The sequence below is a fragment of the Aureimonas sp. ME7 genome, assembly GCF_903970965.1.
GTDB lineage: Bacteria > Pseudomonadota > Alphaproteobacteria > Rhizobiales > Rhizobiaceae > Aureimonas.
In genome coordinates this window covers 111281-168165 of sequence record NZ_CAJCKW010000002.1, presented here as the reverse complement: position 1 = coordinate 168165, position 56885 = coordinate 111281, and the positions used below count along the sequence as shown (strand labels likewise).

Here is a 56885-nt window from a genome sequence, read left to right as displayed (position 1 = left end):
TTCGTCGAGCGGGAACTGGACCCCGCCCGGCACCGCAAGGTGGCGATGTTCTGCACCGGCGGAATCCGGTGCGAGAAGGCGTCGAGCTACATGCTTGCGCATGGGTTCGAGGAGGTGTTCCACCTCCAGGGCGGCATCCTCAAGTATCTGGAAACCGTACCGGCCGAAATCAGCCGCTGGAATGGCGAATGCTACGTGTTCGACAACCGGACGGCGGTCGGAAATGCGCTGTCCCCATCGGACTGGGAGATGTGCTTCGGATGTGGCAGCCCGCTTTCCGCGGCCGACCGGGAAGCGGCTTTCTATGAGCCGGGAGTGTCCTGCCCCCACTGTCATTCCAGCCTGACCGAAGAGAAGACGGCCAGGCTGCGGATGCGGAACTCGCAACTTTCGCGAGTCCGCGACACTCGCTGATTCATTGCGTTGCAACAAATTCGCGATCTAAACGTTTGAACCGCATCACTCCCGTTCAGGAGATTCGCCGTGCAAGCGTTACGACGTCGCAAGCTTCAGATTGCAGGTCTCGCCGGTATCAGCCTGACGGCAACGGCGCTTCTCGTTCGCGAGCTCGACGCCTCTGCAATGGCTGGAGACTCACGCAACGTGGACTCCATCCTCAACGATATGCGCGCCGCCTTGCCCGAGGCGCAATCCGACGGTTCGATCCTGGAAAACATCGACTTCGACGGGCGCCGCGTCCGCCTCGAGTTCGTGGCCGACGAGCGGGTGAACCTTCGCCTGCTTCGCGATGGCCAGCGTGCAGAGCGCTGCGGTGTCTGGTACGGCCCCCTGCGCCGTCAGGAGGTGCAGGAGATCGAGTATCAATACCGGCAGGACGGCGCGACGTCCTCCACACACCTGAACGCGGCCGTCTGCGGCTGAAGCATCGCCGCCCTTACGGGCGACGGTTGGGCTTTCCATCCCGGCCCTTGAACTTCGAAGGCCGCGGCTTGTCGCCATCTCGGCGCTTGGCGAACGCCTTCTGAGCCTTGGGGGGCCGTCCAGCCTTGCCCTCGCCGCTCTGGTCGCGCGGCGGAGCACCGCCTTCCAGCATCGTGATCGTGATGTCGTCGTCGCTGCCGCCTGCAGACGACGCGAATCGCTGCGATGCGTCGGCGCGGATCTCGAACTTGGTTTCCTTGTCGAAGATGCGGATCGCGCCGATGTCCTCGCGCGTGACCTTACCCCGTCGGCAGAGAAGCGGCAGGAGCCACTTCGGGTCGGCGTTGTTGCGACGACCGATATCCATGTGGAACCACGTGGTCGGCCCCATCGAGCGACGGCCGCCCTCGTCCTTCTGGCGCGGCGCGTTCGCCTTTGTATCGTCGAACGAGCGCGTCCGCGACTTGTCGTCCCGGCCCGGACCCGGGTCGTAGACGTCCTCGGGCGCCGGAAGCTTCTGGCGATAGAGCTTGGCGAAGGCGGCGGCGATCTTTTCCGGCCCGAAACGCTCCAGAAGAGCCTTGGAGGTCGCGTCGTCGTCGTCGTCGACCTCTTCGCTGAACAGCGGGTCGACGAGAAGACGTTCGCGATCGAGGCGCCGGATCTCGTCGGCCGAAGGCGGCGCCGTCCATTCGGGCCGGATCTTGGCGTCCGTCAGCAGGCGATCGGCCTTGCGCTTGCGCGACAGCGGCACGAGCAGCACCGAAACGCCCTTGCGACCGGCGCGGCCCGTTCGCCCGCTGCGATGCTGGAGCGTTTCCGCATCGTTGGGCAATTCCGCATGGATGACGAGGCCGAGATTGGGCAGATCGATGCCGCGCGCCGCGACGTCCGTCGCGACGCATACGCGCGCGCGCCCATCGCGTAGCGCCTGAAGCGCCTGATTGCGCTCGGCCTGCCCAAGCTCACCCGACAGGGACACAGCACCAAAACCCCGATCTAGGAGGCCGGAATGGAGGTGACGCACCTGCTCGCGCGTGTTGCAGAAGACGATCGCGGTCGGCGATTCGGCTTGGCGGATCAGGTTGACCACCGCGTGCTCGATCTCGGTGGGAGCCACGCGGATCGCACGATACTCGATATCGGCATGGGCGCGCGAATCGGCTGCGACCTCGATACGCAGCGCGTTGTTCTGATATCGCTTGGTCAGCGAGACGATGGGCTTGGGCAGCGTCGCGGAGAAGAGAAGCGTACGCCGCTCAGCGGGCGTCGCCTCCAGAATGAACTCGAGATCCTCGCGGAAGCCGAGATTGAGCATCTCGTCGGCTTCGTCGAGCACCACCGTCTTGAGCGCGCCGATGCGCAGGTTGCCGCGCTCGAGGTGATCGCGAAGGCGGCCCGGCGTTCCCACCACGAGGTGGACGCCACGTGCCAATGCGCGCTGCTCGGTGCGTGCATCCATGCCGCCGACGCATGTGACGATGCGAGCGTTAGCGTCCGCGAAAAGCCATGTCAGCTCGGTCTGCACCTGCATCGCGAGTTCGCGGGTCGGCGCGATGACGAGGCCGACGGGATCGCCCGCTTCCCCCAGCGTCTCCGCTTCGCCAAGAAGCGTCTGACCCATCGCGAGGCCGTAGGCCACCGTCTTGCCCGAGCCGGTCTGCGCGGACACGAGGAGATCGCGATCGGCCGCCGCGAGTTCGCTGACGGCTTGCTGAACCGGCGTCGGTTCGCTGTAGTTGCGGCTTTCGAGCGCGCGGGTGAGCGCCGGATGAAGGGGAGGGAAGGCCAAGCGGAACGTCCTTGGAAACTGCGGCGTCCCTTGGGACGTCTAGAAAAGCGCCCAAGTCCCGATCCGACCGGAAGAGCCGAACGAGCGATCGATGGTCGCAGATGATGGCGGATGCCGAGAGGGCGCGTACCGCCTTCGAAGAGGAGCAGTCCGGCTCATGCAGCGCGGAGCTATAGACTCATTCCGTGGAGATTGCGAGAGCGGCCGCGAATTTGCCGTGGGCTCTAATCACTGCGTCGAGTTTTCGGCCGCCGCCGCCGCCCGATCCTCACATCCGCGCGGCGGCGCCATCGACGTACGAACGGCATGTCGATGGATAGAACGACGAGCCCGAGCGGTAGCATCCAGAGACCCAGAACGGGCAGGAAGCTGAAGATGCCGCCGATGATGAAGGCGATGCCGACCGCGATCCGCGCCATACGGTTCGCCGGCAGCTGAAAGCGGCGGCCGAGGAGATGGACCGTATGTCCGCGCAGGCGAAAGAATTCGCGCCGCTTGCCTGTCGAACCGTTCACGATCGTCATCGTCTCCCGCCGCATCCTATCATCGGATAGTGATCATGCTCCTCGGCTTGCCGCCAAACCGCGTCCGAAACGAGGCGGCGAATTATTTTGCCGAATTGGCCACGGATGGGTTGGCAAACGCGAATACCCTTTGATATACGCAGCCTCGTTCGCAGGGCGGACATCTTCCCCGGTAGCTCAGTGGTAGAGCAATCGACTGTTAATCGATCGGTCGCTGGTTCGAATCCGGCCCGGGGAGCCATATCATACCAAAAAAGTCGAAGCGAAAGCCGCTGATCGCCAGCGTTGGCTCGTTGATCGTCTCGTTCTCAGGCGGCACGTGTGGGTGGGCATGCCGCACTTTCAGTCGAGTCTACTTCAGTCGATTGGCGCGATGAAACCGGCCGGAATCGATTTCCCGCTGACGACCTTCGAGATCCACGATAGACGTGGCTTCGTTCAGGTAGGCGGTAGCAGCATCCTGCGGCATGGCGCAGGCGACGGCATTTCGAAGACGTTGGGTAAAGCGCACGTTCGTTCTCCATGAGTGGTGATCCCCAGAGAATGAGGAACCCTAGCTCGTGTTGCAATGCAGCATGATGCAACCTTGGTATGCACCTGATGCATCGCCAAGGGCGAGACGCGTCGTACCGTTGGTGTTGCGCCAGTGTTCCTTCGAATAAATCTTGCGTGCGAAGATCAAAACGCCGTCGGGTGCCGATTGCCAACATGTGCGGACAGCTTACACTGCGTCACCTAATGCCCCGTCAGAGGGCCATGGGAGGGTGGAGTATGCTGAAGAAGGCGACACATGATCCTTTGGAGGCGCCGCGCGCGCTGGTTTGGGGCGTCGTCGCCTCCACGATCCTATGGCTTTCGGTTCTGAACCTTCTGCTTCTCGTTCGAAGCTGACCCGGTCGCCCTCAGCCCGAAGTCTTGGCACGCGGTTCCGGGGTGGCCATCGTGTCGCTTAAGGCACGGAGCACCTGCGCGATCTCCACCGGCTTCGCGAAATGCGGGACATCCTTGAAACGGGCAGCCACCAGCGACGGGTCGTAGGCCGTCAGGAACACGAACGGGATGGCGCGTCGGGACAGGTCGTAGGCCACCGGATAGCTCATCTCGCCCGCCAGATTGACGTCGAGAAGGGCGCCGTCGAGATCGCTCGTGCCGGCGATCAGCGCGATGGCGTCTTCGATCGAACGGGCCGGGCCGACGACTTCCGCTCCTTCGTCCTCCAGTGCGTCGGCCAGATGTTGCGCGACGACGTATTCGTCTTCGACGATCAGGACTTTTCGATTTTTCAGCATGGCTTCATTCGTTGGTTCTGGATGCGCCCCCATGTCGGCGGCTTGCGCCAAACGCGCTGGCGCGCCGAATGGTTCGCGCAAACGGCTGCCATGTGCCGAGCCGATGTCGATACGCCCTCGAAGCTTCTCGATTGGGCCTTGCACAAAGCCATCGGCGCAAGTAGGAACCGCCTCGTTGGGGCCTCGTGGCGGAGTGGTTACGCAGAGGACTGCAAATCCTTGCACGCCGGTTCGATTCCGGCCGAGGCCTCCATCATCGTCTCTTCCCCCGTTCCCATCCAACCGCGCGGCCCTACGGCGTCCCAGCGGACCTTGTCAGTTTTGAACGCTGCGAATATGGGAGGGACAGACAATCGAGCCGAGGCCTTCAGATGGATTTTGCTGCCGCCCGCGTGAAGATGGTGGACAACCAGATCCGCACCACCGACGTGACCTCGCATGAGACGCTTCGCGCGTTCCTGAGTGTCCCGCGCGAGGCGTTCGTGGCTCCCGAAAGGCAGGCGCTGGCCTATATCGACAGCGATCTTCAGGTGGGCAAGGGGCGCTATCTCATCGAGCCGTCGCCGCTGGCCAAGCTGATTCAACTGGCCGGCATCGATCGCCAGAGTGTGGTTCTGGATGTCGGATGCGCGACGGGCTACTCGTCGGCCGTCCTGTCCCATCTTGCGGGTTCCGTCGTCGCGCTCGAAGAAGACGCGGAACTCGCCGCGAAGGCGACGGCGACGCTGGACTCCCTCGCCATCATGAACTGCGCCGTGGTTTCGGGACCGCTATCGGCCGGGTGGCCCAAGGAAGCGCCTTTCGACGTGATCCTTTTCGAGGGCTCCGTGGAAGAAATCCCGCAAACCTATTTCGAACAGCTGAAGGACCGCGGGCGTCTCGTCGTCGTGCTGCGCGAGGGACCGCAAGGCATCGCGAAACTCTATACGAAGGAGGACGGCATTCTTTCGGACCGTTTCGCCTTCAACTGCAATATCCCGGCTCTTCCGGGATTCTCGCGAGCCCGCGCCTTTCAGTTCTGATCGATCGCGCCCGAGCCCTCCCGGCGCTCGATCGGCAGGTGCCGCGTGCAGCCGACGTTCCGTCTTTACATTCGCCAAGTGTTTTTGCGGCGCCACACTCCGGTGCAAAACGAAGCCGGCGGGCTCGTGTGGGCTGGTATTGGCTCCGCGTCCGGTTCATTTCCTTAACGAGTTGAACGTCAGCTTCGCTTGAGGTTCATGTGTATCGATGCCGTGCCTGCGTCCTTTTGGCACGATGATCCGATTTCGGAGTGGGCCTTTGCGCAACAAGACGTGGATTCTGGCTACGCTTTCGGCGGTGCTCCTGGGAGCGACCGCCGATATCGCCAGTGCCGAAACTCTCCGGGCCGCGATGGCGAAGGCCTACGCGAACAACCAGGATCTGAACGCCGCGCGCGCCCAGCTGCGCGCGACGGACGAGAATGTGCCGCAGGCCCGATCCGGCTTGCGCCCGACCGTCAACGGCGTGGCCACCGCCCAGGCCAATCGGTCGAAGACGACGTATGGCGACAATATCCGCAAGCAGTACGGCCGCACGGGCGCGCTCGTCGCCGGGATCCAGATCAACCAGGTCCTCTTCGACGGCTTCCAGACGCCCAACAACGTCAATGCGGCGCAGGCCCAGGTGCGAGCCGCTCAGAAGAACCTCGACAACACCGTTCAGGATACGCTTCTCAGCACCGTCACGGTCTATATGAACGTTCGTCGCGACCGCGAGATCGCCGCCTTTCGCCGGCAGAGCCTCGCCTTCCTGAACGAGCAGGTCCGCGCCGCGCAGGCCCGTTTCGACGTGGGCGAGGGAACGCGCACGGACGTTGCCCAGGCTCAATCGGAACAGGCACTCGCAACGGCGCTTCTCAACACGGCCTTGGCCCAGGTTGCCAGCAGCGAAGCGCAATATCTCGATGTCGTCGGCGATCCGCCGACCCAGCTGGATGCCGGCACTCCGCCCAACTCCAAGGCAATTCCCACCTCGATCGCGAGCGCGATCCGCGTTGCCGAAGACCAGCACCCCGCTATCCTCGCGACACAGTTCACGGTGGATGCCGCCTCCTTCGAGGTGAAGTCGGCGGAAGGGCAGCGCTTGCCGACCGTCAGCCTGCAAGGCGAGGTCAACAACACCTACGCGCTTTCCGACCAGGATCCCGATCCCGCCAACTTGCCAGGCGTGGTCACGCAGAACGAGGTGGCTGGCACGGTGACCGCGCAGCTGACGGTTCCCATCTATCAGGGTGGCCTCGTGTCGTCGCGCGTGCGGCAGGCGAAGGAAGTCCTGTCCCAGCGGCGCATCCAGGTCGATGGCGTTCGCGATCAGGTTCGCTCGGCGGTTGCCAGCGCTTGGGCGCAGCGGCAGGCGGCGGACGCGAACGTCCAGGGCTACAGCGCGCAGGTGGCTGCGGCACAGCTTGCGCTGAACGGCGTCGTGGAAGAGCGCAACGTCGGGCAGCGCACGACGCTCGACGTTCTGAACGCCCAGTCGGACGTCATCACTGCGCAGATTCTTCTGGCCGGTGCGCAGCGGGATACGATCGTCGCCGCCTATACGCTGGCTTCCGCCGTCGGCTCGCTTCTGCCCGAGCGCATGGCTTTGGCGGTCGATCGCTACGAGCCGGAAGAGCACTATCAGGCGGTTCAGGACAAGTGGTTCGGCCTGCGCACGCCGGACGGTCGTTAACGGTTTGATACCCGTTCGGGCACGTCCGTCTTAAAAATTCGTTTATAAGACGGACTTTCGCCGGATCGGGGATTCAATCCGGCGAACCTTGCGTCTAGCATGCTCGTGAGATTCGCGCCGGGTGGCAAACGCGAATCCGGAGCGGGTGCGAATTCCATGAGCAAGGCCAGTGTCGCGCAAGAGCCGTCGATGGACGAGATTCTTGCCTCCATCCGTCGGATCATCGAGACCGGGGACGAGCGTTCGGGCTCCGGCGAACCGAACAGGTCGTCCGCATCGACCGCGCAGCGCCGGGTGCCGGCGTTCTTGGCCGACACGATCGCCCCCGAGCCCGTGATCGATGAGGCGGGGACTGCCCGTGCCCCCGATGCCGCGAGCGAAGCGTCGCCGGTCGATGGCGGCGTGCAGGATCAGGCCTGGCCCAACGTTTATCGCGTCGAGCCTTTCCGGCCCGCAGGTGCGGCTTCGGTCGAGAATGCTTCAGCCTCGCCGATCGAGCCTTCGCATGAGGACGCCGCACTGGAGGCGGAACTCGAGACCGAACTGGCCGCCACATGGCAGCGGATCGAGACCGCCGACGAACGTTTCTCCATTGCCGCGATGCCCTCGGCCGGTGGCTCCGACGCGAGCCTGGCTTCGGCCCCGCCCGTCGAGGTTGCGGGAATTGAACCCCATCACGCCGCTGCGGCGGACGTCCACCATTCGCACGGCGGCGAACGCGACCGGTCCGTGACCGATGTCCAGAAGGAGGAGCCGGTGTCCGAGCCGTATTCGGAGCGCGCTTCGTTCCATCCCGCCAATACCGACGCCGTGGAGCCGCAGGCTCCTGCCGGGTCGTCGTCCCGCTATGGGGATACGCCGGCTCCTCTCGCGTCGCGCAACACCGGCGACCTTGTCGGAGCGTCGTTCAACGAGTTGGCCGAGGCCATCCGCCAGGGCGAGTTGAAGTCGCTCGACGAGATGGCACGCGAGATGCTGCAGCCGATGCTGCGCGACTGGCTGGACGACAACCTTCCTCAGATGGTGGAGCGGCTGGTGCGCGAAGAGATCGAGCGGATGGCGCGCGGCGGCAAGCGCTGACGCATCGCCGAACCATCCAATGACCCTTGCCGGGGCACGCCGATCATCGGCGTGCCCCTTTTCGTTTGCCCGATATCGCCAGCGTGCGAAGCGCTTTCGTTGACAGCGTGGAAACCTTCCCTGTAACCGAAACGAAAGTCCCCGAGAGTTCTGGAAGTCCGATGATGGAGAAGACCTACGATGCCGCCGCGATCGAGCCCCGGGTGGCGGATCGCTGGGAAGCGGCGGACGCGTTCCGGGCCGGTGCGGGCGCCAAGCCCGGTGCACCGGCCTACTCCATCGTCATCCCGCCGCCCAACGTCACCGGATCCCTCCATATCGGCCATGCCCTGAACAACACGCTTCAGGACATCCTGGTGCGCCATCGCCGCATGCTCGGACAGAACGTCCTGTGGCAGCCGGGCCTCGACCATGCGGGCATCGCGACGCAGATGGTCGTCGAGCGTCAGTTGGCCGAGCGCCAGGAGCCCGGTCGGCGTGCGCTGGGCCGCGACGCCTTCATCGATCGTATCTGGCAGTGGAAGGGCGAATCCGGCGGGGCGATCCTGCGCCAGCTACGCCGGCTGGGCGCCTCGTGCGACTGGTCGCGCGAACGCTTCACGATGGACGACGGGCTTTCGCGCGCGGTGCGCAAGGTCTTCGTCCAGCTCTACCGCGACGGCCTGATCTACCGCGACAAGCGGCTGGTGAACTGGGATCCGAAGCTTCTCACCGCGATTTCCGACATCGAGGTGGAGCAGCGCGAGATCAAGGGCAACCTCTGGCACTTCCGCTATCCGGTGGAAGGGCGCAGCTACGATCCGCAGGATCCGCAGAGCTTCATCACGGTCGCCACGACCCGGCCCGAAACGGTTCTGGGCGACACCGGCGTCGCCGTGAACCCCGAGGACGAGCGCTATCAGGCGCTGGTCGGGAAGAACGTCCGCCTGCCTCTGATCGGGCGTGTCATCCCCGTCGTCGCCGACGACTACGCCGATCCGGAAGCCGGCTCGGGCGCGGTGAAGATCACCCCGGCGCACGACTTCAACGATTTCGAGGTCGGCGAGCGCAACGGGCTGCGGCGCATCAACGTGATGGCGCCCGATGCCACCATCGCGATCCGCGACAATGCCGACTTCCTCGAGGGCCTCTTCCCCGCCGACGGCGAGCGGGCCGTCGGCATGTTCGAAGGGCTGGACCGGTTCACGGCGCGCAAGCTCCTGGTAGACTGGATGGAGGCGGAAGGCTATCTCGCGAAGGTCGAAGACCATGTCCACATGGTGCCGCATGGGGATCGCGGCGGCGTGCCGATCGAGCCGTATCTGACCGATCAGTGGTACGTCGATTCCAAGACGCTGGCCGAACCCGCGATGGCGAGCGTTCGGGAAGGGCGCACGATCTTCGTGCCGCGCAACTGGGAAAAGACCTATTTCGATTGGATGGAGAACATCCAGCCGTGGTGCATCTCGCGCCAGCTCTGGTGGGGGCATCAGATCCCGGCCTGGTACGGCCCGGACGGCACGGTCTTCGTCGACGAGGACGAAGAGGCGGTCGCCGGGGCGGCGCTGGCGCACTACGTCACCAACGGCACGCTGACGGACGCGCAGGCCCGCGAGATGGCCGAAGAGGGCACGCTCTTCGACGGCTTCATGCGCCGCGACGAGGACGTGCTCGACACCTGGTTCTCGTCCGGCCTCTGGCCGTTCTCGACGCTCGGCTGGCCCGATCGGACGCCCGAGTTCGAGACCTACTACCCGACCAACACCGTGGTCAGCGGCTTCGACATCATCTTCTTCTGGGTCGCCCGGATGATGATGATGGGCCTTTATTGCACCGGCAAGGAACCGTTCGAGACGGTCTACATGCATGCCCTCGTTCGCGACAAGAACGGGGCAAAGATGTCGAAGTCCAAGGGCAACGTCATCGACCCGCTCGACCTCGTGGACGAGTTCGGGGCCGACGCGCTCCGCTTCACCCTCGCCATCATGGCGGCGCAAGGGCGCGACGTGAAGCTCGATCCGCAACGGATCGGCGGTTATCGCAACTTCGGAACCAAGCTCTGGAACGCGACGCGCTTCGCGGAGATGAACGGCGCGGTTCATGGCGAGACGATCGATCCGGGCGCGCTGGCGCTGCCGCTTAATCGCTGGGTCGTCAGCGAACTCGCGCAGACCATCTCGGAGGTCGATTCGGCGCTTGTCGCCTATCGGTTCAACGATGCGGCCGGCGCTCTCTATCGCTTCACCTGGAACACGGTCTGCGACTGGTATCTGGAACTGGCCAAGCCGATCTTCATGGGCGAGGACGAGGGCGCCAAGAACGAGACGCGGCGTGTCACCGGCTATGTTCTCGACCGGGTCTATGCCCTGCTTCATCCGTTCATGCCCTTTCTCACCGAAGAACTTTGGGCGGCGACGGAAGGGAGCGCGCCGCGCGCTTCGCTGCTTTGCCACGCCGAGTGGCCGACGCTCGCCTTCCATGATGCGGAAGCGGCGGGCGATCTGAACTGGCTGGTTCGCCTCGTCGGCGAAATCCGTTCGGTTCGCGCGGAAATGAACGTTCCGCCGGGGGCGGAAGCCGCCTTTTCGGCCGTCGCGGTGGATGCCCAGACACAAGGCCGCTTGCAACGCCACGACGCCGCGCTGCGTCGGCTGGCGAGGCTTTCGAGCGTCGAGATCGTCGCGGCCGCGCCGCCGCAATCGGCCCAGTTCGTTCTGGAAGGGCAGAGCTACGCCCTGCCGCTGGCCGGAATGATCGACGTTTCGGCCGAACTGGCGCGGCTGCGCAAGGCCGAGGCCAAGGCGAGGGACGAGGTGCAGCGGATCGACCGGAAGCTGTCGAACGAGAAGTTCGTGGCCAATGCGCCGGACGACGTCGTCGAACAGGAGCGGGAGAAGAGGGCCGGCTACGCGGCGGAAGCCGACAAGCTCGCTGCCGCTATGGCGTCCCTCCAGTAGGTGGAACGCTCCCGGAGCATGTCGCCGGGTTGTAGCGTTCCGGCAACGGTGGCAGGATTCTTCCGTTAACGGAAGCCGGAGGGCTGTGCCGCTGCAACCCGTCGTCATGCGCATCCACCGTTCTTTCGGTTGAGGCATCTCTCGTACTTTCAACGGGTTGCGCATTGATGCGCAACCCGTTTATGATTCTTCTGGCCGTTCGACGAAGCTGGATCGAGGACGTTCGCCATCGGTTCGTCACTATTCCCAAAGCGCATCCGCCATGACACGCTTTCCCCAACGAACACATGATGTTCGAAAGACTTCGTCTGGGGGGAATGGGAATGAAGTTCGCTGGTTTGTCGGGCGTGGGGGCGTCCCTGATCGTGCTGGTTGCGGTTTCGAATGCGCAGGCGGGAGGCTTCCAGCGTGGGACCGCCGACACGGACGTTCTTTACGACGCGACGCCTTTCAGCACTCGGCTCGGCTTCACCTATGTCAGCCCGCAGCGCGGCTTCGAGACCGTGCAGGGCGTCGCCGGTAACTACGGCGACTATACCGGCTCCTACCAGATCCCCAGCGTCGCGCTGAAGCTCGGCAACGATACGGTCGCGTGCGCCGGCAACTACGTCGAGTCCTTCGCGGCCGAAGGGGACTACTCGTCTTTGCCCGGCGGCGCCCAGCCAGCCGCTTTCCCCGGCGGTTCGCGCGTTCGCGATCTCGAGTTCGATTCCGACGAGATCAGCGCGACCTGCCGCGTCAGCTACACGACGAACGGAATGCGCTTCAGCCTTCTCGGCGGCATCTTCGGTGAGGACTTCAGCTTCAACGGCACCAGCCTAGCCACGCAGAACATCGGGGCAACGCTGCCCGCCGGCCTGCGCGCGGCGCTCGCGGCGCAAGGGGCGCAACTGTTGCTTCCGGTGGCTCTGACGGCCGAAACCGATGCCGACTACACCGCCGGTTTCCGTGTCGGCGCGGCGTTCGAAATGCCGGAGATCGCCCTTCGCGCCCAGATCCTCTACCGGTCCGAGGTGGAGCACGACGACATCGCGGGCACCGGTACGCTGGTCGCTGCCAACGACGCGTTCGTGCGCTTGGGCGACGGGCGTCAGGTTTCCGTGCCGACCGCGGCGGCTTTCCTTGCCGCTCAGGGGATCGCCGTTCCTCCCGCTCTGATCGGCGCGCTGCCGACTGGCGGGACGGTTCTCGCCAGCGGCCTGCCGGCCTCGCTCAACACCGCCACCAGCCCGCAGAGCCTCTACATCAACGCCCAGACCGGCATCGCGGAGGGAACGCTCCTTCTGGCCTCGTTCCGCTGGACGGATTGGAGCACCAACAACGCCGTGGTCACGACCGTTGCCGGTAATTCCAACGTCAGCCCGTACTACTGGAAGGACGGCTACACGGCGAGCCTCGGCATCGGGCGGGCCTTCAACGAATACGTCTCGGGCAGCGTTTCGATCGGTTACGACAGCGGCGTTTCGACCGGCGCGGAGACGACCTACACCGACCTCTACACCTTGTCCGGCGGCCTTGCCCTCAAGAACAGCGACTGGGCCGAACTTCGATTCGGCGGCTTGATCGGCTACTGGACGGACGGCGACCAGCGCGTGTCCAACGGAGCGGTCTTCGACGCGACGGTCGGGGACGACTGGGTCTATGCCGCCAACGTTTCGCTCAAGCTGACATTCTGATTCGGGAACTGCGCCGTCATGCCGCTTCACCCCCGCCGGGTGAGGCGGCATCGTCGTATCTGTGCATGCGTATGCTCATGCGCGAAGGTGTTGAGCGCCGGCAACACTATTGCGACCAAGCATCATTTATAAAGGTGCTCGATATGGGATGCCGTGCTGCCGCCATAAACTCCGATCACCCCAATTGCATGTCGGGGCGGTGTTGGCCGGACCGGGCGGTTTCGATGCCGGGATCGAGGAAGAGGGGGACGCCATGACGAAGATCGAGGGGAAGTCTCTTCTCCGTCGTGCCGTACTCCGCTTGAGCCGCAGTGCGATTCTCCCGACGTTCGTTTTCGCCGTTCCTCCGAGGGACGCTTATGCGTTGTCTTGATTATCTGCGCCTCAGTGTGATCCTGGGCGCGATCGCCGTTGCGCCGCACGCGCAGGCCCTCGATCCCAGTGCCGTCACGAGCGACCCGTCGAGCCCTCGCGATATCTTCTCGCTCGGCTTTGCGGCCTACAAGCGCGGCGAAACGGCCGCTGCGATCGACGCGCTCCACCATGCGGCGGAACTCGGGCATCCCGGTGCTCGCTGGAAGCTCGGCCAGATGTACGCCGATGGCGATGGCGTTGCCGAGAACGACTTCGAAGCCTTCAAGATGTTCGAGCAGATCGTGCGGGACCAGGAGGACGACACGTCCTCCTCGCCGAACGCGCCGTATGTCGCGAGCGCCGTGATGGCCTTGGCGGAATATGTCCGCTCCGGCATCGCCGGCACGCCGGTGAAGGCCGACCCGTCGCAGGCGCGCCAGCTTTACGCCCATGCCGCGACCTATTTCGGCGACGCGCGGGCACAGTTCGAACTCGGCCGAATGCTTCTGGCGGGCGAGGGCGGGCGCGCCAACCCTCGTCAGGCGGCGCGCTGGCTGAAGCTTTCCGCGCACAAGGGATATGCCAAGTCGGAAGCGCTGCTCGGCTATCTTCTGTTCGACGGCGAGGCAATCTCGCTTCGGGCCGAGCCGGCACGGGGCCTTGCGATGCTGACGCGAGCCTACAAGTCCGCGACCGACAAGGACCGGGACTGGATCCGCCCGCTTCAGGAAGAAGCCTTTTCGCTCTCCAGCGAGGACGATCGCAAGACGGCGATCGCCTATGCCGAGCGCGAGACCGACCTCATCAAGTAGCCGCTAGCGCAGAGCCGCCGGGTCGAGATCGACGACCACCGGCACATGGTCGGACGGCTTTTCCCAGCCGCGCACATGCTTGTCGATCGCAACCGAGCGAAGGCTCGACACCGCCTCTGGCGACAGAAGAACGTGATCGATGCGGATCCCGTTGTCCTTCGGCCAGGCGCCGGCTTGGTAATCCCAGAACGTGTAGGTCTTGGCCGCGTCTGTGGTCGCGCGCAGCGCGTCGGTCAGTCCGAGATTGAGGAGACGGCGATAGGCGCCTCGGCTTTCCGGCTGGTAGAGCGCGTCCCCGGTCCAGGCAGAAGGATTCCGGACATCCTCCGGCTGGGGGATGACGTTGTAGTCTCCGGCCAGGATGAACGGGACCTCGTCACGCAGGCGTGATGCAGCGTGCCGTTCGAGCCGCTCCATCCAGGCCAGCTTGTAGGGAAACTTCTCCGTACCGAGCGGATTGCCGTTCGGTAGATAAAGGCAGCCGAAGCGCAACTCGCGCCCATCGAATTCCCACAGCCCTTCGATGAAGCGCGCCTGTTCGTCCGCTGTGTCGCCCGGAAGGCCGCGCTCGACGCTAGTCGGCGGAGTCTTGGACAACAGCGCGACGCCGTTGAATCCCTTCTGGCCATGCGTTTCCACATGCCACCCTCGCCCCTCGAGCTCGGCGCGCGGAAAGGCTTCGTCGACGCTCTTGATCTCCTGGAGCCCGACGATGTCGGGCTGGCGCTCGTCGAGCCAGGCCAGGAGGACGTCGAGGCGCGCCTTGACGCCGTTGATGTTCCAGGTGGCGACGAGCATGAGGCGGCCTTCTCGATCAGGGTCGAAACAGACCCCGGGCATGCCCCGCGGCCGGTGTCGCTGTCAAATCGAGAAGGATGTCCCGCAGCCGCAGGCAGCCGTCGCGTTCGGATTGCGGATCTGGAACGACTGGCCCATCAGGTCGTCGACGAAATCGACCACCGAGCCGTCGAGATAGGCGAGCGAGACCTGATCCACGAGAACGCGCGCGCCGTTCTTCTCGATCACCAGATCGTCTTCAGCCTCATCATGGGCGAGATCGAACTTGTAGGAGAAACCAGAGCAACCGCCCCCTTCCACCGAAATGCGCAGCGCGTTTTCGGCTTCGTTCTTCGAAAGGATGGCAAGGATGCGCCGCGCGGCGGCATCGGAAACGGTGATGGACGTGTCGAGCGTGTCGCTCATGAGCGTTCCGGAGCTCGGGAGAGAAGGCTCCGGCCTCTTGTTGTTGGGGTCATGGACGTAAGGTATGGATGCGCCGGAGCGGGGTCAATCTCGCAAGGCTTCGGAGTCGCACGGCACCGCCTGGAGCGATCCGCACCGGCGGGGAACGGGGGACGATGTCCGAGGGTAGGGAGTCGCGGATCGGAACGGGGCAGGATGGTCTCGCTCCCTATGCCGCGCATGCCGACGCTTCGCGTGGGCGTCTGGTCTTCGAGCCGAGCAGCCGAACGCGCACGCCGTTTCAGCGCGACCGCGACCGGATCGTCCATTCCACCGCGTTTCGCCGGCTCAAGCACAAGACGCAGGTCTTCGTCGCCTACGAGGGCGATCATTTCCGCACGCGTCTGACGCACACGATCGAGGTCTCGCAGATCGCAAGAGCCTTCGCCCGCGCGCTGCGTCTCGATGAGGACCTGACGGAGGCGATCGCGCTGGTCCACGACTTCGGCCATACGCCCTTCGGTCATGCCGGCGAGCGGGCGCTCGACCGCAAGCTGCAAGGCTGTGGTGGCTTCGACCACAATGCTCAGTCGCTCCGCATCGTGACCGCGCTGGAGCGGCGCTATGCGGAGTTCGACGGGCTGAACCTGACCTTCGAGACGCTGGAAGGGCTGGTGAAGCACAACGGTCCGGTGCGCGGCGTGGGGTTGGGCGCGCCGCTACCGCCCCAGATCGCAGAGTTCGATGCGCGCTTTTCGCTGGGGCTGGAGCTCTTCGCCGGTCTCGAAGCGCAAGCCGCCGCGATCTCTGACGATATCGCCTACAATACGCACGACCTCGACGACGGGCTGCGCGCCGGCCTCATTCATGTCGACGACCTCCAGCAGCTCGATCTCGCCGGCGACATCCTGCGTGAAGTGCGGGATCGCTATCCGGCGCTCGATCCCGTTCGCACCGGACACGAGATCATGCGCCGGCATATCACGCGGCTGGTGGAGGACGTGATCACCGCTTCGCTCGCACGCCTCGAGGCGATCGGCCCTCGCACCATCGACGACGTTCGGGCCGCCGGGCAGACGATCGTCGACTTCTCGGCCGAAATGCGCACCCAGGTGGCGCAGACGAAAGCGTTTCTTTTCAAACGCGTATACCGCGATCCTCGCGTCATCGGCGTGATGGGCTTAGCGGAAGGTGTGGTCGAGGATTTGTTCGATCGGTTCGTCTTGCATCCCAGCGACCTTCCGACGGCTTGGCGCGAGCAGGCCGATGGACTGGGCGACGTGGCGCTCCAACGGCATGTCGGGGACTATCTTTCGGGGATGACCGACAGTTTCGCGCTGGCCGAGCACCGGCGCTTGTTTGACCATACGCCGGATTTGAGCTAGCGCCGCAGTTTGGATCATGACGCTCGCCAGCGCGGGCGCGGCATTTCAATCAGTTGGATACCCCTGATGAACATCTTCGCCGACTTCGAGCATCGCATTCGTGAACGCGTCGAAGCCGTTCTTCGCGAACGCGGATCGGGCGAGGCGGACCTGTCGCGCATTGGTGTCGAGCCGCCGCGCGATCCGTCCCACGGGGATCTGGCGACCAACGCCGCGATGGTGCTGGCCAAACCCCTCGGCACGAAGCCGCGCGAACTGGCCGAAGCCTTCGCTGAGGCGCTCAGGGCGGATGCCGACGTCGCTTCGGTGGATGTCGCCGGGCCAGGCTTCATCAACCTGAAGCTCCATTCCCGCTTCTGGACCGAGCATCTGGGTGCGCTTCTACGCCAGGGCCTCGACTACGGTCGCGGCGCGCCGACGGGCCACAGGGTCAATGTCGAATACGTGTCTGCGAACCCGACCGGGCCGCTGCATGTCGGCCATTGCCGGGGCGCCGTGGTGGGCGATGCGATCGCCAACGTCATGGCGTTCGCCGGCAACGACGTGGCCAAGGAATACTACATCAACGATGCCGGCGGGCAGATCGGCGTTCTCGCGCAGTCGGTTTACCTGCGCTACCGCGAAGCGCTGGGCGAGGCGATCGGCGACATTCCTGCCGGGCTTTACCCTGGCGACTACCTGAAGACGGTGGGCGCGGCGCTTGCCATTCGCTACGGGCGCGATCTTCTGGCGCAGGACGAGACCGAGTGGATGCCGCTCGTCCGCTCCTACTCGATCAGCGCCATGATGATGTCGATCCGCGACGACCTTCGCTCGCTCGGCATCGCGCAGGACGTGTTCTTCTCCGAGAAGACGCTGCACGAGGGCGATCCCAGCCGCATCACGCAGGCCGTCGATGCCTTGCGCGACAAGGGCTTTGTCTACCAGGGAACGCTTCCGCCGCCCAAGGGGCAGACCCCGGAGGACTGGGAGGACCGGGAGCAGACCCTTCTGCGCTCCACCGATGTCGGCGACGACATGGACCGTCCGCTCGTGAAGTCCGACGGGGCCTACACCTATTTTGCCGCCGATGTGGCGTACTTCGCCGACAAGTTCGCGCGCGGCTTCGACGAGATGGTCTACGTGCTCGGCGCCGACCATGGTGGCTACGTCAAGCGGTTGGAGGCGGTGGCCAAGGCGGTGGCCGGCGAGAAGGCGCATGTCGACGTCGTGCTGTGCCAGCTCGTGAAGCTGTTCCGCAACGGCGAGCCGGTGAAGATGTCGAAGCGGGCGGGCGAGTTCGTCACGCTGGCCGATGTGGTGACCGAGGTCGGGCGCGATCCCGTGCGGTTCATGATGCTGTTCCGCAAGAGCGACGCACCGCTCGACTTCGACTTCCAGAAGGTGACCGAGCAGTCCAAGGACAACCCGGTCTTCTATGTCCAATACGCGCACGCTCGGGCGCGCTCGATCATGCGGCAGGCCGCCGCCGAAGGGATGGACGTCTCCGCGCTGGCCGAAGTCGAAACGGAAACCCTGGCGCTACTGGCGGACGAGGGCGAACTCGGGCTCGTGCGCAAGCTGGCGGAGTATCCGCGCCTGATCCAGGCGGCCTCGCTCGCCAAGGAGCCGCATCGCCTGGCCTTCTATCTCTATGAACTCGCGTCCGCCTTCCACGCCCAGTACAACCGAGGCAAGGATCAGCCGGAGTTACGCTTCGTTAAGGTTGACGATGCGAAAATAACCGGAGCGCGCCTCGGGCTGGTGCAGGCCGTGGCCTTCGTCATCGCTTCCGGCCTCGGGCTCGTCGGCGTTCAGGCACCCGACGAGATGCGCTGACGGGACCACGCTTTGAACAAGTTCGCACCCTAGGGGCAGGCTTGGGAAACGGCGTCGGGTCCCGCCGGATCGAGGCCGTTTCGCGGGACATGGGGTGAGGTCATGAAGGACGTTAAGGGCGCCGGCGCCTCGAGGGTAGGCGACGTTGACGATTTCCTCGGCCATGCGACGCCTGGCCGGGACGGACCCTCCGCGAGCCGCGCCGACGGGCGAGCCTACGGCGGCTTCGAGCCTGTGGAGGTTCGCAGCTCCGACTGGGAGAACTTCACCTACCAGCCGACGTCCGCCGCGCCCCCCGTATCGATCGCTCCGACCGAGCGTCCCTTGACGGAGACCGTGTCGCGCGGCGGTCTGCCGCGCGGGATCAAGGGGTCGGGCGATGCCGACCATCAGATCGACGAAGCGCTGTTCGGCCTTAGCCAACCGGCGCGCCCCCGCAACACCAATCCGGCGGAAACGCAATCCTTCGCGCCGGCGCGCGATTCGGAATTCGAGCTCGAACCGCGCCAGGCGATCACGCTGGACGATTTCGACGAACTGATTTCCAGCGAGCTTGCGGCGATGCGCGGCTCGGGCGCGCCGCCGCAGCAGGACGACGATTACGCGCTCGGCTACGAGGACGCGGACGATCAGCTCGAACCCTACGAGTACGACGACTATCCCGTTCGCACCCGCTCGCGACTGAAGAGCATCGCCCTCATGGGCGGTGTGGCCGTGATCGCGATCGTGGCCGTGGCGGGTGCCGCCGTGACGCTGCTCCCGGGCAGCGAGCGCGGCGACGATTCCTTCCTGATCACCGCTGATACCGAACCGTTCAAGATCGCGCCGGCCGACCCGGGCGGACGTTCGATCCCGAACCAGAACAAGGCGGTCTACCAGAAGGTCGCGGGCGTTTCTTCGCAGACGCCGCCAACCCAGCAGTCGCTGGAAACGGCAATGGAAGAGCCGCTCGATATCGCGGCCGACGAGGACGTTCCGCCCGAAAGCCTTCCCGGCGTCGACATGGGCGAGGAGATCGCGCTTCCCGACGAAGAGCCCGCCGCCACGCCGGCCGCGGAACCGACGAGGACGGCTTCGGCCGACGACGGGACGCTGCAGCCGCGCAAGGTCCGAACCATGACCGTGCGCCCGGACGGGACGCTGGTGGCTTCCGAGGCTCCGGCTTCCAGCCTCCTCAGCGCATCGTCGATGCAGGCGCATGCCGCGACGCTGGATCCCATCGCAGGCATTCAGCCGACGATGCCCTTCGGCGACAGCGCCGACATCACCACCGCTTCGACGACGCCCGCCCCAGTGGAAGCGCCTGCCGCTCCGCAGCCTATGCCCGTTCCCGAAGCGCCTCGGCAGGTTGCCGCCATCGCGGAGCAGCCTGCGCCTGCGGATGCCTATTTCGTCCAGATCGCTTCGCAGCCGTCCCAGGCGGCAGCCGAAGAATCGATGGCCAATATGGGTCGCCGCTTTTCGAGCGTCATCGGCGGGCGCTCGCTCGGCATCAAGTCGGCCGAGATTCCCGGAAAGGGAACCTTCTACCGGGTGCGCGTGACTGCGGCTTCGAAGAACGAGGCGAACTCCCTGTGCGAAAGCCTGAAGTCGGCCGGCGGCAGCTGCTTCGTGACGCGCTGACGCTGGGTGTGGCCGCCGGGCTTGCGGGCTTGGGCGGCGGCTCGCTGCAGGGTTTCGAACGCGGGAAGGCGGAGCGGATTCCATCCGGTCGCGCCGATGGAAGAGCGAACATGAGTGCTTCGAAGGCTTGGATCTCCGGCTGCATCGGCCATGCCCTGACGGCGGACGAGCGCGCCTTCTTCGCCGACGAGCGGCCATGGGGCTTCATCCTGTTCGGACGCAACATCGGCGATCCGAATCAGCTGCGCGACCTCGTCTCCGAGTTGAAGGACGTGTCGGGTGGCGACACCGTTCCCGTCTTGGTCGATCAGGAGGGGGGCCGCGTTCAAAGGTTGCGCCCACCGTTCGCGCCGCGCTTTCCGCCCGCCGCCGCGATCGGCGAGATCTATCGTGCGGACCGGGCGAAGGGTTTGCGCGCCGCTTGGCTGCAGGGTCGCCTTCTCGCCGACGATCTGCGGACGGGTTACGGCATCACGGGCAACTGCATTCCCTGTCTCGACCTGCCCGCGCCGGGCGCCCATTCCATCATCAGCGACCGGGCCTATGCCGATGACCCGATCGCTGTCGCGGATATGGGACGGGCGGCGGCGGAGGGCTCGACAAGCGGCGGTGTCCTGCCGGTGATGAAGCACATTCCGGGTCACGGACGCGCCGAGGCCGACAGCCATCTCGAACTTCCGACCGTGCGCGCTTCGCGGGCGGAGCTGGAAGCTCACGACTTTCGGCCCTTCGGAGCCCTGGCCGATCTGCCGGCGGGTATGACCGCACACATCCTGTTCGAAGCGCTCGATCCCGATCGTCCCGCGACTCTTTCCCCGCGCGTAATAGCCGACATCATCCGCGGTGCGCTCGGCTTCGATGGCCTCTTGATGAGCGACGACATGTCGATGAAGGCACTGCAGGGCGATATGCACGAGTTGGCTGGACGCGCGATCGCCGCCGGCTGCGATCTGGCGCTTCATTGCAACGGCGATCTCGAAGAGATGCGCGCGGTGGCTTCGGCCGTGCCTGAACTCGCCGGTGCCGGACTACAACGCGGGAACCGCGCGCGCGACATCATCGCCAAGGGTGCGGATGCTCCGGCCACCGATGCGATGCGCCAGGAATTCTTCGAACTCCTTGGCGTTGGCGCCTAAGTATTCAGGCTTGGGTGGTGGTAGACTGCCTTCGGCGACCTCATATCGAAGAGATAGCCCTTCGCATCGCCGGCTTGCGTCGTATGCTTGCCACGATCGTTGGCGAGAACGGAAACTCGCCGTCCAGTCAGCCGTGATTCTTCAGGTCGACTTGGCCGACGAGAACGTGAAGGACGGAACTCTTGCTCGGGCCGAGCGCGACAGTGTGAATGACGTCGTCGTATCCGTTGATCGACAAGACGTTTTCGTGCTTGAAGGCTTGGACGGATCGGCGTGAACCGGATCTAGGGCGCACGGCGCCTAAAGGAGAATCGATATGGGAAGCTTCAGCATCTGGCATTGGCTCATCGTGCTGGCGGTGGTGCTGCTTCTGTTTGGGCGAGGCAAGATTCCCGAACTCATGGGCGATGTCGCGAAGGGCATCAAGAACTTCAAGAAGGGTATGGCCGACGAGGATACGGCGGCCGTGCAGGAGCGCCGTTCGCTGGAAGCTCGCGAGGGCGACGCGCTGAGCACGGAAACACCCGTCGAGAAGTCGCGCATCTGAGGTCGATGGCGGAGCCTTGGCTCCGCCACCTTCCGCATGCGGCAAGCCCATGTTCGATATTGGCGGACTTGAACTCCTCGTCATCGCGATCGTGCTGATCGTGGTCGTCGGGCCGAAGGATCTTCCCAAGATGCTTCGCACCTTCGGCCGTGTCAGTTCGCAGATGCGACGCATGGCAGGCGACTTCCGCCGCCAGTTCGACGAGGCCCTCCAGGAAGCGGAACTCGACGAGCTCCGCAAGACGGCCGACGAGGTGCGCTCGCTCGATCCGCGAAACGCGATCCAAAAGAACCTCAATCCCATCAGGGCGGTGGGCGACGAGATTCGCTCGTCGCTGAAGGCTGCCACCGTCGCCGCGCCCCCGCGTGTTCCGCAGGCGGGCGAGCCGGCGGCCCCGGCCGAGCCCCCTATGACGATGTCATCCAATCCGAACGGGTCGGGACAGGGTTCGCCACCGGCCGACGGAATGGCCAGTTCGGTTGTCGAAGCTGAACCCGTCTCGCCGACGCCTCCCAAATCCGTCGAGACTCCTTCGCGAACGGGAGAGCCGACGTGAAGCGTTCGGAAGCCGATATCGAGGCGTCGTCCGCGCCGTTGATCGAACATCTCATCGAGTTGCGCCGTCGCCTGATCTGGGCGATCGCGGGCTTCTTCGGCATGTTCCTGATCTGCTTCTTCTTCGCCAAGCAGATCTTCAACGTGCTCGTGGTGCCCTACCAGATCGCCACGTCATGGGCCGGGCTCGATCCGGCCGCCGTCGAGCTGATCTATACGGCGCCCCAGGAATATTTCTTCACGCAGGTGAAGGTCGCCGCGTTCGGCGGCTTCTTCCTCGCCTTTCCGGTGATCGCGATCCAGATCTACAAGTTCGTCGCGCCGGGCCTGTACCGCGACGAGCGCTCGGCCTTCGTGCCGTTCCTGGTAGCGACGCCGCTTCTGTTCCTGCTCGGCGCGCTTCTCGTCTACTTCTTCTTCACGCCCATGGTGATGTGGTTCTTCCTGTCGATGCAACAGACGGGCGGGGGCGGCGATGCCGCGATCCTTCTTCTGCCGCGCGTGTCGGAATACCTGTCGCTAATCATGACGTTGATCGTCGCCTTCGGGCTCGTGTTCCAACTGCCGGTGATCGCCTCGCTGCTGGTGCGGGCGGGGATCATCGGTTCGCAGAGCCTGAAGGACAAGCGCAAGTACGCGATCGTCATAGCATTCATCGCTGCCGCGATCCTGACGCCGCCCGATCCGCTGTCCCAGATCGGTCTTGCGATCCCGACCATCATTCTCTACGAAATTTCGATCATCACGGCACGGTTGATCGAGAAGAAGCGCGCCGAGCGCCTGGCGGAAGCGGAAGCGTCCGCGGAGTGATCCTCCGCGACCTCCGGTCCGCCACGCGCGGACTGGAGAGACATGCTCGACCTGAAATGGATTCGCGAGAACCACGAACGTCTGGACGAGGCGCTGCGAAGCCGTGGCGCCCCCCCGGCTTCGGCCGAGGTGCTGCGTCTGGACGAAACGCGGCGCGAACACCTGACGACGCTGCAGACCTGGCAGGGGCGCCGTAACGAGGCCTCCAAGGAGATCGGCAAGGCGAAGGCATCCGGCGACGCCGCCCGGGCCGATGCCGTCATGGCCGAGGTCGCCGACCTCAAGGCCAAGATCCAGGATGGGGAGCGGGAAGAGCGTCGCCTCGACGCCGAACTCACCGACTTCCTGGCCGCGCTGCCCAACATCCCGCTCGACGACGTGCCGGAGGGAGCCGACGAGGCCGGGAATGTCGAGATTCGGCGCGGCGGCGCGAAGCCGCAATTCGCCTTCCCGCCGAAGGAGCATTTCGAACTCGGCGAAGCGCTCGGTCTCATGGACTTCGACGCGGCGGCGCGCATGTCCGGCTCGCGCTTCACGGTGCTGAAGGGCGGTCTGGCGCGTCTGGAGCGGGCGCTCGGCCAGTTCATGCTGGACATCCACACCGCCGAGTTCGGCTACGAGGAAGTCTCGCCGCCCATTCTCGTGCGTGACGAGGCGCTCTACGGCACCGGCCAGTTGCCGAAGTTCGCGGAGGACCTGTTCCGTACGACGGATGGCCGCTGGATGATCCCGACAGCAGAGGTCTCGCTGACCAATCTCGTGCGGGAGCAGATCCTGGACGGCGCCGCCTTGCCGCTGCGCTACACGGCGCTGACGCCCTCGTTCCGATCCGAGGCCGGATCGGCGGGTCGCGACACGCGCGGCATGCTGCGCCAGCATCAGTTCTACAAGGCCGAACTCGTATCGATCACGACGCCCGAAACCTCCACCGACGAGCACGAGCGCATGACGCGCGCGGCCGAAACGGTGCTGGAGCGGCTTGGGCTCCACTATCGCACGGTCGTCCTTTGCACGGGCGACATGGGGTTCTCCTCTCGCAAGACCTACGACATCGAGGTCTGGCTGCCCGGCCAGGATGCGTTCCGCGAGATTTCGAGCTGCTCGGTCTGCGGCGACTTTCAGGCGCGGCGGATGAACGCGCGTTTTCGGCCCGCCGGTGCGAGCCAAGCGCCCCGGTTCGTCCATACGCTGAACGGCTCGGGAACGGCGGTGGGGCGCGCGTTGATCGCCGTCATGGAAAACTATCAGACCGAAGCGGGAGCGATCCGCATTCCCGATGCCTTGCGGCCGTACATGGGCGGCATCGAACTGATCGGCAGGGAGTGAACGCTTGCGCATCCTTCTGACGAACGACGACGGTATCCATGCGCCGGGCCTGAAGGTCCTGGAAACGATCGCGCGTCAACTATCCGACGATGTATGGATCGTAGCGCCGGAAACCGACCAGAGCGGTCTGTCGCACTCGCTCACCTTGTCCTCACCGTTGCGCGTGCGCCGCGAGGGCGAGCGCCGTTTCGCGGTGACGGGAACGCCGACGGACTGCGTTATCATGGCGGCCAAGCACCTGATGCCTGATGAGCCGGACCTTGTGCTGTCCGGCGTCAACGCCGGCCAGAACATCTGCGACGACGTCAGCTATTCCGGCACGGTGGCCGGTGCGATCGAGGGCATGATGCTCGGCTATCGTTCGGTGGCGCTCAGCCAGTCCTTTCGCGCGGATAGCGATCGCGATGCGCTTTGGTCGACGGCCGAAACGCACGGCGCTGACGTCATCCGCAAGCTCCTGACCGTTTCGGCGCCGAAGGAAACGCTCTTCAACGTCAACTTCCCCGCCGTCGCGGCGGGCGAGGTGAAGGGCGTCGAGGTCACGCGGCAGGGCAAGCTCGACTACGCGCTGGGAATCGAAGAGCGTCAGGACGGGCGGGGTCTGCCGTATTTCTGGCTGAAGTTCGGTCGCCAATCGGGGCCGGAGATGGAAGGGTCGGATCTTGGCGCCATCCAGGCCGGCTCGATCTCGGTGACGCCGCTGCAACTCGACCTGACACATCATGCGCTGCGCCAGGAGATGCGCGCGGCGTTCTCCGGCAATTGACGGACGCGGCGTGACGATGCCGGCGGATCGCGAGGGTCTGGCGTCGCTCCTGATGCGCATCCGCTCCGAGGATGCGGTTGCAGGGCGCCTCATGGAAGCGGTGGAGGCCGTGCCGCGCCGTCCGTTCGTGCCGGCGGGCGTCGAGCACCCCTATGGCGACCACAGCTTTCCCATCGCCTGCGGGCAGACCATGCCGAGCGCGCGAACGGCGGTGCGCCTTGCGGCGGCCCTGCGAATGCAGCCCGAGCACCGCGTTCTCGAGATCGGCACGGGGAGCGGCTATGTGACCGCGCTTCTGGCTCGGCTCGCGGTGCAGGTGGTCAGCGTCGACCGCTACAAGACGCTGACGACGCAGGCGGAAGCCAGCCTGCGCTCCTGCGGCATCGGCAATGTCACCTTCGTCCATGACGACGGGCGAGGGGGCTGCCCCGATCAGGCGCCGTTCGATCGGATCATCGTGCACGGAGCCTTCGAGCAATTGCCCAAGACGTTCGTCGAGCAGATGGCGTCGGGGGGAATCCTCGTCGCGGCAATCGGACCGGCACAGGGCGAGCAGCTTGTGGTGCGGCATCAGAAGCAGGGTAGCCGCTTCGAGCACACAGAGCTTTTTCCCATCCGTCTGCAGCCGCTCGAAACCGGCGTTGCCACGGTTCTGTAAACGTCTTTCCGGTTTTGCCCGATCGGCTTAACCGCCGGGTAACATTAACGCGCTCTAATGCTCCCAAGGTTGGGCGAATGCATGGGGACTGCGATGCGCACGCATATGATGCGGCTTTTTCGGAAACGGCTTGTTCTGTCGGTCGCCATGATGTCGGTGGCGGCGGTATCCGCCGGTTGCAGCGCGGACGCGACGCGGCTTCAGGACGGTTTCTACACAGGAGCGATCCCGAAGGCGTCCGTCGGCAACCAGCAGATTGCCGCGGCTCCGTCCGCACCGGCCGCTCCGTCCTACGGAACGCAGGCGTCGGAGACGTATGCCGCAGCGACCCCGTCCGTGAGCCGTTCCTCCCTGCCGCCCCCGCCGGCCTCGTCATACGGAAACGGCGGTTCGAGCTACGAGCCGCCCGCTCAGCAGGCCGCCGTCTCGTCCGCGCCGATCGGGCAGTCGCAGATCGGGGAAACGCAGGCGTCCCGCGCCATGGCATCTACGCAGCCAGTGCGCAGCACGGGCGGTGCTCGTAGCGCCAGCGTGACGGTCGAATCCGGCGACTCGCTTCTCGGCATCGCTCGTCGCAACGGCGTCAGCATCTCGGATCTTCGGGCCGCGAACAACCTGAGCGGCGACAACATCCGCATCGGTCAGAGCCTCGTCATTCCCGGCGGCTCCGCTCCGGCCGCCGCCGGCAACACCCGGGTGGCCTCGCTCGGCGCGCCGCCGACGACGCTTCAGGCGCAGGCCGCCGCCATTCCGGCCCCGCGCGCCGCGCCGGCCAACCGTCCGATGGCTGCCGCGCCTGCTGCCGCCCAGGCCCCGCATACGCCGGCCGCACCGCAGCCGGTTGCCACGGCCCAGGCGCCGGCCGCGACGATGCCCGCGGCACCCAAGGCGGCCGATACCACCGTGGCCTCCGCCGCTCCGGCTCCCGCCACCACGGTCAAGGCCGAGGAGGAGAAGCAGGAAGCTTCGCTCGCGCCCGCCTCCACCGGCATCGATCAGTTCCGCTGGCCGGTTCAGGGCCGAGTGGTCAAGAATTTCGGAGACAAGGTCGGCTCGCGTCGCAACGACGGCCTGAACATCTCCGTGCCGCGCGGAACACCGGTCAAGGCTGCCGAGAACGGCGTCGTCATCTATGCCGGCGAAGGGCTCAAGGAATTCGGCAAGACGGTTCTGATCAAGCACGACAACGGCTTGGTCACCGTCTACGGCCACGCCGACGACATCCTGGTTCAACGCGGCTCGACCGTGAAGCGCGGTCAGGAGATCGCGAAGGCCGGGATGACCGGCGACACCGATAGCCCAATGCTGCATTTCGAGGTTCGCAAGGACTCCTCGCCCGTGAACCCGATGACCTATCTGCGCTGAAGTTTCGCGTATCGCAGATTGGAGAAGCCCCGGCGCTGCCCGCACCGGGGCTTTTTCGTATCCGCGACTAGAGTTCCAGCTTCTGGCCGAGACGCCCGGCGAAATCCTGGACGAACTGGAAGGCGACGCGGCCCGAGCGGCTGCCGCGCGTCGTCGACCATTCCAGCGCCTCGCGGCGGACCGTCTCCGCATCGGCGGCGATACGCGACTGACTGATATAGCCATCCACCATCGCGAGGTAGTCGTCCTGCGAGCATTTGTGGAAGCCGAGCCAAAGGCCGAATCGATCGGAAAGCGACACCTTCTCCTCCACGGCCTCGCTCGGATTGATGGCAGTGGACTGTTCGTTTTCCATCATGGTCCGAGGCAGAAGATGCCGCCGGTTCGACGTGGCGTAGAAGAGGACGTTGTCCGGCCGGCCCTCGACGCCGCCGTCCAGCGCCGCCTTCAATGATTTGTAGGACGTGTCGTCGTGGTCGAAGGACAGGTCGTCGCAGAACAGGAGAACCCGGAAGGGCTGTTGGCGTAGGACATTCATCAGGCCGGGCAGGGCGTCGATATCCTCGCGGTGGACCTCGATGAGCTTCAAGGGCAGCTGCTCGCCCGAACGCTCGCGGTTGACGAGTTCGTGCGCAGCCTTCACCAGCGACGACTTTCCCATGCCGCGAGCGCCCCAGAGAAGGGCGTTGTTGGCGGCGTGTCCGCTTGCGAAGCGTCTCGTGTTGTCGAGGAGAATGTCCCGCGAGCGATCGATTCCGCGAAGAAGCTCGACGGCGACGCGGTTGACCTTGGGAACCGGCTGGAGGGCGAGGGGCGGCTGAAACACGAAGCAGTCCGCGACGCCCAAGTTGGCGGGGTGCGCGGGAGGCGGGGCGAGCCGCTCCAGCGCGTCGGCGATACGCTCGAGGAAAGCGAGTTGAAGGTCGTTCGATCCGGTCACAGTCTCGCTATGTCCTTCTACGTCCGCGAGCTTGGCGCTCTCGCCATTCTCGGCTCCGGTTGCATTCAAGCCGACCGTTCGTATATTGCGCGCGACTTGTGAAGGGCGCTTTCGGCCCTTTCAGACCTCCGAGGAGTTGTTGATGTTCGCCACCCCGGCTTTCGCCCAGACCGCCACCGCTGCCGGAGGGCCGGAAAGCATTCTGATCAGCATCCTTCCGTTCATCGCGGTGTTCGCGATCATGTATTTCCTGATCATCCGCCCGCAGCGCACGACGGCCAAGAAGCGCGACGAGATGCTGCGCAACATCCGTCGCGGCGACACGGTGGTGACCGGCGGTGGCATCATCGCCAAGGTGACCAAGGTGATGGATAACGGTGAACTGGAAGTGCAGATTTCGGAGCAGACGAAGATCCGCGTCCTCCAAGCCATGGTGGCGGATGTTCGCACCAAGGGTGAGCCGGTGGCGGCCAACACGAAATAGCCTCCTTCGAGGCTAGGAAAGACCAGGCGCCGATACTTATCGGCGTTCGGGAACAAGCCGGACTTTCGACTGCCACGGGCGGGGGCGCGAGCCTTCCGCCCCTTCGTCATGTTTTGGAACCGCCATGCTTCATTTCACTCGCTGGAAAACCGTCCTCATCTGGCTCGCGGTCCTGGCCGGCGTTCTCTTCGCGCTTCCGAACCTTCTGACGCATGAGCAGAGGGAAGCGCTCCCGCGCTTTCTTCCGCACCAGCCGATGACGCTGGGGCTCGATCTGCAGGGCGGCTCCTACGTGCTGCTCAAGGTCGATCGACCCTCGCTGGTCAACGACCGTCTTCAGACGCTCCGCGACGACGTTCAGCTTTCTCTGCGCAACGCGAATGTCGGTTTCGCCAACGTGGCGGAGCGTGACGGTGCCGTCGTCTTCACCCTGCGCGATCCTTCGGGCGGGGCGGCCGCGCGAACGGCGCTGCAAAGCCTGACCTCGCCGATCTCCACCAGCCTTCTGGCGGGCGGCAGCGTGACCGAAGCCGAATTGACGGAAACCGAGCCCGGAACCTTCCGCCTCGCGCTGACCGAGCCCGGCATCAACTATCGCCTTTCCACCGCCGTCGCCCAGTCGATCGAGGTGGTCCGCCGCCGCGTCGACGAGCTCGGCACGACCGAGCCGGTGATCCAGCGGCAGGGTCTCGACCGCATCATGGTGCAGGTCCCGGGCCTTCAGGACCCCGCGCGTTTGAAGGCGCTCCTGAACCAGACGGCGAAGCTGACCTTCCGCCTCGTGGACGTCAACAATTCGCCCGAAGCCGTGCAAAGCGGCGCGCAGCCGGTTCCGGCCGGCAGCCAGCTCCTGCTCACCAACGACAACCCGCCCGCACCCGTTCTCGTCCAGCGCCAGGTGATGATCGCCGGCGATAATCTGACCGACGCTCAGGCCGGCTTTGACCAGCAGAACAACCAGCCCGTCGTCAACATCCGGTTCGATGCGCGCGGCGCGCAGCGCTTCGGCGAGGTGACACAGCAGAATGTCGGCCGTCCGTTCGCCATCGTTCTCGACGACAAGGTTCTGTCCGCCCCCAATATCCGCGAACCGATCCTCGGCGGTCAGGCGCAGATCTCCGGCAACTTCACGGTTCAGACCGCCAACGATCTCTCCGTGCTGCTTCGGGCGGGCGCGCTTCCCGCCACGCTCGACATCATCGAGGAGCGGACGGTCGGCCCCGGCCTTGGTGCGGATTCGATCTCGGCCGGTCAGAATGCCGGCATCATCGGCGGCGTCCTCGTGGTCGTCTTCATGATCGTCGCCTACGGGTTCCTCGGCCTCATCGCCAACGTCGCGCTTCTGATCAACGTCGTGCTGCTCGTGGCACTTCTGTCGGTGCTCGGGTCGACCCTAACGCTTCCCGGCATCGCCGGCATCGTTCTGACGATGGGCATGGCGGTCGACTCCAACGTCCTGATCTACGAACGAATTCTGGAGGAGCGGCGAAACGGGCGATCCGTCGTTCAGTCGATCGACGCCGGCTTCCATAAGGCACTCGGAACGATCATGGACGCCAACATCACGACGCTGATCGCGGCCGTGGTGCTGTTCTTCCTCGGCTCGGGACCGGTGCGCGGATTCGCCGTCACGCTGGCGCTCGGCATCTTCACCACGATCTTCACCGCGCTGACGCTGACGCGCTGGCTGGTGGCCTTCTGGGTCCGCCGGCGCCGTCCGAAGGAAGTGCCGAAGGGCTGGGTGTCCTTCGTACCGCACGGGACGGCCATCCGCTTCATGGCGGTGCGGAAATGGGCGTTCGCAATCACGATCGGGCTTTCCATCGCTTCGATCGGCAGCATCTTCGTCGGCGGCTTGAACTTCGGTATCGATTTCACCGGCGGTACGGTTCTGGAGGTCAAGTCGAAGGCTCCGGAAGCCGACGTCGCCAAGCTTCGCGAAGACCTGACGCCGATCATCGAAGGCGACATCCAGGTTCAGGAGTTCGGTTCCGCTCAGGACGTCCTCATCCGCTATGCGGTTCAGCAGCAGGATCTGCAGACGCCGCAGGCGAGCGTGAACGCGGTTCGCGCCGCCTTGGCCGACGAGTACAACTTCGAGCGCGTCGAGGTCGTGGGGCCGACGGTGTCGGGCGAACTCGCCTGGGCGGCGATCCTCGGCGTCGGGGCCTCGCTCTTGGCGATCGCAGCCTATGTCTGGATCCGGTTCGAATGGCAGTTCGCCATCGGCGCGCTTCTGGCGACGGCGCACGATGTGGCCATGACGATGGGTTTCCTCGTCGTGTCGCAGCTTGAGTTCAACCTGACCTCGATCGCCGCGCTTCTGACCATCGTCGGCTATTCCTTGAACGACACGGTCGTCGTGTTCGACCGCATCCGCGAGAACCTCCGCAAATACAAGAAGATGTCGATTTCGGAGATCATCGACCGATCGCTGAACGAGACCCTGTCGCGCACAATGCTGACGGCAGTGACTCTCGTTCTGGCGCTCGTCGCACTCTACGGGTTCGGCGGCGATGTGATTCGCGTGTTCGTGGCGCCGATGCTGGCGGGCGTGCTCGTCGGCGTCTACTCCTCGATCTTCATCGCGGCTCCGGTCCTGATCTACTTCAAGCTTCGGCCCGAAACGATCCGCGGCGGTGATCCGAAGGATGCGGTCGAGGCGTCCCCCAACGCCAAGCCGCTGCCTCGCACCGGGCGGGCCTGATCGGTGAGCGACGCGGGAGGGCGCGCGCCCGAAATTCGCGATGCGCATTATCCGCGACGCGCGCCCATAGACGCCTATGGCAACGGCGGCTTCCGCTTCGCCGACATGTCGCATCGCGGCTCGATCCTGTGTCTGCCGTCCGGCATCTACGGTTGGACAGGCACGGAGGAGCAGCCGTTTTCCGGCGATCGTCTTCTGAAGGTTTTCGACGAGGCGGACGATATCCGCTTCCTCCTGTTCGGAACGGGACGGGACATCCGCCGTCCGCCGGCAGCGCTTCTGGCTCGCCTGCGCGAGCGGGGAATTTCCTGCGATCCGATGTCGACCGGCGCGGCGGTGCGGACCTACAACATCATGCTTTCCGAAGGTCGGCCGGTGGCCGCGGCCTTCGTCGCGATCGATTGATGCGGGACGCGACGAACGCCTCGCCTCATTCGACCGCCTATGCCGAATGCGCCCGTATCGTTCAGGAGGGAAGTTCCGATCGGGCGGTCTCGATCGGCTTCGCACCGGAGCAGCATCGCAACGCGCTTTGGGCACTCTATGCCTTCGCGCTGGAAACGGCCCGTGTCCCCGATCAGGTCAGCCAGCCGCTGCCGGGGGAGATCCGCCTTCAGTGGTGGCGTGACCGGCTACAGGCCGATGATGCCGAGCCGGACGTGGCGGGGCAGGGATCGCTTGTCGCCGTCGCCCTGATCGATACGGTGCGGCGTTACGAACTGCCGTTCGATGCGCTGGACCGCTATCTGGAAGCCCGCGTCTTCGACCTTTATTCCGACCCGATGGGCGAGCGCGCTGCCTTCGAGGCATATGCCGGCGAGACCGCTTCGACGATCGTCATGCTGGCGGCGATGATCCTCGATCGTGCGGCAGCCCCGCAAGCCGCGCATGCCGCCGGACATGCGGGCGTTGCGGAAACCGCGGCATCGGCGATCCGCAACGCCGACCGACACCGCGCCCGCCATCAGGTCTACGTGCCCTCGGATATTCTGGCGGCGACCGGAACGGCGCCGGAGATCTGGCTTGGCGGCGGGGCCTCGGCTGAGGCTGCCGTGCAGGCCTTCACGGCGTATGCCAACGAGCATCTGCGCAAGGCCGAAAGCGGTTTCGCGGCGCTGCCGGCGTCGCTGCGCCCGGCATTCCTTCCCGCGCTCTACCGCGCGCGGCAACTGACGGCGTCGCAAGAGACCGTGTGGACGCCGCTGCGTCGTCTCTGGTCCTATTGGCGGGACATGCGGCGATGACGGCAGCCGAGCGGCGTCCGACGAAGCCTTCCCCGCTGCAACGCGTCGCTCGGCTGTGGCGATCCCTCCTGGTTCGCGGGGCAAGCGCATCGTTCCGTTTTCCCGTTGCTGCGCTTTGCATGGCGGCGATCGGGTTTCTCGCAAACTCGATCGTCGCGCGGGAGGACTATTCCGAAAGCCAGAACAGATGGCTTCTCGCGCTGGTCGCCGGGGCGGCGGCATCGGTCGCCTTCACGCTTTTCGCCGAAGGGCGAGGCGCGAGGCTGACGGTCGCACGACTGGCCGGCGCGTTCGGTTTCCTGGTTGCCTTCCTGCCGATCTGCTTCGTCGAGCCGCTATGGCTTTATGGCCCCGCGCTGCTGCTCGCTGCGATCTCGATCGTTCCCTTGGCGCCGTTCATCGGACGGGGAAGCTCGCGCGAGTTCTGGGATTTCGCGCTTTGGACTTGGCTCGGCGTCGCGCTGGCCTGGGTGTCGGTGCTCATCTTCCTGCTCGGCTGCACCGCCATTCTCGAGATGATCCGCTACCTCTTCGGTATCGGGATCCGAGCCCAGGCCTATGGGCATCTGTTCGCGACGGGTCTTGGGTTCGTCGGCCCGCTCTTCGCGCTGGGGCGCATTCCTCATCCCAGCGACACGACACGGGAAGACGTTGCCACCGAGCGTCTGGCCCAGGCGGTTCGCCCGCTGTTCGAATGGGTCATGGCGCCGCTGGTATGGGCCACCGCGATCGTGATCCATCTCTATGCGGCACGGATCCTCGCGACGGGCGACGTGCCGAGCGGCGAGATCGGCTGGCTCTTTGTGACCTATGCCGCGCTGGTCCTGGCGCTGCGGCTCGCCTTGGAGCCCTATCAGCACAAGGCGCAGCTGCCGGGCCGCCTCTTCCTGCGATGGTGGCCGATCCTCCTCGTGGTTCCAACCGCCTTGTTCGCCTACGCGCTCCGGCTTCGTATCGACGACGAGGGCTGGACGGTTGCCCGCTACTACGCAGCCCTATTCGGTTTGGGTGTGGTGGCGGCGGCTGGGATGCAGGCGCTGCGGCGGATGCGCGCCGACATTCGGTTCGTCGCCGCCCTGCCCCCCACCTTTCTTGTTCTTTCGACGTTCGGCCCCTGGGGCGCCGGTGCGATGGTCGAGCGTAGCCAGACTGGTTTGATCGAACGCCAGTTCGGGGACGCGCTGCGCCAGGGCGAGGATGCGGTTCGCGCGCTGTCCTGGAATGAACTGTCGCGGCTCCGCTCGCGCATGGACGCGCTTTCGGAAGTCGGTCGCACCAGTCGGCTGGAGGCGGCGCTCGGAGCATTTGCCGGCTCGACGGGAACGGAGCGCCTTGCATCGTTGGAACGCGCTCGCGACCAGGGCGGAGCCACTCCCCGAGCCGACCGCCCCGTCGATCTTGGTTTCGAGGCGCGAGGGGCCATCGATACTAGCGGGTTCGACCGGGTGATTCCCGGCGTGGATATGTATTCAGTTCCCGATGACACCATCGACCCACCTGCGGATACCGCGTGGCTTCGGAACGGCCGGATGACGTTGCGCTACGGCGGAACGTCCGACGAAATCGACTTGGGTTCCGTCATGGCCGGGAGGCCATCGACGACGTCCGGCACGGCACCACCGTTCTCCCGCGATCTGCGGTCGGCGGGTGGTAGGACCGTTCGGCTACGTATCGAAGTCGCGACGCTCGGGGCCGGCGACACGGTCACCTATCTCAAAGCCAGCATCGCCCTCCGCGACGGGGAATGGGCTGCGCGCTGACGCAGCCCCGTCCTCACTCGGCGGCGATCTTCCGTCCGCCGGCTTGATCGCCGAGCCATTCGGCGAAGTCGCGCAAGGCCCGATTCGCCAGAGCCTTCTTCTTCGCGATCGTCTTCTCCTTGCCGCGCAACCGCTTGCCTTCCTCCCTCGGTACCTCGACCGGGGGGAAGAGGCCGAAATTGACGTTCATCGGCTGGAACGACCGCTTGCCGCTTTCTTCCTCCGTCGTGATGTGACCGCCGGTGATATGCCCGAGGAGGGCGCCCATCGCCGTCGTCGCCGGCGGCGGCGAGATTTCGAGACCGAGCGCTTCACGCGCGGCGAAGCGACCGACCATGAGACCGACCGAGGCGGACTCGACGTAGCCCTCGCAGCCCGTGATCTGCCCGGCGAAGCGCAGCGACGGGCGGCTGCGCAGGGCGAGGGTGCGGTCGAGCAGCGTCGGCGAGTCGAGGTAGGTGTTGCGATGCAATCCGCCGAGACGCGCGAACTCGGCGTTCTCCAATCCCGGAATGGTGCGGAAGATGCGTACCTGCTCGGCGTATTTCAGCTTCGTCTGGAAGCCGACCATATTGTAGAGCGTGCCCAGCGCGTTGTCCTGGCGCAGCTGCACCACCGCATAGGCTTTCACGGTCGGATTGTGGGCGTTGGTAAGGCCCATCGGCTTCATCGGGCCGTGTCGCAGGGTTTCGGGCCCGCGCTCGGCCATCACCTCGATCGGCAGGCAGCCGTCGAAATAGGGTGTGCCTTCCCATTCCCGGAACTCGGTCTTCTCGCCGTCCGTCAGCGCCGCGATGAAGGCGGCGTACTGATCGCGGTCCATCGGGCAGTTGACGTAGTCCTTGCCCGTGCCGCCGGGGCCTATCTTGTCGTATCGCGACTGGAACCACGCCTTGTCCATGTCGATCGAATCGAAATGGACGATCGGCGCGATCGCGTCGAAGAAGGCCAGCGATTCCGCACCTGTCTCGGCGCGGATGGCTTCGGCGAGGCTCGTCGCGGTCAGCGGGCCGGTCGCGATGATGCTTGGCCCCCATTCGGCGGGCGGAAGCTCGTCGATCGCCTCGCGCCGGATCGAAACCCGCGGATGCGCGGCGAGGGCGGCGGTCACCGCGTCGGCGAAACCGTCGCGATCCACCGCCAGGGCGCCGCCGGCCGGCACTTGATTGGCATCGGCGCATCGCATGACGAGCGATCCGGCGAGGCGCATCTCCGCATGGAGAACGCCGACCGCGTTGGTTTGCGCGTCGTCGGAGCGGAAGGAGTTCGAGCATACGAGCTCGGCCAGCGCATCCGTCTTGTGGGCGTCGGTGCCGCGCGTTCCCCGCATCTCGTGCAGGATGACGGGGATTCCCGCTTCGGCGATCTGCCATGCGGCTTCGGATCCGGCGAGGCCGCCGCCGACGATGTGAATGGGTTCGTGTGTCATGGCGGTTCCATATCACCGGGCGTCCCGGCACGGAACACCTCACCCTCGGATGACCGGCGCGACGGCCTTTCTGTGGCGATATCGGCGTTTTCGCCTTTGACCCTGCCGAGGCCGATGATATAGAGGCGCGCCGCGCCGGCTGACGTGGCACGGGTTCGGAGCGGGTGTGGCGAAATTGGTAGACGCACTAGATTTAGGTTCTAGCGCCTAACAGCGTGGGGGTTCGAGTCCCTCCACCCGCACCAGATCAGCGGAAACAGATTCAAAACGGGGGCGGCGACGGTCATCCAGCCGCCGGTCCAGACCATAAAGGGTTGACGATGCAGGTTAGGGAAACCAAGGCCGAAGGCCTGAAGCGCGAGATCGAGATCGTCGTGCCGGCGTCCGATCTTGAAGCGCGGCTGCAGACCCGCCTCTTCGAGATCAAGGACCAGGTCCAGCTCAAGGGCTTCCGCCCCGGCAAGGTGCCGATGAGCCACATGCGCAAGTCGTATGGCCGTTCGGTGATGGCGGAGATCGTCAATCAGATCCTGAACGAGACCCCGCGCACCGTGATCGCCGAACGCAACGAGCGCTCCGCGATGCAGCCGGAAATCCAGATGACCGAGGACGAGGGCGAAGCCGAGAAGGTGCTTCGCGGCGAGGGCGATTTCCGCTTCACCTTGTCCTACGAGACCCTGCCGAGCTTCGAGCTGAAGGGTACCGACGCCATCAAGATCGAGCGTCCGGTGGTCGAGATCGCCGAGGACGAGGTCGAGGATCAGGTCAAGCGCATCGCCGAGAGCGCGCGCACCTTCGAGCCCAAGGACGGTGCGGCCGAGACCGGCGACCGGGTGACCATGGACTTCGTCGGCAAGGTGGACGGCGAGGCGTTCCAGGGCGGTTCGGCCGAGGATTCCAACCTCGTGCTCGGCTCCGGCCAGTTCATTCCCGGCTTCGAGGACCAGCTCGTCGGCGTGAAGGCCGGCGACGAGAAGCAGGTCGAGGTCAAGTTCCCGGAAGATTACGGCGCGGCCCACCTCGCCGGCAAGGATGCCGTGTTCGACGTGACGGTGAAGGCGGTCGCCAAGCCGGACGAGATGGAGCTCAACGACGAGCTCGCCAAGAAGCTCGGCCTCGAGTCGATCGACCGTCTTCGCGAGATCGTTCGCGGCCAGATCGAGTCGCAGTTCGGGCAGGCCACGCGTCAGAAGGTGAAGCGCCAGCTCCTCGACCAGCTCGACGGCGATTATTCGTTCGAGCTGCCCGAGAAGCTCGTGGAAGCCGAGTTCAACAACATCTGGAATCAGGTGTCGAAGGAGCTCGAGCAGAGCGGCAAGTCCTTCGAGGACGAGGACACGACCGAGGAGAAGGCTCGCGAGGAATATCGCAAGCTGGCCGAGCGCCGCGTGCGCCTCGGGCTCGTCCTGTCCGAAATCGGCGAGAAGGCTGGCGTCACGGTTTCCGACGAGGAGCTGCAGCGCGCTGTCATCGAGCAGGTGCGCCAGTATCCGGGCCAGGAACAGCAGGTCTACGATTATTTCCGCAAGACGCCGGAGGCCATCCAGGGTCTGCGCGCGCCGATCTACGAGGAAAAGGTCGTCGACCACCTGCTCGCCACCGTGGACGTGACCGACAAGACGGTTTCCAAGGAAGAGCTTCTGAAGGACGACGAGGAAGAAATGTCCTCGGCAGCTTGACCAGCCATCCGATCGTTCGATCAAGAGGCCGCTCCCATCCGGGGGCGGCCTTTTCTTTTGCGCGCGAACACGAATGCGGGGGAATGTCACAGGATGGTCGCAAGCCCTCACTAGTTCGGCCCGGACCCATGGGGCCGGCATCCAGAGCCAGTCCAAATCCTCCACGCTCGTGACGGACCGGACCTCGATGATCCGACAAACCGGCATTCGCGCATTCGCGCTTTCCTGCCTTGCCCTGCTGACCCTCATGATCTGGCCTGCGATCGGCTTCGCGCAGGTTCCGTCGGTGTTGAACCCCGCCGTAAGCTCCACGAACTCGACGGCGCCTGCGGAGGCGACGAGCGCAGCAGAGCGCGCATCGCTCGATGACCTGATCCGCATCCTGGAAACGGAGGCGACGCGAAACCGTCTGATCGAGTCCTTGAAGGCTTCCGCCTACCAAAGCGGGACGCCGGCGGCGAATGGAGCGGTTTCGGCGACCGAGGAGACGCTGGGGGAATCCGTCCCGGCCTATCTTGCGAGCTATACGCGGTCCAGCATTAAGACGGCACAGGAGGGTATGACCGAGTTCGGTGCGCTGCTGACGCAGGCGGGCCGCTTCCTAGCCGGTGCGAAGACGATCAACCTTCCGCGTGTCTGGGCCGCGGTCCTGCCTGTTTCCACCGTCGCCCTGACGACGCTCGCAGCCTTTGCCGTGTTTTCACTCATTCGCCGTCGCGCCTCCCATTGGCTGGGGGCTCGCGCGAGTGCGAAGGCGCCGGTGCTTCGGGTGGCGCTGGCGGCGCTTTCAGTGCTGGCGGATGCTCTGGCGGTTCTTCTGGCCGCCGCCGCCGGGCATCTGGCCTCAGTCGTCCAGTCCGGAGGCCCGCCGGACCTCGACGAGGCCTTGTTCCTGAACGCTTTCGTGCTGACCGAACTCGTCAAGGCGGGGCTCACCGGCTTCGTGTCGCCCGCCCAGCCCGCCCTGAGGCTGACGCCCTTCAGCGACGGTCAGGCGCGATACTGGTACCGCCGACTGGCCTTCGTGGTCTCGTTGCTCGGCTACACCTTCCTGTTCGTCGCGCCGATCGTTCAGGCGAACTCGAGCATCGCGGCAGGCAATGCCGTGCGCTTCCTCGTCGTGTTCGCCGCCTTCCTGATCATGCTGTTCCTGATTCTGGCCAACCGCGAGCGGGTCGCCAGACGCCTCCAGCGCGCGCACCGCGAAGGGGCTCGAAACTTCCAAGCCCGCTTCTACAATGCGCTCGGGCATGTCTGGTGGCTGCTTGCCGCATCCTTCGTCAGCGCGCTGTTCGCCCTTTGGATTTCCAGCCCGCGCAACGGCTTCCAGTTCATGCTCGGCGCCAGTCTGGCATCGATCGCCGCGATGGCAGTCGGCGGACTGATCGTCTCGATCCTGACCAAGTTCATCATTCGCGGGTTCAGGATACCAGCGACCACCAAGGATCGATTTCCGCTTCTGGAGCGCCGGGTGAATTCATTCATCCCGAAGCTCCTCCTCGTGGTGCGCGTCATCGTCATCGCGGTCGTTTTCGGGGTGATCCTCGACGCATGGTCGGTGGTCGAGTTCGACGCCTTCCTGCAGGGCGAGTTCGGGCAGCGCATCGCGCGCGGGCTCGTCGGCGCGCTGGTCATCCTGACGATCGGATTCTGCGTCTATCTGCTGATCTCGTCGTGGGTGGAATATCGGTTGAACCCGAATTTCGGAACTGTGCCGACGGCGCGAGAGCGCACGCTTCTCTCGCTGTTCCGAAACGCGATCACCGTGGCCTTGGCGGTGGTCGTGTTCATGCTGGTGCTGTCGCAGATCGGTATCAACATCGCACCGCTTCTCGCGGGCGCCGGCGTCGTCGGTCTGGCGATCGGCTTCGGTGCGCAGAAGCTCGTGCAGGACATCATTACCGGCGCCTTCATCCAGATCGAGAACGCCTTGAACGAGGGGGACGTGGTCCAACTCGGCGCGGTGTCGGGCGTGGTGGAGAAGCTGACGATCCGCTCCGTCAGCCTGCGTTCGCTCGACGGGACCTACTACCTGATCCCGTTTTCGTCGGTCGATCAGGTCGCCAACATGACAAAGGACTTCTCCAACTTCGTCGCCGACGTGTCGGTCGCTTATGGCGAGGACGTCGGCGAGGTGAAGGACGTCATGGCGAGGGCGTTCGATCGCGTTCGCGAAAGCCCCGAGGGGATCAATATCATCGCCGACTTCGAGATGCTGGGCGTGGAAACGCTCGTCGACAATGCCGTGACGGTGCGAGGTCGGATACGAACCCTGCCGGGCAAGCAATGGGCGATCGGGCGGATCTACAAGGAGGTCGTGAAGGCGCTTCTGAGCGAGCGCGACATCGAGAGCCCCTTCGCCCGCACGGCCTTCCTATCCGGCGACATCGCGCATCATCCGGGCGCGGAGGCAAAGCCTGGCGTTCGCCCCAAGTTTCCGAAGACCGTCTCGCGCAACCCGGACGGCAGCCTGATCCCACCAGACCCAAAACCCGACGATGATGGGGACGAGGACTCCCGATGATCGGGCGGCACCGGTGCGCCGATCTCGGGCTTCTTGCGCTGGTCGCCTTCGGCACCCTATCTAGGTCGTCGAAACACCCCATCCGATTCGACCGGCCGGATCGACGGCCTCTTCCCACGAACGAGAGACGACCATGAAGCACCCACTCGAGACCGCGATGAACCTCGTTCCGATGGTCGTCGAGCAGACGAATCGTGGCGAACGAGCCTACGACATCTTCTCCCGTCTTCTGAAAGAACGCGTGATCTTCATCACCGGACCGATCGAGGACGGCATGTCGACGCTGGTCTGCGCTCAGCTCCTGTTCCTGGAAGCCGAAAATCCGAAGAAGGAGATTTCGCTCTACATCAATTCGCCGGGCGGCGTGGTGACGAGCGGTATGGCCATCTACGACACGATGCAGTTCATCAAGCCGGCCGTCTCGACGCTCTGCATCGGGCAGGCCGCTTCCATGGGCTCGCTGCTGCTTTGCGCCGGTCACAAGGACATGCGCTTCGCAACGCCCAACGCGCGCATCATGGTGCACCAGCCCTCGGGCGGTTTCTCCGGTCAGGCGTCCGACATCGAGCGCCACGCGCAGGACATCATCAAGCTGAAGCGCCGCCTCAACGAGGTCTACGTCCAGCATACCGGCCAGGACTACGAGACCATTGAACGCACGCTCGATCGTGACCACTTCATGACGGCGGACGAGGCGAAGGATTTCGGTCTGATCGATAAGGTCTACTCGTCCCGCGAGGCGCTGGAAGCAACGGTCGGATCCTGATCCGAACTCCCGTCCTTGATGTCGCCACGAGCGCTTTCTACCGTGCGGCCGGTGGCCGCATTAAGCGTCGATCAAGGATACGCCCGCTAGATTGATCGAGATGCGGGTTCGGCCTCGACCGAATCCGCGTCGGCGGGCCGGCGGTTGCTTTGTGCGCGTTGCAGCATAGGATGAGTTAAAGGTCACTCGACCTATCTCCGGACCTCCGAAGTCCGAGGTGCGGAACGGAAGGAAGAACGATGAGCAAAGTGAGCGGCGGCGACAGCAAGAACACGCTCTATTGCTCTTTCTGCGGAAAGAGCCAACACGAAGTCCGCAAGCTGATCGCCGGGCCGACGGTCTTCATCTGCGACGAGTGCGTCGAACTGTGCATGGACATCATCCGGGAGGAGAACAAATCCTCCATGGTGAAGTCGCGCGAGGGCGTGCCGACTCCGCAGGAGATCATCGCCGTCCTCGACGACTACGTCATCGGGCAGGGCTTCGCCAAGAAGGTGCTCTCCGTCGCGGTGCACAACCACTACAAGCGGTTGGCGCATGCGGCCAAGAGCAACGACGTCGAGCTTGCGAAGTCCAACATCCTGCTGATCGGCCCGACCGGCTGCGGCAAGACGCTGCTCGCGCAGACGCTGGCGCGCATTCTCGACGTGCCCTTCACCATGTCGGACGCGACCACGCTGACCGAGGCCGGCTATGTCGGCGAGGATGTCGAGAACATCATCCTGAAGCTGCTCCAGTCGGCCGACTACAATGTCGAGCGCGCGCAGCGCGGCATCGTCTATATCGACGAGATCGACAAGATCAGCCGCAAGTCGGACAACCCGTCCATCACGCGCGACGTGTCGGGCGAGGGCGTCCAGCAGGCACTTCTGAAGATCATGGAAGGCACCGTTGCCTCCGTCCCGCCCCAGGGGGGCCGGAAGCATCCGCAGCAGGAGTTCCTGCAGGTGGACACGGCCAACATCCTCTTCATCTGCGGCGGTGCGTTCGCCGGCCTCGACCGCATCATCTCGGATCGCGGCCGCAAGACCTCGATCGGCTTCGCGGCCAATGTGTCGTCGCCGGAGGATCGCCGCACGGGCGAGCTGTTCCGTCAGGTCGAGCCCGAGGATCTTCTCAAGTTCGGCCTGATCCCCGAGTTCGTCGGCCGTCTGCCGGTCCTGGCGACGCTGGAGGACCTTGACGAGACGGCTCTGGTGCAGATCCTCGTTGAGCCGAAGAACGCGCTGGTGAAGCAGTATCAGCGCCTGTTCGAGATGGAGAACGTCGAGCTGTCTTTCCACGAGGACGCGTTGAAGGCCATCGCCCGCAAGGCGATCGAGCGCAAGACTGGTGCGCGGGGCCTTCGCTCCATCATGGAAAGCATGCTGCTCGACACGATGTTCGACCTGCCGACGCTGGAAGGCGTGCGGGAAGTCGTGATCTCCGAAGAGGTAATCGACGGCAACGCCCGGCCTCTCTACATCTACTCGGACCGCAAGGACGAGAAGGAAACGGTCAGTGCCTGACCAGCTCCGCTCCATCCGCTGATCCAGGTTCGAGCCCGCTCCGGTCCACCGGGGCGGGCTCTTTGCTTTCCGGTTCTCGAACCGTGACCGAAGTGTCCACAATCCATGACGTTGGGATGACGGCCTTCGGGTTGATTCCCCCTCTTATCGCAACCACATTGCACTTGCGAAATGGCTCTTCATTCCGATGCCGAACGGGTCGGATCGAAGGGGCCACCAGCGGCCCCGGCCGCAGAAAGGACAAGCATGTCAGACCCGACATCCGCCACTGAGGTTTCCGGCGAGGCGCTGCAGTATCCCGTACTGCCGCTGCGCGACATCGTCGTCTTCCCGCATATGATCGTCCCGCTCTTCGTCGGCCGCGAGAAGTCGATCCGCGCGCTCGAAGAGGTGATGGGCGCCGACAAGCAGATCCTGCTCGCGACGCAAAAGAACGCCGGCGACGAGGATCCGTCTCCCGACGCGATCTACGACCTCGGCACGCTCGCCAACGTCCTGCAGCTTTTGAAGCTGCCTGACGGCACCGTGAAGGTGCTGGTCGAAGGCGTTTCGCGCGCGCGCATCACCCACTTTACCGAGCGGACCGACTGGCACGAAGCGCTGGCCGAGATCGTGCCCGAGATCGAGGAAGATCCGGTCGAGGTCGAGGCTCTCGCGCGGTCGGTGATCGCGGAGTTCGAGAACTACGTCAAGCTCAACAAGAAGATCTCGCCGGAAGTCGTTGGTGCTGCAGGGCAGATCGACGATTTCTCGAAGCTCGCCGATACCGTCGCCTCGCATCTCGCGATCAAGATCCCCGAGAAGCAGGAGATGCTCGGCATCATCAGCGTCCAGCAGCGGCTGGAGCGGGCGCTCGGCTTCATGGAATCGGAAATTTCCGTTCTTCAGGTGGAGAAGCGCATCCGCTCGCGCGTCAAGCGTCAGATGGAGAAGACGCAGCGCGAGTACTATTTGAACGAGCAGATGAAGGCGATCCAGAAGGAGCTCGGCGACGGCGAGGAAGGCCGTGACGAGCTTGCGGAGATCGAGGAGCGCATCAAGAAGACCAAGCTTTCCAAGGAAGGCAAGGAAAAGGCCTCGGCCGAGCTGAAGAAGCTGCGGCAGATGAGCCCGATGTCGGCGGAAGCCACCGTGGTGCGCAACTACCTCGACTGGCTGCTCGGCCTGCCGTGGGGCAAGGCTTCGAAGGTTCGCATCGACCTGAAGAAGGCCGAGGAGATCCTCGAGGAGGAGCACTACGGCCTCGATAAGGTCAAGGAACGGATCGTCGAGTATCTGGCGGTGCAGAGCCGTCAGGCGAAGCTCAAGGGTCCGATCCTCTGCCTCGTCGGCCCTCCGGGCGTGGGTAAGACCTCGCTCGCCAAGTCGATCGCGCGTGCCACGGGCCGTGAGTATGTGCGCATGGCGCTGGGCGGCGTTCGCGACGAGGCGGAAATCCGCGGCCATCGCCGGACCTATATCGGCTCCATGCCCGGCAAGGTCATCCAGTCGCTCAAGAAGGCGAAGCGAAACAACCCGCTCTTCCTGCTCGACGAGATCGACAAGATGGGCCAGGACTTCCGCGGCGATCCGTCGTCGGCGCTTCTCGAAGTGCTCGATCCCGAGCAGAACTCGACCTTCATGGATCACTACCTGGAGGTGGAGTACGACCTGTCGTCGACGATGTTCGTGACGACGGCGAACACGCTCAACATCCCGGGTCCCTTGATGGACCGCATGGAGTTGATCCGGATCGCGGGCTACACCGAGGACGAGAAGGTCGAGATCGCCAAGCGGCATCTTCTGCCGAAGGCGATCAAGGATCATGCGCTTCGGCCGGAGGAGTTCTCGGTTGCCGAGGACGCGCTGCGCGAGATCGCCCGCCGCTATACTCGCGAGGCTGGCGTTCGCTCCTACGAGCGCGAGCTTTCCAAGCTGGCGCGCAAGGCGGTGACGAGCATCCTCAAGGGTGAGGTGACGTCGGTTGCGGTCACGGCCGCGAACCTTGCCGACTATCTCGGCGTGCCCCGTTATCGCTACGGCGAGGCGGAAGCCGAGGATCAGGTCGGCGTGGTGACGGGCCTGGCCTGGACCGAGGTCGGCGGTGAGTTGCTGACGATCGAAGGCGTCATGATGCCCGGCAAGGGCAAGATGACGGTCACCGGCAATCTGAAGGACGTGATGAAGGAGTCGATTTCGGCCGCCGCATCCTACGTTCGCAGCCGGGCGATCGAATACGGCATCAAGCCGCCGCTTTTCGACAAGCGGGACATCCACGTCCACGTGCCGGAAGGGGCGACCCCGAAGGATGGGCCGTCGGCGGGTATCGGCATGGCGACCGCCATCATCTCGGTGATGACGGGGATTCCGGTTCGCCGCGACATCGCGATGACGGGCGAGGTGACGTTGCGCGGTCGGGTTCTGCCGATCGGGGGCTTGAAGGAAAAGCTGCTGGCGGCTCTTCGCGGCGGGATGACCAAGGTGCTGATCCCGGCAGAGAACGCTAAGGATCTGGCCGACATCCCGGACAACGTGAAGAACGGGCTCGAGATCGTCCCCGTGTCGCGCATGGGCGAAGTCCTGCAGCACGCCCTCGTTCGCGTTCCCGCTCCGATCGAGTGGTCGGAAGAGGAGGCAGCCGCGCATCTGGCTGATTCGCGAGATGAACCGCACAGCGCCGTGGCGCACTGATTTCCCCTTCGGAAATCTGGGAAATGCCGCCTTCGGGCGGCATTTTTCGTTTGGAAGCCTTGTTTCCTGGGCTTTGGCCCCATCTCGGCCTTGATGGGACGTCTTCTTTTGCCCATCGTGTCGCACCGAGTCGGTTCGACTGATTTCAACGCTGGAGATTGTGCATGAACAAGAACGAACTGGTGGCTGCCGTCGCGGACAAGTCCAAGCTTTCCAAGCAGGAGGCCACGGGCGCGGTCGACGCAGTGTTCGACGTCCTGCAGGAAGCGCTCGCCAAGGGTGACGACGTTCGCCTCGTTGGCTTCGGAACCTTCGGCGTTTCGCACCGCGCCGCCTCCAAGGGCCGCAACCCGTCCACCGGCGCCGAGGTCGATATTCCGGCCCGCAACGTGGCGAAGTTCACGCCGGGCAAAGGCCTGAAGGACGCGATCAACACCGGCAAGTAACCGGTCTCGTCGGTTTCAGGCGGCTCGCGCTGATATCGCGGGCCGCCTTTTCCATGCCCGCATCACGCACTGCTCTGCGGGCACGTATGTTAGGCTATTCGCTTCGCTCAAACAGGGAAGCGTCCGGGGTTGGCGGCTATTGACTGCCGTGATCTCCGTGGCCCGGCATCCCAGCCTTGCCTGCTCCCTTCGCCTCGACCTTAAGGACGACATCCACAGTTCCGGCCTTCTCGAAGCTGAGCGTCAGGGGAACGGACTCGCCGGCTCGAAGCGGCGCTTGCAACCCACCCAGCATCAGATGCAGACCGCCGGGTTCCAGAACGGCGCTGCCGCCGGCCGGGATCGATACCCCGTCGGGCAGCGCTCGCATCGTCATGACACCGTCCGTCATTTCCATGCGATGCACGTCAGCGGTTTTCGCGACGGGCGTGGACATTTGAACCAGCCGATCGGGCTCTCGTCCCACGTTCTGAATGACGAGATATCCGGTTCCAACCTTGGCACCAGGGGGCGTTGCCCGCGTCCACGGGTGTTCGATATGAAGGGATCCAACGTGGTAATCGTGTGCGCTTGCAGCGGAAGTCGTCGAAACGCTGCCGGAAAGCGCAACGGTCAGCGCCGTGATGAATCCCATAGCCCGACGGCGCGACGAGGGCCTTAGCGGGGTTGCGCCTGGGCGCTCAAGCGTGTCGAACATGCGAAGAGCCTTTTCAGGAACGAGCGGCAAGCTTCTGCCAAGTCTGTCGTTGAAATGCTTGGAAGATCGATCAGGCGTCCGCAAAGTTCTGCCCTTTCCTGGCGCCATACCAGCGCAGTCCGTCGATCGCGACGAATACGGCGAGACTGATGCCAAGCATGGGAAGACACCAACCTAGAAACGCTCCCGAGGCCAGGCAAACCGCCTTGGCGACCGGCGAGAGTTGCAGCCAGACGAGCATCAGGGTTCGTGGAAAAGCATCCGCGGGCGGGCGCTGGTTCCACCAGATTCGGTAGCCGTAGATCACGGTGATGCACAATGCGATGCCGAACCCCGCGAGAATGAACTGGTTCACGGGGCCGAACAAAACCCCCATATGGGCGTCGATGCCCCAACGGATCAGCTTGGCGACCCAAGGAAAAGTAGCGAAGTCACTACGGGACATGATGTCCAGCGTTTCCGGATGAACGGCGACGGCATCCACCTGGGTCGGCCACGAGCGATCATATTCTCGAACGGCCCACGCTTGGGTCTCCGTGGGGAAGCCGATTTCCACCATCGGCGAGTCGATCCCTGCCGCTCTGGCCGCCCTCAATACGTCGTCGATACTCCGGGCGGGGTCGGCCATGGTCGGCATCGCTGTCATAGCGGAGCCATGCCCATCGTGATGGGCATGCCCGTCGTGCTCGGCGATGGGGGGTGCTGAACCCAGGCTCAGGTTCAGAGGCGGCGTCACCCACCCAAAGGCACTGCGGGCGTCGGAGATGCGCGCGCCGGCCCATTCCGACCATGTCAGGCCGGTCGCGGAGATAAAGACAAGGCCAACCAGGAGGACGACCCCGGTAAGGCCGTGCCGATGTCTTAGGCGTATCGCCGCATGGTCCGGCTTGCGACTGCGCATTCGCCCCGTGTTCCTCCAAAGGAAGAGGCAGAGCCCACCGAGAGCCAGGATCCAAAGCCAAGACGCTGCCAACTCGCTGTAGGCGCGGCCGAGTTCTCCAAGCATCAAGCTGCGATGGAGGTAGTCGAGGGTGGTGCGGAACGGCAAGATTCCGCTCGTGCCGTAGGTCACGAGATCGCCGGTAATGCGCAAGGTGAAGGGATCTACGAACACCGTTCTGTACTCGGACGGACCAAGATCTGGCGCCGCGAACATGATGCGGCTGACGTCGCCTGGATGGGGAGCCGGACGAACGGCGCGGGGGCTTTCGGCCGTCGCCATATGGAGTTGGGCGGCTTCCACTTGCGCCGCGAGGGAAGCGGGGTTGCCCTGCGAGTTGGTGTGAAGCACCTCGCGATAAAGGGAAGCCTCGATCTGGGGCGTAACGACGTAGAGCGTCCCGGTGAGCGCGGCGATAAGGATGAAGGGGCCGACGAAGAGGCCGGCATAGAAATGTAGGCGAGCCACGAAGGCGCGGATCGAACCGTTGGGTCGCGCGGAAGCTGCGATCGACGGCCCTGAGCGATGCGGGGTCGGGTCACGCATGATGCGGTACCCTCAACGACATTCGACCGGCTGTGGGTGAAAGGCGATTTGGCACGCAGCCATAGGCTGGTGCCGGGACGACAAACGACATGAGGAAGCTCCGAAACAACGATGGGGATCGGTGTCAGGCGGAGCGAATGGGCGGACCTGTGGGGAATGGGATGGTGCCCGCATCCAGCAGCGGAACGGGGATCGCTTCTAGACCGGAATAAAGCAGGCTGACGGCGCCCGACGCATCGTAGGCTGCGCCGCCTTCCAGGAAATCGATCTGACCGACCGACCCAATCGTCGCGGTGCAATGCGCGATACAAGACAACTCGCGTTGTTCGGAGGGCGAGTCTTTGCCGCCGATCAAGGCCGATCCGATCGATGTGCCGCCGGCGCCGTGGCAGATCACGGTGCCAGATCCGCTGGATTCTGCCGCATGCGATCCGCATGTCCAGCCGGCGAGGGCGAGTTGCGCGACGACGAAACCGATCGTCAGGAGGGTAAGAACTCCTCCAGACCAGACATCACCAGCAAAGAGCCTGAACCCGCGCATTCGCTCGATACTTGGCAGAACGATGTCGCTTTGTCACCTTCGAGCCGGACGGACATTTCGTCCGGGATCGATCGCGCGGATTCGGCATGAGGAGTACTCGCACCTTGGTCGAAAGCAATCGGGAAAGCGACCTTATGGAGTTCGGGAACGACGACATCGAAGCGGCGGTCCGGCTTCGCCGTACCCTTCACCAACGTCCGGACCTATCCGGGGAAGAGAGGGAGACCGCGCGAACCATCTGCGACTTCCTTGCGATGGCGTCGCCGGATCAAATCGTCGAAGGGTTGGGTGGTCACGGCGTCGCATCTGTCTTCGCGGGCCTGGATCCGGGCCCAACCCTTCTTCTGCGTGCCGAACTCGATGCTCTTCCGATCGAGGAGGCTTCCTCGCTTCCCTATCGCTCGCATCGCTCGGGCAAGGCCCATCTCTGCGGCCACGATGGCCATGCCGCGATCCTGTGTCTGGTCGCGCTGCATCTCAAGGATCATCGTCCGGCGCGTGGACGCGTGGTTCTGCTCTTCCAACCGGCAGAAGAAACCGGGGAGGGCGCGGCTCGCGTCATCGCGGATCCGAAGTTTCAGCCGCTACGGCCGGACAGGTCGTTCGCCCTTCACAACATGCCGGGACTCCCCTTGGGGTTTGGCGCCATCCGGGCCGGCGCCGTGAACTGCGCCTCGCGCGGGCTCAGGATTCGCCTAGGCGGATCGACGGCACATGCCTCGACGCCCTGGACGGGGCGTTCGCCGGTCGCCGCAGCGATCGACCTCATGCAGGCCTTGCCGAGCCTCGGGAGGCGCGGTCCGCTCGACGAGACCTATCGCTTCGCGACGCTGACGCACGTGCGCATCGGCGAGCCGACCTTCGGCGTTTCGCCGGGGGAAGCCGAACTTCTGGTGACGCTGCGAACCATGCTCGACGCGGGCATGGACGATCTCTGCCAACAGGCCGAACGCATGGTGCAGGAAAGAGCCTCGGCGGAAAACTTGGCGGCTTCCTGGTCTTACGAGGACATATTCCGGCACTGTCTCAACCACGGAGACTGCGTCGGTGCGTTCCGCTCGGCGATGTCATCGATCGGAATGGCACAGGGGCCGGGCGAGCCGATCCACGCTTCGGAGGACTTCGGCCTGTTCGGCGACCTCGGACCCTCGGCGATGATGTTCCTGGGCGCTGGCGTCGACCGGCCTGCGTTGCATGACCCAGCCTACGAGTTTCCCGAGGAACTGATCCCTACCGGTGCCGGGGTCTTCTCGCGCATCGTGCGGGATGCGTTGGGCTGACGCAGGAGTCGCGGTCAGGGGAAGGTCCAGGCCGTTGCCTCCGTGGCGAGCTTGTCGGCCGACGAGCGCAAAGTGAAGATCAGGCCCTCGGGACGGTAGTCCAGTTCCGCAATGCCGGCGAATTCCGCAGCCAGCACACGCTCCACGATGCGGCTACCGTAACCCTTCCGGATGGGCTCCTGGATGGGGGGGCCGCCATTTTCCTTCCATTCGAACCGAAAGGCTCCGTCCTCCATGGACCAACGGATGGCAACGGTGCCGGTGCGGTTCGAGAAACTGCCATATCGCAAGGCGTTGTCGGCGAGTTCGTGCAGCGCCAGTGAGAGCATGGTCGCCACGCGCGGTTTGAGGCGCACTTCAGGTCCTGCCACCGTCAGGCGGTTCCCGATGCGCTCGTGGACCGGCTCAAGAGCTCCCTTCACCACGTCGATCAGGAGCGCGCTCGCCCAAGCCTCGTTGGTGAGAACGTCGTGGCTTCGCGCGAGCGCCTGAAGGCGACCCGACACTGCCGCTGCCACCGACTCGGGCACGCTGGTGTCGCGCAGGGTTTGGAGAACGACGCTCTGGACCGTGGCCAGCGTGTTCTTGACGCGGTGATCGAGCTCCCGGTTCAGGAGGAAGCGATGCTCTTCGGCGCGCTTGCGATCGGTGACGTCGAACTGCGACGCGAAGAAGTAGGTGAGCTCGCCGTCTTCGAACACGGGTGAAACGAGGAGGGCGTTCCAGAAGGTCGAGCCGTCCTTGCGATAGTTCAGAAGGTCGATCTCGATGGATTCCCGGTCGCGAACGGCCTTGCTGACCTTCGCGATGTCCTCGACACGTGTCGCCGGACCCTGCAGGAAGCGGCAATTGCGCCCGATGATCTCCTCGCGCGCATATCCGGTCAAACGGAGGAACGCGTCGTTGCAGAAGACGATCGGGTTGTCGGCGACGCGCGGGTTCGTCACGATCATCGGCATCCTTGTCGCGCGGACGGCGGATGCGAACGGATCGGAACTGGTCCCGGACTGCTGACTGAGTTCGTGGTCGACGCGCTGACGTTCGTCTTCGTTCATGAACGGTGGGGTCCGGTGCTGCGGTGCGTCGTGGCCACAAGTCCGATTCGAACCGTAAGCCGTCCATCAACTACCGGCTTTGCCGCGAAGTGCAACCATGGCGCATCGACGCGTGATAGGCCTGACACGGCGTAAGATCGGCGATGCATGGAAAATCGGGAATGGAGCGGACGATGGGATTCGAACCCACGACATCCTGCTTGGAAGGCAAGAGCTCTACCACTGAGCTACGTCCGCATGCCAGGCACAACAAGGAAACGTTGACCGACGCGGATTTCATACCGCGCCGGTCGGTTGCTGGCAAGGCGGGAAACGGATCTCCGTGCGTCAGCCGTTTGCCGATTTGATCTCTTCCGCCGCTCCGTCCTTGGATGCTCTGTCGTGCCCTCGCTCCTCGATGATGCGCTTGGCGTCCTCTACGGAGATTCCGTGCTTGGCGGCGAGTTCCTCGGCCTCGTTGTCGGGCATGCCGTTCGTTTGATCGGTGACGGGGACGTTCGACATCGCTTTTCTCCGTTTCGGTTGCTCTGTGAACGCTCGGCGCCAGAGAAGGTGCCACTCCGAACGGCGGTCTTTGCAAGAGGTTTTGCCTCAAGTCGCCTCGGCGACTTGTGTTTCCGGTCCTCACTCGTTATGTCGCGGCCCAGTCCTAGCAAGGCGCAAGGTAGAGATCATGGCGAAATCGAAATTCGAGCGTACGAAGCCGCATGTGAACATCGGGACGATTGGTCACGTTGATCACGGGAAGACGTCGCTGACGGCGGCGATCACGAAGTACTTCGGCGAGTTCCGTGCGTACGACCAGATCGACGCGGCGCCGGAGGAGAAGGCGCGCGGCATCACGATCTCGACGGCGCATGTGGAGTACGAGACGGAAGCGCGTCACTACGCCCACGTCGACTGCCCCGGGCACGCCGACTACGTGAAGAACATGATCACGGGCGCAGCGCAGATGGACGGGGCGATTCTCGTTTGTTCGGCGGCCGACGGCCCGATGCCGCAGACGCGCGAGCACATCCTTCTGGCCCGTCAGGTCGGCGTTCCCGCGATCGTGGTGTTCCTGAACAAGGTGGACCAGGTCGACGACGCCGAGCTTCTGGAGCTCGTCGAGCTCGAGGTTCGCGAGCTTCTGTCCTCCTACGACTTCCCGGGCGACGACATTCCGATCGTCAAGGGTTCGGCGCTGGCCGCGCTCGAGGATTCGGACAAGACGATCGGCGAGGACGCGGTGCGTCAGCTGATGAAGGAAGTGGACGCCTACATCCCGACGCCGGAGCGTCCGATCGACCAGCCGTTCCTGATGCCGATCGAGGACGTGTTCTCGATCTCGGGCCGCGGCACGGTGGTGACGGGCCGTGTGGAGCGCGGCATCGTGAAGGTGGGCGAGGAAGTCGAGATCGTCGGCATCCGCGACAACAAGAAGACGACGGTGACGGGCGTCGAGATGTTCCGCAAGCTTCTGGACCAGGGCCAGGCGGGCGACAACATCGGGGCTCTCGTTCGCGGCGTGGACCGTGAAGGCGTGGAGCGCGGTCAGGTTCTGTGCAAGCCGGGTTCGGTGAAGCCGCACACGCGCTTCATGGCGGAAGCCTACATCCTGACGAAGGAAGAGGGTGGCCGTCATACGCCGTTCTTCACGAACTACCGTCCGCAGTTCTACTTCCGCACGACGGACGTGACGGGCGTGGTCACGCTTCCCGAGGGCACCGAGATGGTGATGCCGGGCGACAACGTGACGATGGACGTCAAGCTGATCGTTCCGATCGCGATGGAAGAGAAGCTGCGCTTCGCCATCCGCGAGGGCGGCCGCACCGTCGGCGCCGGCATCGTGGCGTCCATCGTCGAGTAAGTTCGAGCCTTGAAGTTCGATCTGTGGAACGGGCCCTTCGGGGCCCGTTTTCGTTTTGGGCCAGCGATATTGGAGGCGTTCTTGCTTGTGGGTGCCAAGTCCCGAGCTTAGAAGCGACTTCGAACGAAAAAGGGAATGCTCATGTCCGCCGAGATCGCGCGCATCTTCATCGGCTTCGATTCGAAGGAAGTCGTCGCCTACCACGTGCTCGCGCAGAGCATCATCGAGCATTCCTCGATCCCGGTCATGTTCTGCCCGATCGTGCTTCCGCATCTCGATGCGACGTTCAAGCGAGAGCGCAATGCGCTGCAGTCCACCGAGTTCTCGTTCTCGAGGTTCCTGGTGCCCTATCTCAGCGGCTACGAGGGCTGGAGCCTCTTCATGGACTGCGACATGCTGATGCGTGCCGATATCGCAGAGCTTTGGGCGCTGCGTGACGAGGCGGCGAGCGTGATGTGCATCAAGCACGATTATCAGCCCAAGGTGGAAACCAAGTTTCTCGGTCAGGTGCAGACCAAGTACGAGAAGAAGAACTGGTCGAGCGTTCTCCTGTTCAACAACGCGAAGTGCGGTGCCCTGTCGCCCGACTTCGTCAACACGGCATCGGGCCTGGAGCTTCATCAGTTCAAGTGGCTGGACAGCGACGACCAGATCGGCGAGCTGCCGGCCGCCTGGAACTGGCTCGTCAACGAGTACGACCATGACCCCGCCGCCAAGAACGTCCACTTCACGGATGGCGGCCCGTATTTCGACGAGTATCGGAACGACGACTATGCGGAGGAGTGGTTCGCGATGCGCGAGCGCGTTCTTCATGTGACGCAGCGGGCACCCAAGGACTGATCCGTTGGGCGGCGCTCTTCCGCAAGGTGCAGCCGGGGAGGCGAGCAATGCCTGGCGCGCGTTCTTCGCGCGCTACGAGACGATCGTTCTCGTCGCCAACAGCGACGCCGTTCGCATCGATGAGCTGCGTCGCGCCTTCGGCGAGCGCACGCTCTTCGTCTTCTTCAATAAGGTCTACAAGGTTCTCGCGGAGCCGTTCGACGGAGAGTGCGTTCTCGTCGCGCGCTCGAGCCCCGCTGGCGCCAACATCGTTTACCGGCGCGAGGTGGACGACGTCCTGCGGCTCGTCCGCTCACCGGCGTTTCGCGGCATCGTCAATCTGCGTGCCGGCACGCACGAGCGCTTCAGTTCCGTGGAGGAATTCGGCGGAGCGACGGATATCGGCCACCTAGATCTGGCGCCGACGATGGCGGGGTTCTATCCGTCGGGTCAGGTGGCGACGAGCGGTTTTGCTCTGGCCGTCTTCCTTGCCGAACTGGACTTGTCGTCGCGCATCGTGCTGGCAGGTTTTACGGCTCGGCGTAGCAAGCGCTGGAAGCTCTTCGCCGATCACGACTGGACTTTCGAGCAGATCGTTCAGCGCCTGCTTCTTCGCGGCGGCCGGCTTCATACCGCCGGACCCATGCCGGACGATCTGTTTCGTAACGTCACGCAGCGCTTTCCAGAGTTGACCAGTGGCGATGTCGCCGTCGTCGCCGGCGAAGTGCTGGCCGAGCGGCTCGACGGCGCGAATTCCGCGATCGACGACCTTCTGCGCACCACGCGGCCGCAGCGGCGCATCGGCGACTGGGTGCGCTCGCTCAAGCCGAAGACGCGCAAGGCGAAGCTGGCCGAACGCGAAACGGGAAAGGGGCGGGGATAGTGCTTGCCAAACGCGATCGGGCGGATTATTCGGACTGACGCTTCGGCGCGTAGGGGTATAGCTCAGTTGGTAGAGCGGCGGTCTCCAAAACCGCAGGCCGTAGGTTCGAGCCCTACTGCCCCTGCCATGGAACGTCTCCTCAATTAGTCCAGTCCTTTCCCCTTGTGAATCACACAGGGTCCGGTTATGTAGTCTTTAACAGACACGTGGCGCGTGGGGCTGGTTGGCCAGCCTTTGCGTGCCCGCTGCCGTGAGCGGTGCATGGCCTCCAAGACGAATCCTTTTACGTTCATCCAGCAGGTGCGGACCGAAGTCGCCAAGGTGACATGGCCGACACGGCGCGAAACGCTGATTTCGACGATCATGGTGTTCATCATGGTCGCGTTCGCGGCGACGTTCCTTTTCGTCGCCGATCAGCTGATCGCCTATGTGATCGGCTACATCATGGGCGGCGGTCGCTGATCGTCGATCGCTGGGTAGAAGCAGGAATTTCATGACCGCTCGCTGGTACATCGTCCACGCCTACTCGAATTTCGAGAAGAAGGTCGCGGAGTCGATCGAGGAGCAGGCCCGCCAGAAGGGTCTGTCGGAGAAGTTCGAGAAGATCCTCGTGCCGACCGAGAAGGTGGTCGAGGTTCGTCGCGGTCGCAAGGTGGATTCGGAGCGCAAGTTCTTTCCGGGCTACGTCCTGGTGAAGGCCGAGCTGACCGATCAGGTGTTCTCGCTCATCAAGAACACGCCGAAGGTGACCGGCTTCCTTGGGCCCGACAATCGTCCGGTTCCCATTTCGGAAGCCGAAGCGAACCAGATCCTGAGCCAGGTTCAGGAAGGCGTCGAGCGGCCGAAGGCGACCGTTCTGTTCGATGTGGGCGAGCAGGTTCGCGTGTCGGACGGTCCGTTCGCATCCTTCAACGGCGTGGTCCAGGAAGTCGATCAGGAGCGCGCTCGCCTCAAGGTCGAGGTTTCCATCTTCGGGCGTGCGACGCCCGTCGATCTCGAATTCGGTCAGGTCGAGAAGGTCTGATCGCAAGGGCGGTTCGCCGCCCGCATCGTGCGGAAGGGGACTGCGGCTGAAGCCGGCCGCAAGAGATCCGTACCGCACTCCTGCGTGGTCGCTCCGGCGACCGAACGGCCGGCTCGCCGGTCCAACATGAAGGCAGAAGCTTATGGCTAAGAAAGTAGCAGGCCAGCTCAAGCTCCAGGTCAAGGCCGGCTCGGCGACTCCGTCGCCCCCGATCGGTCCGGCGCTGGGTCAGCGCGGCATCAACATCATGGAGTTCTGCAAGGCGTTCAACGCGCAGACCCAGGAGATGGAAAAGGGATCGCCCGTTCCGGTCGTGATTACCTACTACGTCGACAAGTCGTTCACCTTCCAGATGAAGACGGCTCCGGTCAGCTTCTTCCTGAAGAAGGCGGCGGGCCTGACTGGCGGCTCCAAGGAGCCCGGCAAGGTCAAGGCCGGCTCGGTGACGTCCGCGCAGGTGCGCGAGATCGCCGAGAAGAAGATGAAGGACCTGAACGCGAACGACGTCGATGCGGCGATGGCGATGGTGATGGGCTCCGCCCGTTCCATGGGCCTGGAAGTGGTGGGCTGAAGACCATGGCGAAGATTGGCAAGCGCATCACGAAGGCTCGCGAGGGCATCGACCGCGAGAAGCTCTACGACCTGTCCGAGGCCGTGTCGCTTCTGAAGGATCGTGCGTCGGCGAAGTTCGACGAGACGATCGAAGTCGCGATGAATCTCGGCGTCGATCCACGCCATGCGGACCAGATGGTTCGCGGCGTCGTCAACCTGCCGAACGGTACGGGCCGCACGGTTCGCGTGGCGGTGTTCGCGCGCGGCGACAAGGCCGAAGAGGCGAAGGCGGCCGGTGCCGACATCGTCGGCGCGGAAGACCTCGTCGAGAAGGTGCAAGGCGGTCAGATCGACTTCGATCGCGCCATCGCGACGCCGGACATGATGGGCCTCGTCGGACGTCTGGGCAAGGTACTCGGGCCCCGCGGCCTGATGCCGAACCCGCGCGTCGGCACGGTGACGCCGGATGTCGCAGCAGCGGTCAAGGCCTCGAAGGGCGGCGCCGTCGAGTTCCGCGTCGAGAAGGCCGGTATCGTCCACGCCGGCGTCGGCAAGGCCTCCTTCGGCGCCGATGCGCTGCTCGAGAACATCCGTGCCTTTGCGGATGCGGTCCAGAAGGCCAAGCCTTCCGGCGCCAAGGGCAACTACGTCCAACGCGTCGCGGTGTCCTCGACGATGGGTCCGGGCATCAAGATCGATCCCGCCACGGTTCGCGCGGGCGAGTGATTTGCATTCGGGAGGTCGCGGACTTATGTCCGCGATCTTCCCACAGTTTCGCGTCGCTTCGGCAGCGCGGAAAGGACGAGAGCTTCGCGGCTCTCGTCTTCCTGTCCGAGATTGCGGGCGAGGAAGCGCTTTTCGAAGCGTTTCGTCTTAATCGCCAAGCCCGCATGAGACGGGGAAAGATCCGATTTCGTCGACCGCAAGGTCGAGACCCTCGGTTCGAACCTCTGAATGCCTTGTGCCGACTGCCGGTTCCGTCATGGATCCCAGAAGCCAAGGGGACAGGATCCTCGAGCGTCGTCCGATCCGTCGGGCGGCAAACGGCAACCGGAATGCAGCCGAAAGGGTGCGTTCCAACTGGAGAGTGGCAGTGGACAGAGCGGAAAAGCGCGAGTTCGTCACGGAGCTGAACGAGACCTTCAAGGCCTCGGGCGCGATCGTGGTGGCTCGTTACGCCGGTCTCACCGTCGCGCAGATGAACGACCTCCGGTCGAAGATGCGCGCGCAGGGTGGCACCGTCAAAGTCGCGAAGAACCGCCTCGCCCAAATCGCTCTTCAAGGCACGGACGCCGAGACGATCTCGGAATTGTTTCAGGGCCAGACCCT

Annotated in this window: 52 protein-coding genes and 5 tRNA genes (2 of these 57 running past the window's edge); 43 read left to right on the top strand and 14 right to left on the bottom strand. The window is 64.5% G+C overall.

Going from position 1 to position 56885, the window contains the following annotated elements:
- Both H7A85_RS04230 and H7A85_RS04225 read left to right on the top strand, forming a co-directional pair.
- Window positions 1-414, top strand: partial view of a rhodanese-related sulfurtransferase gene (locus H7A85_RS04230; protein WP_182084649.1) — the final stretch only. It extends 474 nt beyond the left edge of the window; only the last 414 of its 888 coding nucleotides appear in the window; the start codon falls outside the window, past its left edge; it ends in the stop codon at window positions 412-414.
- A gap of 69 nt (window positions 415-483) precedes the next feature.
- Entirely contained in the window at window positions 484-882 is a 399-nt protein-coding gene (locus H7A85_RS04225) for a hypothetical protein (RefSeq protein WP_182084648.1), read from the top strand.
- A 13-nt stretch (window positions 883-895) separates the two neighbouring features.
- Here the strand turns inward: H7A85_RS04225 and H7A85_RS04220 are convergent, their stop codons facing one another.
- Together H7A85_RS04220 and H7A85_RS04215 are read right to left on the bottom strand one after the other, a co-directional pair.
- The gene (locus H7A85_RS04220) at window positions 896-2674 is read right to left on the bottom strand and encodes a DEAD/DEAH box helicase (protein WP_182084647.1); all 1779 of its coding nucleotides are present in this window, start codon (window positions 2672-2674) and stop codon (window positions 896-898) included.
- 224 nt (window positions 2675-2898) lie between these two features.
- Window positions 2899-3150: a hypothetical protein gene (locus H7A85_RS04215; RefSeq protein ID WP_182085058.1), complete on the bottom strand. Its 252-nt coding sequence runs from the start codon at window positions 3148-3150 to the stop codon at window positions 2899-2901.
- A gap of 214 nt (window positions 3151-3364) precedes the next feature.
- On the opposite strand from H7A85_RS04215, the gene H7A85_RS04210 reads away from it, so the two are divergent.
- Window positions 3365-3439: transfer RNA gene (locus H7A85_RS04210), tRNA-Asn, on the top strand.
- Between the two features lie 111 nt (window positions 3440-3550).
- Here the strand turns inward: H7A85_RS04210 and H7A85_RS04205 are convergent.
- Together H7A85_RS04205 and H7A85_RS04200 are read right to left on the bottom strand one after the other, a co-directional pair.
- A complete protein-coding gene (locus H7A85_RS04205) occupies window positions 3551-3709 on the bottom strand; it encodes a DUF3563 family protein (protein WP_244630930.1) in 159 nt (52 codons plus the stop codon).
- 391 nt (window positions 3710-4100) lie between these two features.
- Complete coding sequence (locus H7A85_RS04200; RefSeq protein ID WP_244630928.1) at window positions 4101-4538, bottom strand: response regulator; 438 nt, start codon at window positions 4536-4538, stop codon at window positions 4101-4103.
- 128 nt (window positions 4539-4666) lie between these two features.
- Between H7A85_RS04200 and H7A85_RS04195 the strand changes: the two genes are divergently transcribed.
- The 7 genes from H7A85_RS04195 (at window position 4667) to H7A85_RS04165 (ending at window position 14042) form a co-directional block, all read left to right on the top strand.
- A tRNA-Cys gene (locus H7A85_RS04195) sits at window positions 4667-4740 on the top strand.
- A 118-nt stretch (window positions 4741-4858) separates the two neighbouring features.
- Window positions 4859-5509, top strand: a complete 651-nt coding sequence (locus tag H7A85_RS04190) for a protein-L-isoaspartate O-methyltransferase (protein WP_182084646.1) — start codon at window positions 4859-4861, stop codon at window positions 5507-5509.
- Window positions 5510-5768: 259 nt separating this feature from the next.
- Window positions 5769-7184, top strand: a complete 1416-nt coding sequence (locus tag H7A85_RS04185) for a TolC family outer membrane protein (RefSeq protein ID WP_280514903.1) — start codon at window positions 5769-5771, stop codon at window positions 7182-7184.
- Window positions 7185-7373: 189 nt separating this feature from the next.
- Window positions 7374-8264 (top strand): DUF2497 domain-containing protein, encoded by an 891-nt coding sequence (locus H7A85_RS04180; RefSeq protein ID WP_182084644.1) that lies wholly within the window; start codon window positions 7374-7376, stop codon window positions 8262-8264.
- Between the two features lie 161 nt (window positions 8265-8425).
- Window positions 8426-11200, top strand: a complete 2775-nt coding sequence (locus H7A85_RS04175; protein WP_182084643.1) for a valine--tRNA ligase — start codon at window positions 8426-8428, stop codon at window positions 11198-11200.
- Window positions 11201-11523: 323 nt separating this feature from the next.
- On the top strand, window positions 11524-12876 hold the full coding sequence (locus tag H7A85_RS04170) for a long-chain fatty acid transporter (protein ID WP_182084642.1): 1353 nt from the start codon (window positions 11524-11526) through the stop codon (window positions 12874-12876).
- A gap of 377 nt (window positions 12877-13253) precedes the next feature.
- A complete protein-coding gene (locus tag H7A85_RS04165) occupies window positions 13254-14042 on the top strand; it encodes a tetratricopeptide repeat protein (RefSeq protein ID WP_182085055.1) in 789 nt (262 codons plus the stop codon).
- Between the two features lie 3 nt (window positions 14043-14045).
- Here the strand turns inward: H7A85_RS04165 and xth are convergent, their stop codons facing one another.
- Window positions 14046-14840: an exodeoxyribonuclease III gene (gene xth / locus H7A85_RS04160; RefSeq protein WP_182084641.1), complete on the bottom strand. Its 795-nt coding sequence runs from the start codon at window positions 14838-14840 to the stop codon at window positions 14046-14048.
- A 63-nt stretch (window positions 14841-14903) separates the two neighbouring features.
- On the bottom strand, window positions 14904-15245 hold the full coding sequence (erpA, locus tag H7A85_RS04155; RefSeq protein WP_182084640.1) for an iron-sulfur cluster insertion protein ErpA: 342 nt from the start codon (window positions 15243-15245) through the stop codon (window positions 14904-14906).
- Window positions 15246-15400: 155 nt separating this feature from the next.
- Here erpA and H7A85_RS04150 point away from each other — a divergent pair, with 155 nt between their 5' ends.
- The 11 genes from H7A85_RS04150 (at window position 15401) to H7A85_RS04100 (ending at window position 27213) form a co-directional block, all read left to right on the top strand.
- Window positions 15401-16609, top strand: a complete 1209-nt coding sequence (locus H7A85_RS04150; protein WP_182084639.1) for a deoxyguanosinetriphosphate triphosphohydrolase — start codon at window positions 15401-15403, stop codon at window positions 16607-16609.
- Between the two features lie 66 nt (window positions 16610-16675).
- Window positions 16676-18427, top strand: a complete 1752-nt coding sequence (argS, locus tag H7A85_RS04145) for an arginine--tRNA ligase (protein WP_182084638.1) — start codon at window positions 16676-16678, stop codon at window positions 18425-18427.
- Window positions 18428-18529: 102 nt separating this feature from the next.
- Entirely contained in the window at window positions 18530-20050 is a 1521-nt protein-coding gene (locus tag H7A85_RS04140; RefSeq protein ID WP_182084637.1) for an SPOR domain-containing protein, read from the top strand.
- A gap of 110 nt (window positions 20051-20160) precedes the next feature.
- Entirely contained in the window at window positions 20161-21186 is a 1026-nt protein-coding gene (gene nagZ, locus H7A85_RS04135; protein ID WP_182084636.1) for a beta-N-acetylhexosaminidase, read from the top strand.
- Window positions 21187-21502: 316 nt separating this feature from the next.
- A complete protein-coding gene (locus tag H7A85_RS04130) occupies window positions 21503-21733 on the top strand; it encodes a twin-arginine translocase TatA/TatE family subunit (protein ID WP_182084635.1) in 231 nt (76 codons plus the stop codon).
- A gap of 49 nt (window positions 21734-21782) precedes the next feature.
- On the top strand, window positions 21783-22289 hold the full coding sequence (gene tatB / locus H7A85_RS04125; RefSeq protein WP_182084634.1) for a Sec-independent protein translocase protein TatB: 507 nt from the start codon (window positions 21783-21785) through the stop codon (window positions 22287-22289).
- A complete protein-coding gene (gene tatC / locus H7A85_RS04120) occupies window positions 22286-23098 on the top strand; it encodes a twin-arginine translocase subunit TatC (RefSeq protein ID WP_182084633.1) in 813 nt (270 codons plus the stop codon). Before tatB ends, tatC begins: the two co-directional genes overlap by 4 nt.
- 42 nt (window positions 23099-23140) lie before the next feature.
- Entirely contained in the window at window positions 23141-24424 is a 1284-nt protein-coding gene (gene serS / locus H7A85_RS04115) for a serine--tRNA ligase (protein WP_182084632.1), read from the top strand.
- 4 nt (window positions 24425-24428) lie between these two features.
- Window positions 24429-25190: a 5'/3'-nucleotidase SurE gene (gene surE, locus H7A85_RS04110; RefSeq protein WP_182084631.1), complete on the top strand. Its 762-nt coding sequence runs from the start codon at window positions 24429-24431 to the stop codon at window positions 25188-25190.
- Window positions 25191-25206: 16 nt separating this feature from the next.
- Window positions 25207-25848, top strand: coding sequence for a protein-L-isoaspartate(D-aspartate) O-methyltransferase (locus H7A85_RS04105; RefSeq protein ID WP_182084630.1), 642 nt, complete (start codon window positions 25207-25209; stop codon window positions 25846-25848).
- Window positions 25849-25953: 105 nt separating this feature from the next.
- Window positions 25954-27213: a M23 family metallopeptidase gene (locus H7A85_RS04100; protein WP_244630925.1), complete on the top strand. Its 1260-nt coding sequence runs from the start codon at window positions 25954-25956 to the stop codon at window positions 27211-27213.
- A 67-nt stretch (window positions 27214-27280) separates the two neighbouring features.
- Here H7A85_RS04100 and H7A85_RS04095 read toward each other — a convergent pair whose 3' ends face one another.
- Window positions 27281-28153, bottom strand: coding sequence for an ATP-binding protein (locus tag H7A85_RS04095; RefSeq protein ID WP_182085054.1), 873 nt, complete (start codon window positions 28151-28153; stop codon window positions 27281-27283).
- A 142-nt stretch (window positions 28154-28295) separates the two neighbouring features.
- Between H7A85_RS04095 and yajC the strand changes: the two genes are divergently transcribed.
- From yajC to H7A85_RS04070, 5 genes are all read left to right on the top strand, one after another.
- Window positions 28296-28637 carry a preprotein translocase subunit YajC gene (yajC, locus tag H7A85_RS04090; RefSeq protein WP_182084628.1) on the top strand — a complete coding sequence of 114 codons (342 nt, stop codon included), beginning with the start codon at window positions 28296-28298 and terminating at the stop codon, window positions 28635-28637.
- Window positions 28638-28761: 124 nt separating this feature from the next.
- Window positions 28762-31344, top strand: a complete 2583-nt coding sequence (gene secD, locus H7A85_RS04085) for a protein translocase subunit SecD (protein WP_182084627.1) — start codon at window positions 28762-28764, stop codon at window positions 31342-31344.
- 3 nt (window positions 31345-31347) lie between these two features.
- Window positions 31348-31749, top strand: coding sequence for an Mth938-like domain-containing protein (locus tag H7A85_RS04080; protein WP_182084626.1), 402 nt, complete (start codon window positions 31348-31350; stop codon window positions 31747-31749).
- Window positions 31749-32588 (top strand): phytoene/squalene synthase family protein, encoded by an 840-nt coding sequence (locus tag H7A85_RS04075; RefSeq protein WP_182084625.1) that lies wholly within the window; start codon window positions 31749-31751, stop codon window positions 32586-32588. The genes H7A85_RS04080 and H7A85_RS04075 overlap by 1 nt, the downstream gene beginning before the upstream one ends.
- The gene (locus H7A85_RS04070; protein ID WP_182084624.1) at window positions 32585-34348 is read left to right on the top strand and encodes a DUF4153 domain-containing protein; all 1764 of its coding nucleotides are present in this window, start codon (window positions 32585-32587) and stop codon (window positions 34346-34348) included. The genes H7A85_RS04075 and H7A85_RS04070 overlap by 4 nt, the downstream gene beginning before the upstream one ends.
- Before the next feature lie 13 nt (window positions 34349-34361).
- On the opposite strand, the gene trmFO is transcribed toward H7A85_RS04070, so the two are convergent.
- Window positions 34362-35777 (bottom strand): methylenetetrahydrofolate--tRNA-(uracil(54)-C(5))-methyltransferase (FADH(2)-oxidizing) TrmFO, encoded by a 1416-nt coding sequence (trmFO, locus tag H7A85_RS04065; protein WP_182084623.1) that lies wholly within the window; start codon window positions 35775-35777, stop codon window positions 34362-34364.
- Between the two features lie 160 nt (window positions 35778-35937).
- Here trmFO and H7A85_RS04060 point away from each other — a divergent pair.
- The 7 genes from H7A85_RS04060 (at window position 35938) to H7A85_RS04030 (ending at window position 45370) form a co-directional block, all read left to right on the top strand.
- A tRNA-Leu gene (locus H7A85_RS04060) sits at window positions 35938-36022 on the top strand.
- Window positions 36023-36097: 75 nt separating this feature from the next.
- Entirely contained in the window at window positions 36098-37456 is a 1359-nt protein-coding gene (gene tig / locus H7A85_RS04055) for a trigger factor (RefSeq protein WP_182084622.1), read from the top strand.
- Window positions 37457-37643: 187 nt separating this feature from the next.
- On the top strand, window positions 37644-39980 hold the full coding sequence (locus tag H7A85_RS04050) for a mechanosensitive ion channel domain-containing protein (protein WP_182084621.1): 2337 nt from the start codon (window positions 37644-37646) through the stop codon (window positions 39978-39980).
- Window positions 39981-40113: 133 nt separating this feature from the next.
- Window positions 40114-40746 carry an ATP-dependent Clp protease proteolytic subunit gene (locus H7A85_RS04045; protein ID WP_182084620.1) on the top strand — a complete coding sequence of 211 codons (633 nt, stop codon included), beginning with the start codon at window positions 40114-40116 and terminating at the stop codon, window positions 40744-40746.
- A 239-nt stretch (window positions 40747-40985) separates the two neighbouring features.
- On the top strand, window positions 40986-42254 hold the full coding sequence (gene clpX / locus H7A85_RS04040; protein ID WP_182084619.1) for an ATP-dependent Clp protease ATP-binding subunit ClpX: 1269 nt from the start codon (window positions 40986-40988) through the stop codon (window positions 42252-42254).
- Window positions 42255-42500: 246 nt separating this feature from the next.
- On the top strand, window positions 42501-44924 hold the full coding sequence (gene lon / locus H7A85_RS04035) for an endopeptidase La (protein WP_182084618.1): 2424 nt from the start codon (window positions 42501-42503) through the stop codon (window positions 44922-44924).
- A gap of 164 nt (window positions 44925-45088) precedes the next feature.
- Window positions 45089-45370 carry an HU family DNA-binding protein gene (locus H7A85_RS04030; protein ID WP_182084617.1) on the top strand — a complete coding sequence of 94 codons (282 nt, stop codon included), beginning with the start codon at window positions 45089-45091 and terminating at the stop codon, window positions 45368-45370.
- Window positions 45371-45506: 136 nt separating this feature from the next.
- Here H7A85_RS04030 and H7A85_RS04025 read toward each other — a convergent pair whose 3' ends face one another.
- The 3 genes from H7A85_RS04025 to H7A85_RS04015 form a co-directional block, all read right to left on the bottom strand.
- Window positions 45507-46067, bottom strand: coding sequence for a copper chaperone PCu(A)C (locus H7A85_RS04025; RefSeq protein ID WP_244630923.1), 561 nt, complete (start codon window positions 46065-46067; stop codon window positions 45507-45509).
- 70 nt (window positions 46068-46137) lie between these two features.
- Complete coding sequence (locus H7A85_RS04020) at window positions 46138-47553, bottom strand: PepSY-associated TM helix domain-containing protein (protein WP_182084616.1); 1416 nt, start codon at window positions 47551-47553, stop codon at window positions 46138-46140.
- A gap of 124 nt (window positions 47554-47677) precedes the next feature.
- Entirely contained in the window at window positions 47678-48094 is a 417-nt protein-coding gene (locus H7A85_RS04015) for a hypothetical protein (RefSeq protein WP_182084615.1), read from the bottom strand.
- A gap of 134 nt (window positions 48095-48228) precedes the next feature.
- Here H7A85_RS04015 and H7A85_RS04010 point away from each other — a divergent pair, with 134 nt between their 5' ends.
- On the top strand, window positions 48229-49374 hold the full coding sequence (locus H7A85_RS04010; protein WP_182084614.1) for an amidohydrolase: 1146 nt from the start codon (window positions 48229-48231) through the stop codon (window positions 49372-49374).
- Between the two features lie 14 nt (window positions 49375-49388).
- Here H7A85_RS04010 and H7A85_RS04005 read toward each other — a convergent pair whose 3' ends face one another.
- The 3 genes from H7A85_RS04005 to H7A85_RS03995 form a co-directional block, all read right to left on the bottom strand.
- Complete coding sequence (locus H7A85_RS04005; RefSeq protein WP_182084613.1) at window positions 49389-50429, bottom strand: HWE histidine kinase domain-containing protein; 1041 nt, start codon at window positions 50427-50429, stop codon at window positions 49389-49391.
- Between the two features lie 162 nt (window positions 50430-50591).
- Window positions 50592-50666, bottom strand: a tRNA-Gly gene (locus H7A85_RS04000).
- 90 nt (window positions 50667-50756) lie between these two features.
- Entirely contained in the window at window positions 50757-50933 is a 177-nt protein-coding gene (locus tag H7A85_RS03995) for a DUF3606 domain-containing protein (protein ID WP_182085102.1), read from the bottom strand.
- A gap of 169 nt (window positions 50934-51102) precedes the next feature.
- Here H7A85_RS03995 and tuf point away from each other — a divergent pair, with 169 nt between their 5' ends.
- The 9 genes from tuf to rplJ all read left to right on the top strand — a co-directional run.
- Window positions 51103-52278 carry an elongation factor Tu gene (tuf, locus tag H7A85_RS03990; RefSeq protein ID WP_182084601.1) on the top strand — a complete coding sequence of 392 codons (1176 nt, stop codon included), beginning with the start codon at window positions 51103-51105 and terminating at the stop codon, window positions 52276-52278.
- A 141-nt stretch (window positions 52279-52419) separates the two neighbouring features.
- Entirely contained in the window at window positions 52420-53118 is a 699-nt protein-coding gene (locus tag H7A85_RS03985) for a glycosyltransferase (protein ID WP_182085052.1), read from the top strand.
- A 4-nt stretch (window positions 53119-53122) separates the two neighbouring features.
- Window positions 53123-53980, top strand: coding sequence for a 3-deoxy-manno-octulosonate cytidylyltransferase (locus H7A85_RS03980; RefSeq protein WP_182084612.1), 858 nt, complete (start codon window positions 53123-53125; stop codon window positions 53978-53980).
- Between the two features lie 51 nt (window positions 53981-54031).
- A tRNA-Trp gene (locus H7A85_RS03975) sits at window positions 54032-54107 on the top strand.
- Window positions 54108-54241: 134 nt separating this feature from the next.
- Complete coding sequence (secE, locus tag H7A85_RS03970) at window positions 54242-54442, top strand: preprotein translocase subunit SecE (RefSeq protein ID WP_182084611.1); 201 nt, start codon at window positions 54242-54244, stop codon at window positions 54440-54442.
- Window positions 54443-54473: 31 nt separating this feature from the next.
- Complete coding sequence (nusG, locus tag H7A85_RS03965) at window positions 54474-55004, top strand: transcription termination/antitermination protein NusG (RefSeq protein WP_182084610.1); 531 nt, start codon at window positions 54474-54476, stop codon at window positions 55002-55004.
- Between the two features lie 142 nt (window positions 55005-55146).
- Window positions 55147-55575 (top strand): 50S ribosomal protein L11, encoded by a 429-nt coding sequence (gene rplK / locus H7A85_RS03960; protein ID WP_182084609.1) that lies wholly within the window; start codon window positions 55147-55149, stop codon window positions 55573-55575.
- A gap of 5 nt (window positions 55576-55580) precedes the next feature.
- On the top strand, window positions 55581-56282 hold the full coding sequence (gene rplA / locus H7A85_RS03955; RefSeq protein WP_182084608.1) for a 50S ribosomal protein L1: 702 nt from the start codon (window positions 55581-55583) through the stop codon (window positions 56280-56282).
- Window positions 56283-56649: 367 nt separating this feature from the next.
- On the top strand, window positions 56650-56885 hold the 5' end (the start) of the coding sequence (gene rplJ / locus H7A85_RS03950; protein ID WP_182084607.1) for a 50S ribosomal protein L10. Its footprint extends 283 nt past the window's final position; 236 of the gene's 519 nt are visible here — the first part of the coding sequence; its start codon is at window positions 56650-56652; its stop codon lies off the right edge, out of view.

What these genes read in the sequence shown, in the direction of transcription:
- H7A85_RS04190 (WP_182084646.1), top strand. Translation starts at nt 4,859, where the DNA reads ATGGATTTTGCTGCCGCCCGCGTGAAGATGGTGGACAACCAGATCCGC.
- H7A85_RS04180 (WP_182084644.1), top strand. Translation starts at nt 7,374, where the DNA reads ATGGACGAGATTCTTGCCTCCATCCGTCGGATCATCGAGACCGGGGAC.
- H7A85_RS04175 (WP_182084643.1), top strand. Translation starts at nt 8,426, where the DNA reads ATGATGGAGAAGACCTACGATGCCGCCGCGATCGAGCCCCGGGTGGCG.
- H7A85_RS04170 (WP_182084642.1), top strand. Translation starts at nt 11,524, where the DNA reads ATGAAGTTCGCTGGTTTGTCGGGCGTGGGGGCGTCCCTGATCGTGCTG.
- xth (WP_182084641.1), bottom strand. Translation starts at nt 14,840, where the DNA reads ATGCTCGTCGCCACCTGGAACATCAACGGCGTCAAGGCGCGCCTCGAC.
- erpA (WP_182084640.1), bottom strand. Translation starts at nt 15,245, where the DNA reads ATGAGCGACACGCTCGACACGTCCATCACCGTTTCCGATGCCGCCGCG.
- H7A85_RS04150 (WP_182084639.1), top strand. Translation starts at nt 15,401, where the DNA reads ATGTCCGAGGGTAGGGAGTCGCGGATCGGAACGGGGCAGGATGGTCTC.
- argS (WP_182084638.1), top strand. Translation starts at nt 16,676, where the DNA reads ATGAACATCTTCGCCGACTTCGAGCATCGCATTCGTGAACGCGTCGAA.
- H7A85_RS04140 (WP_182084637.1), top strand. Translation starts at nt 18,530, where the DNA reads ATGAAGGACGTTAAGGGCGCCGGCGCCTCGAGGGTAGGCGACGTTGAC.
- nagZ (WP_182084636.1), top strand. Translation starts at nt 20,161, where the DNA reads ATGAGTGCTTCGAAGGCTTGGATCTCCGGCTGCATCGGCCATGCCCTG.
- H7A85_RS04130 (WP_182084635.1), top strand. Translation starts at nt 21,503, where the DNA reads ATGGGAAGCTTCAGCATCTGGCATTGGCTCATCGTGCTGGCGGTGGTG.
- tatB (WP_182084634.1), top strand. Translation starts at nt 21,783, where the DNA reads ATGTTCGATATTGGCGGACTTGAACTCCTCGTCATCGCGATCGTGCTG.
- serS (WP_182084632.1), top strand. Translation starts at nt 23,141, where the DNA reads ATGCTCGACCTGAAATGGATTCGCGAGAACCACGAACGTCTGGACGAG.
- H7A85_RS04105 (WP_182084630.1), top strand. Translation starts at nt 25,207, where the DNA reads ATGCCGGCGGATCGCGAGGGTCTGGCGTCGCTCCTGATGCGCATCCGC.
- H7A85_RS04100 (WP_244630925.1), top strand. Translation starts at nt 25,954, where the DNA reads ATGATGCGGCTTTTTCGGAAACGGCTTGTTCTGTCGGTCGCCATGATG.
- yajC (WP_182084628.1), top strand. Translation starts at nt 28,296, where the DNA reads ATGTTCGCCACCCCGGCTTTCGCCCAGACCGCCACCGCTGCCGGAGGG.
- secD (WP_182084627.1), top strand. Translation starts at nt 28,762, where the DNA reads ATGCTTCATTTCACTCGCTGGAAAACCGTCCTCATCTGGCTCGCGGTC.
- H7A85_RS04075 (WP_182084625.1), top strand. Translation starts at nt 31,749, where the DNA reads ATGCGGGACGCGACGAACGCCTCGCCTCATTCGACCGCCTATGCCGAA.
- H7A85_RS04070 (WP_182084624.1), top strand. Translation starts at nt 32,585, where the DNA reads ATGACGGCAGCCGAGCGGCGTCCGACGAAGCCTTCCCCGCTGCAACGC.
- trmFO (WP_182084623.1), bottom strand. Translation starts at nt 35,777, where the DNA reads ATGACACACGAACCCATTCACATCGTCGGCGGCGGCCTCGCCGGATCC.
- tig (WP_182084622.1), top strand. Translation starts at nt 36,098, where the DNA reads ATGCAGGTTAGGGAAACCAAGGCCGAAGGCCTGAAGCGCGAGATCGAG.
- H7A85_RS04050 (WP_182084621.1), top strand. Translation starts at nt 37,644, where the DNA reads ATGATCCGACAAACCGGCATTCGCGCATTCGCGCTTTCCTGCCTTGCC.
- H7A85_RS04045 (WP_182084620.1), top strand. Translation starts at nt 40,114, where the DNA reads ATGAAGCACCCACTCGAGACCGCGATGAACCTCGTTCCGATGGTCGTC.
- clpX (WP_182084619.1), top strand. Translation starts at nt 40,986, where the DNA reads ATGAGCAAAGTGAGCGGCGGCGACAGCAAGAACACGCTCTATTGCTCT.
- lon (WP_182084618.1), top strand. Translation starts at nt 42,501, where the DNA reads ATGTCAGACCCGACATCCGCCACTGAGGTTTCCGGCGAGGCGCTGCAG.
- H7A85_RS04030 (WP_182084617.1), top strand. Translation starts at nt 45,089, where the DNA reads ATGAACAAGAACGAACTGGTGGCTGCCGTCGCGGACAAGTCCAAGCTT.
- H7A85_RS04025 (WP_244630923.1), bottom strand. Translation starts at nt 46,067, where the DNA reads ATGTTCGACACGCTTGAGCGCCCAGGCGCAACCCCGCTAAGGCCCTCG.
- H7A85_RS04020 (WP_182084616.1), bottom strand. Translation starts at nt 47,553, where the DNA reads ATGCGTGACCCGACCCCGCATCGCTCAGGGCCGTCGATCGCAGCTTCC.
- H7A85_RS04015 (WP_182084615.1), bottom strand. Translation starts at nt 48,094, where the DNA reads ATGCGCGGGTTCAGGCTCTTTGCTGGTGATGTCTGGTCTGGAGGAGTT.
- H7A85_RS04010 (WP_182084614.1), top strand. Translation starts at nt 48,229, where the DNA reads ATGGAGTTCGGGAACGACGACATCGAAGCGGCGGTCCGGCTTCGCCGT.
- H7A85_RS04005 (WP_182084613.1), bottom strand. Translation starts at nt 50,429, where the DNA reads ATGAACGAAGACGAACGTCAGCGCGTCGACCACGAACTCAGTCAGCAG.
- H7A85_RS03995 (WP_182085102.1), bottom strand. Translation starts at nt 50,933, where the DNA reads ATGTCGAACGTCCCCGTCACCGATCAAACGAACGGCATGCCCGACAAC.
- tuf (WP_182084601.1), top strand. Translation starts at nt 51,103, where the DNA reads ATGGCGAAATCGAAATTCGAGCGTACGAAGCCGCATGTGAACATCGGG.
- H7A85_RS03985 (WP_182085052.1), top strand. Translation starts at nt 52,420, where the DNA reads ATGTCCGCCGAGATCGCGCGCATCTTCATCGGCTTCGATTCGAAGGAA.
- secE (WP_182084611.1), top strand. Translation starts at nt 54,242, where the DNA reads ATGGCCTCCAAGACGAATCCTTTTACGTTCATCCAGCAGGTGCGGACC.
- nusG (WP_182084610.1), top strand. Translation starts at nt 54,474, where the DNA reads ATGACCGCTCGCTGGTACATCGTCCACGCCTACTCGAATTTCGAGAAG.
- rplK (WP_182084609.1), top strand. Translation starts at nt 55,147, where the DNA reads ATGGCTAAGAAAGTAGCAGGCCAGCTCAAGCTCCAGGTCAAGGCCGGC.
- rplA (WP_182084608.1), top strand. Translation starts at nt 55,581, where the DNA reads ATGGCGAAGATTGGCAAGCGCATCACGAAGGCTCGCGAGGGCATCGAC.